The organism is Pseudomaricurvus alcaniphilus (assembly GCF_011440395.1).
GTDB lineage: Bacteria > Pseudomonadota > Gammaproteobacteria > Pseudomonadales > Cellvibrionaceae > Pseudomaricurvus > Pseudomaricurvus alcaniphilus.
In genome coordinates this window covers 1037074-1094744 of sequence record NZ_JAAOIX010000001.1, presented here as the reverse complement: position 1 = coordinate 1094744, position 57671 = coordinate 1037074, and the positions used below count along the sequence as shown (strand labels likewise).

Here is a 57671-nt window from a genome sequence, read left to right as displayed (position 1 = left end):
CCGCGCCCTGGCGCTTGTTGGACGATAATCTCAGTGCCGCCGAGATTCACGCGGCCCTGGGTGAGCGGGCGCTGCTGAAGCGCCGCACCGGCGGCTACGATGGTCGCGGCCAGTTGTGGCTGAAGCAGGCCGAGTCGACCGCCATCCCCGACGATTGGCGCAACCTGGCAATCGTCGAGCAGGGCATCAATTTTGATGAAGAGATGGCCATCGTCGGCGTTCGCGACCGCAGCGGCAACAAGTATTTTTACCCCCTGACCCTGACCTTGCAGCTCAACGGCGTGTTGACCGCGTCGGTGGCGCCGCTGCAGCGCCTGAAGAAGCTGCAGCGCAAGGCCGAGCTGATGCTGGGCACGCTGCTGGACGAGCTGGATTATGTGGGCGTGCTGGCGATGGAGTGTTTCCGGGTCGGCGACGAGTTGATCGTCAACGAGCTGGCGCCGCGAGTGCACAACACCGCCCACTGGACCCAGGCCGGTGCCAGCGTCAGCCAGTTTGAAAGCCATGTGCGGGCGGTGGCCGGCATTCCATTGGCCAAGCCGCAAGTGAAAGGCCTCAACGTCATGATCAACCTGCTGGGCACGCCTTACGACGAGCGCTGGTGGGCGATTTCCGGGGCCGAACCCTACTGGTACGGTAAAGAGGTGCGGCCCGGGCGCAAGGTCGGCCACATCACCTTTACCCACAGTGGCGACAAGCGCCTGATCCAGGGTTTGGATGAACTGAAAGAATTGCTGCCGCCGCGCTACGAAGAAGTGATCGACTGGGTCGAGGCGGCGGTCGAAGGCGACAGCGCCGAATAAGCCCGATTGCCGAATAAGCCCGATTGCCGAATAAGCCCGATTACCGAGTGAGCGCTGGCCTGATCGCACGTAGCCAGCGCCGGCCCACTTCTTTATAATCCCCTGCTCACAAATAATCACGTGGCCTTACGTAGGGGTCACCACTGACGCTTAGGATGTAACATGCCTGTAATTACCCTTCCTGACGGCTCCCGCCGCGAATTCGATCGCCCCGTTTCTGTGCTCGATGTGGCTGCTGATATCGGCCCCGGGCTGGCCAAGGCCACCATTGCCGGGCGCGTCAATGGCGAGCGGGTCGATGCCTGTGACCTGATCACCGAAGACGCGGAGCTGAGTATCCTCACTTCCCGCGACGAAGACGGGCTGGAAGTTATCCGCCACTCCTGTGCCCACTTGCTCGGCCACGCCATCAAGCAGCTGTGGCCCGGGGTCAAGATGGCCATCGGCCCCACCATCGAGCACGGCTTTTACTACGACGTGGACCTGGAGCACAAGCTCACCGAAGAGGATGTGGCAGCGCTGGAAAAGCGCATGCTGGAACTGGCCAAGAGCAACTACCCGGTGGTGAAAAAGAAAGTCAGCTGGGGCGAGGCCTACCAGACCTTTGCCGAGCGGGAGGAATCCTACAAGCTGGAGATTCTCGATCGCGATATCCCCAAGGATGCGCAGCCGGGTCTCTACCACCACGAAGAATACGTGGATATGTGCCGCGGCCCGCACGTGCCCAATATGAGCTTCTGTCATCACTTCAAGCTGATGACCGTCAACGGCGCCTACTGGCGCGGTGACTCCGACAACAAGATGCTGCAGCGCATCTACGGCGTGGCCTTTGCCGACAAGAAGCAGCTCAAGGCGCACCTGAAGTTTCTCGAGGAGGCGGTCAAGCGCGACCACCGCAAGCTGGGCAAGAAATACAACTTCTTCCATCTGCAGGAAGAGGCGCCGGGCATGGTGTTCTGGCACCCGCGGGGCTGGGCCATTTACACCGCCATCGAAGAGTATATGCGCCAGGTGCAGCGCGACAACGGCTACCAGGAGATCAAGACCCCGCAAGTGGTGGACCGGTCCCTGTGGGAGCGCTCCGGTCACTGGGACAAGTTCCGGGAAAACATGTTCACCGTGCACTCCGAGCACCGCGACTACGCGGTCAAGCCCATGAACTGCCCCTGTCATATCCAGGTGTTCAACCAGGGCCTGAAGAGCCACCGCGACCTGCCTCTGCGGCTGGCGGAGTTCGGCAGTTGCCACCGCAATGAGGCCTCCGGCACCCTGCAGGGGTTGATGCGGGTGCGGGGCTTCGTCCAGGATGACGCCCATATCTTCTGCGCCGAGGATGCCATTCAGAGCGAGGTATCGATCTTTACCGATTTGCTCTACCAGGTGTACGCCGATTTCGGCTTCGACGAGGTCATTATTCGGCTCTCCACGCGCCCGGAGCAGCGGGTGGGCAGTGACGAGGTGTGGGACAAGGCGGAAAAAGCCCTGGCCGACGCCTTGACCGCCAAACAGCTGGACTTTGAATACCTGCCCGGAGAGGGCGCCTTCTACGGCCCCAAGATCGAGTTTTCCCTCAAGGATTGCCTCGGCCGGGTCTGGCAGTGCGGCACCATCCAGGTGGATTTCTCCATGCCCGGTCGGCTCGACGCCCAGTACGTGGCCGAGGACGGTTCACGGCAGACGCCGGTGATGTTGCACCGCGCCATCCTGGGTTCGTTCGAGCGCTTTATCGGCATTCTGATCGAAAACTGCGAGGGCGCATTTCCGGCCTGGCTGGCGCCGGAACAGGCGGTGGTGGTCAATATCACCGACAAACAGGCGGAATACGCGAAAAAAGTAGAAGAAACATTGCGTTACAAGGGTTTTCGGGCCATTTCTGACTTGAGAAATGAGAAGATCGGCTTTAAAATCCGCGAGCACACAATTCAGAAGATCCCTTACCTGCTCACCGTGGGCGATAGGGAAGTAGAAACAGGGTCAGTCAGTGTGCGTACACGCACTGGTGAAGACCTGGGTTCGATGAGTCTAGAAGCGTTCGCAGAACACTTGGCCGCAGACGTCGCACGTCGCGGCCGCTCGTCGTTGTAGGCTACGCTTTTATGCGAGTCAAATTATAGGAGAAGATTATTATCAACCAAGATAATTCCAGAGGACGTTCCAAGAAGCCGCCCATCAATGACCAGATAGAAGCTAAAGAGGTCCGATTGATAGGCGCGGACGGCAGCCAGGTTGGCATAGTATCCTTGGAAGTAGCGCTAGAGCAGGCGCAGAGTGCCAATTTGGATCTGGTGCAAATGGCCGGCGATACCGAGCCCGTCGTTTGCAAGGTCATGGATTACGGCAAACACTTGTTTGATATCAAAAAGACCAAAGCCGCTGCCAAGAAAAAGCAGAAGCAGCAGCAGGTCAAAGAAATGAAATTTCGCCCAGGGACGGACATTGGAGACTATAAGATTAAGTTACGTAATCTTACACGTTTCCTGGAAGACGGGGACAAGGTCAAAATCTCACTGAGATTTCGAGGCCGCGAAATGGCTCACCAGGAGCTCGGCATGGAGATGATGAAACGCATCGAAACCGACCTTGAAGAGCTGGGCACCGTTGAGCAGTATCCGAAGATGGAAGGTCGTCAGCTGCTGATGGTTATTGCCCCCAAAAAGAGAAAGTGATCGGGCTTTTAGCTGCCTAGGTTACTTTGGATGGCACTTAAATAGAAAAGCCTGCTGTATTGAGCCCGGTCTTAAGGCCGGGAATCGAGCACAGCCGGGCGGCTTCTCATAGGTGTATTTATTAACTGAACACCCAGTGTTCAATTGAAAGAGAGTTACTCATGCCAAAAGCTAAAGTACACAGTGGCGCTGCCAAGCGCTTCAAGAAAACCGGCGCTGGTTATAAGCACAAGCACGCTTTCAAGAGCCATATCCTCACCAAGATGTCGACCAAACGCAAGCGTCAATTGCGCGGTACCAGCACGCTGAATGCAGCGGACGTACCAGCAGTAGATCGCATGCTGCGCGCCAAGTAATTGGCCTGTTAACGACATTCATTTTTAGAGGAATTAAACCATGGCTCGTGTAAAACGTGGTGTAGAGGCGCGTCGTCGTCACAAGAAAATCTTAAAGCAGGCCAAAGGCTACTACGGTGCACGCTCGCGCGTCTTCCGGGTTGCCAAGCAGGCAGTCATCAAAGCTGGACAATACGCCTATCGCGACCGTCGCGTTAAAAAGCGTAACTTCCGCGCTTTGTGGATTACCCGTATCAACGCTCAATCTCGTGTCGAAGGCATGAGCTACAGTCGTTTGATCGCTGGTCTGAAAAAAGCAAATATCGAACTCGACCGTCGCGTTCTGGCCGATCTGGCCGTGCACGACAAGGTAGCGTTTGCGGCTGTAGTTGCTCAGGCAAAAGCAGCCTTGGCCTGATTTATCAGGTCTGTCTGACACAGACAAGGGGAGGGGCTGGTAGCAGTTCCTCCTTTTTTTTTGGGGAGTGAGGCAGAGCCGCAGCCCCCGTGCGCCCTGGGCGCCGACACAGAATTTTGATTAGGTGGAGTCCTGAATGGAAAATCTCGCAGCGCTGACCGAAGCAGCGCTCAAGCTGGTAGCCGATGCCGATGACCTGGCGGAACTGGATCGGGTGCGAGTCGAGTACCTCGGTAAAAAGGGGCAACTAACCGCGTTGCTGAAAGGGCTGGGCAAGCTCTCGGCCGAGGAGCGCCCGGCTGCCGGGGCCAAAATCAACGAAGCCAAGCAAGCGGTGCAAGAACAGATATCGGCGCGCAAGCAGGCCATGGAGCAGGCGGCTATCGACGCCCGGCTGGCCTCGGAGGCGGTGGATGTCACCCTGCCCGGGCGCGGCCAAAGCACCGGCGGCCTGCACCCGGTAACCCGCACCCTGCAGCGCATGGAGGCCATTTTTGCCGCCGTGGGCTACGAGGTGGAAGAGGGCCCCGAGATCGAGGACGACTACCACAACTTCGAAGCCCTGAATATCCCGGCCCACCACCCGGCCCGGGCCATGCACGACACCTTTTATATTGATGCCAGCCACGTGCTGCGCACCCACACCTCGCCGGTGCAAGTGCGCACCATGGAGAACAAGCAGCCGCCCATTCGCATTATCTGCCCGGGGCGGGTCTATCGCTGCGACTCGGACCTGACCCACACGCCCATGTTCCACCAGGTGGAAGGCCTGGTGGTGGACAAGAACGTCAGCTTTGCCGACCTCAAGGGCACCGTTGACCAGTTCCTCAAGGCCTTCTTCGAGGCTGATGTGCCGGTGCGTTTCCGGCCCTCCTATTTCCCCTTTACCGAGCCCTCCGCCGAGGTGGATATCCAGTGCACCAACTGCGCTGGCAAGGGCTGCCGGGTGTGCAGTCACACCGGTTGGCTGGAGGTGATGGGGTGCGGCATGGTGCACCCGGACGTGTTCAAGGCCAGCGGCGTGGATACCGACGTCTACACCGGTTTTGCCTTTGGCATGGGGGTCGAGCGGCTGGCCATGTTGCGCTACGGGGTCAATGACCTGCGCCTGTTCTTTGAGAACGACCTGAAGTTCCTCAAGCAGTTCTAGGTCCGGCGCCAGCCAGAGTTATCGTTATTGCCGCCGCGGCGGCAATCCAGACAGACGGAAAGAGTTAGAAGAGTCTATGAAGTTAAGTGAACAGTGGTTGCGCGAATGGGTAAACCCCGACCTCAGCACCGCCGAGTTGTGCGAGCAAATTACCATGGCCGGCCTGGAAGTGGACGCGGTAGAGCCGGTGGCCGGGGAATTCAGCGGCGTGGTTGTGGGTGAGATCCTGGAGGCCGAGCAGCACCCGGACGCCGACAAGCTGCGGGTCTGCAAGGTGGCCGGTAACGGCAGTGAAGTTATGCAGGTGGTGTGCGGCGCCCCCAACGCCCGCCCGGGGATCAAGATTCCCTTTGCCACCGTCGGCGCCAGTTTGCCGCCGGGGGACGACGGTAAGCCGTTCAAGATCAAGAAAGCCAAGCTGCGCGGAGTGGAATCCTTCGGCATGTTGTGCGCCCAGACCGAACTGCAAATGGGCGAGGACGACAGCGGCCTGTGGGAGCTGGCCGCGGATGCCCCGGTGGGCGCCGACCTGAGAACCTACCTGGGCCTGAACGACCAGTGCATCGAAGTGGACCTGACCCCCAACCGCAGCGACTGCCTGTCGGTCAAGGGCATCGCCCGGGACGTGGGTGTACTCAATCGCCTGCCGGTGGTAGCGCCGGAAATCGCCCCGGTGGCCGCCGTTATCGACGACATTTTTGCTGTTAACTTGCGGGCCGGTGAGGCCTGTTCGCGCTACGCCGGCCGGGTCATCCGCGGCGTCGATGTCAGCGCTCCCAGCCCCCTGTGGCTGCAGGAAAAGCTGCGCCGTGCCGGTTTGCGCTCCATCGACGCCGTAGTCGATGTCACCAACTATGTGCTGTTGGAGCTGGGCCAGCCCATGCACGCCTTTGACCTGGCCAAACTGAGCGGTGAAATTACCGTGCGCATGGCGACGCCAGGGGAAAAGCTGGCCCTGCTCAACGACCAGGAAGTGGAGTTGACCGACACCACCATGGTCATTGCCGACAGCGACAAGGCGCTGGCCATGGCCGGCATTATGGGTGGTGCCGAGTCTGCGGTGAGTGAAGCGACCACCGACATCTTCCTGGAGAGTGCGTTCTTTCACCCCATCTCCCTGGCCGGCAAGGCCCGCAGCTACGGTTTGCACACCGACTCCTCCCACCGCTTTGAGCGCGGGGTGGATTTCCAGTTGCAGGAGCAGGCGGTGGAGCGCGCTACCCGCTTGCTGCTGGACATCGTCGGCGGCCAGCCCGGCCCGCTGCTGCTGGTGGAAAACGAGCACGTGCCGGCCATAGGTACAGTCAAACTGCGTCGGGCGCGGATCGAATCCGGGCTCGGCTTCCAGATGGACGACGCCGAGGTGGTGGATATTCTCACTCGCCTGGGGCTGGAGCTGGCGGACACCAGCGCCGATGGCTGGAGTTTCCGTGTGCCCAGCTACCGCTTCGACATCGCCATTGAAGAGGACCTGCTGGAAGAGTTGGCGCGCATCTACGGCTACAACCGCCTGCCCACCACCAGCCTGCAGGGCGACCTGACCATCCCCATGCGGGAAGAAGCCCAGGTCGGCCTGGGTGCCGTGCGCAGCCAGCTGGTGGCGCGCGGCTACCGCGAGGCCATCACCTACAGTTTTGTGGAGCCCGGGCTGTCGGCAATGTTTGACCCGGACAATGCACCGGTGGCGCTGCAAAACCCCATCAGTGCCGACCTCGCGGTGATGCGCACCAGCCTCTGGCCGGGGCTGGTCACTGCTCTGCAGCACAACCTGCACCGCCAGCAGCAGCGGGTGCGTCTGTTCGAGTCCGGCCTGCGCTTTGTCGGTGGCAGCGAAGACCTGGGCAAGTTGCGCCAGGAGCCAATGCTGGCCGGTTTGATCTACGGTGCCCGCATGGAGGAGTCCTGGTCGAGCGCGACTGAGAAGGTGGATTTCTTTGATATCAAGGGTGACGTGGAATCGGTACTGGCCCTGTTGGCTGACCCCGCCAGCTTCAGCTTTACCCCCGCCAAACACCCGGCCCTGCACCCCGGCCAAACCGCAGCGATCAGCCGCAACGGCGAGGTGGTGGGCTACGTGGGCGCCCTGCATCCGCAGCTGCAGAGCAAGCTGGACCTGCCCCAGCCACCGCTGTTGTTCGAGATTACCCGCGCCGCTATCGCCAGTGCGCGCCTGCCGAAGTTCGAGCCGCTGTCCAAATTCCCGGAAGTGCGCCGCGACATCGCCGTCATCGTCGACCGCCAGCTGGCCGTGGCGGAACTGGCCAAAGCCATCGAAGACGCCGCCGGGACCTGTCTCACAAACTTAAAGGTATTTGACGTTTATGTTGGCAAAGGCATTGATCCACATAGAAAAAGTGTGGCTCTGGGCTTGACGTATCAGCATCCATCGCGCACTCTTAATGAGGACGAAATCAACGCCTCAGTCAGTGATGTAGTCGCCGCACTGGGGGAAAAGTTTAACGCTAGCCTGAGATAGTGCAACAAACCGGGCAGACAGGGGGCGTTCTTCATGACCGCGCTGACCAAGGCCGATTTGGCGGAAATGCTGTACGAAGAGCTGGGCTTTAACAAGCGTGAAGCCAAGGAGCTGGTGGAGTTGTTTTTCGAGGAGATTCGCACCTCGCTGGAAAACAACGAGCACGTCAAACTCTCCGGTTTCGGTAATTTCGACCTGCGCGACAAGACCCAGCGCCCCGGTCGCAACCCGAAAACCGGCGAGGAAATCCCCATTTCCGCCCGCCGCGTGGTGACCTTTCGGCCCGGCCAAAAACTAAAAGCAAAAGTAGAAACCTATGCTGGAACCAAGCAATAACGACGAGCTCCCGGTCATCCCGGGCAAGCGTTATTTCACCATCGGCGAAGTCAGTGAGTTGTGTGCAGTCAAACCGCACGTACTGCGTTACTGGGAGCAGGAATTCCCCCAGTTGGCGCCAGTCAAGCGCCGCGGCAACCGCCGCTACTACCAGCGCCAGGATGTCATCACCATCCGCCAGATTCGTGCACTGTTATACGATCAGGGTTTTACTATTGGTGGTGCTCGCCAGCAGATGAGTGGAGAGGGCGCCCAGCAGGACGCCGGCCAGTTTGCACAACTGGTCACCCAGATGATCAAAGAACTAGAAGACGTGCTGCGGGTGCTGAACCAGCCCTGAGTCGTCAACCCTGCGGCGCCACCCGGCGCCGCGATTGCACTTTAAGCGTCATCCCCACGCCGCCACTACGCTTTTTAACGTCATCCCCACGCCGCCAATGCACTTTTTAACATTATCCCCGTGCCGCGCCATTGCACTTTTTAACGTTATCCCCGTGCCGCGCTATTGCACTTTTTAACGTTATTCCCGCGCCGCCATTGCACTTTTTAATGTCATCCCCGCGCAGGCGGGGATCCAGTAAGTGCTCCAAATCTATATATTCTGGAACGCCAGACCACACCTACGAGAGAATGATATAAGCCGGCTTTAATAGATAAAAACAGCTACTGTTACCAGTATTACTTAACCGTCACCGTAATTTTCTCAGACAACACCGGCTTGTGGTGGGGGATGTGTAAATGGTTACCCAGTAACAGTTGCAGGGTGTGAGTGCCCGGCGCCAGTTCCACCACGGTCTCGGTCTGGCCGCCGCCAAAGTGGCGCACCTGCTCACTGGCGGGCAGAGGCTGCTTCAGGTCGGGCAGGGTGGTCACATCGATCAGCAAGTGGTGGTGCCCGGTGTTGTCGCGCTCCACCCCGGCCGGCGCCACGCCCATGCCTTTCAGGCCAAACTTGACGGTGAATTTGGACGGCACAGTGTCTCCGTCCTGGGGGCTGATAAAATAGACCTGCGCGCCCTCCGGCGCCTTGGATACCGCCATGCCAGCAAGGGCGTGGGGCACGAACAACGAGGCCAGCATGGCCAGTAAAATAGATGCGGAAAGACGAAACTTCATATCCAACTCCTTGGGGTGTAGCCCGCGCGAAGGCCAACCCTTCACGCTTACAGCGGCAGGGTTAATATCAATGAAAAGACCTTGCATTTCAACCCTGATCCGGTATTATTCCCGTCCTCGCTTTTGAGGCCGATTTACCGCTAAATCAATAGCTTAGATCCGGTTTCAGCAAGATTCGGAGTGTAGCGCAGCCTGGTAGCGCACCACACTGGGGGTGTGGTGGTCGTCGGTTCAAATCCGGCCACTCCGACCATTTAAATCAATGACTTACGTCGTTTTAACTCTCCCCGAAATTCAGTGGCTCTCGATTTTCCTGCATATTTCCTGCAATTGTTCGAGCACTCCTTCACCCGGAGCTTTGCACTCCTCGTGAAGCCGACGTTCAAGTATTTCTAAGTCACCGTCTTGGAATAAGTTACGACGGGTAGCCAGGGATAGGTCAATCATGCAAAATTGGGGTTTGTCGCAAAAATCCATTTCATGATTACCGATAACACACTCGAAAAATTCGGTTTCAAATTCGGCCAAAGTGGCGCCCACTCCGCACGCACCATAATGCTGGCGGAATTGCAGACCCTGTTTGCAACCACTGAGCCAGATGCCGAGCAGGCCCAGTACCAGGCGGATGTGTGTGACTACAATGTCCTCGACAGAGCCACCACCAAATCCCGCAGTCTCACCTATCGACACTTGGTCGACCTCTACGGCCTTGACCCAGCGCTACCCCTGTTCCGGGTCTTCCGGCGATTATGGCCAGTTGACCCGTCGGCGCAGCCTCTCTTGGCCTTGCAGCTAGCACTGCCCCGGGACCGGTTGTTGCGCGGGTCTTTAGAGCTAGTAATGGCCACTGAAATCGGTTCTCTCGTGACTCGCCAGCAGGTCGAAGAGCTATTAAAGACCCCGGACCCCGCGCGCTTTAGTCCCGCCTCGCTGAAATCCATTGCCCAGAATATCAATGGCAGCTGGACGCAAGCCGGTTTTCTGCAGGGGAAAGTTAAGAAAATCCGTGCCCAGCCAAAAGTTACCCCTGTTAATGTGTCCTTTGCCCTGTTTCTGGCCTATCTTGAAGGGGCGACTGGGGAGCGGCTGCTGCACAGCCACTGGTGCCGCCTATTGGGTCTTGGCAGTCACCAGTTGACCGAGCTGGCGATTGCGGCGAGTCACCGCGGTTTGATTGATTTCAAGCAGTCGGGCGGCGTGACGGAAGTGCGTTTCCCAGCCTATCTGACCATGGAAGAGGAGCAATGGCGCCATGAGTAGTCGAATTGCGCGCCTGGTACAGGCATACCAGCGGTTTATTGAATTACCCTGGGAAAGCGGCCTGGCGGGCGCCCAGAAGGTGATTTTTGCTGTCTACGACAAGCATGATGAGCTGAAAATACGCGCCAACGTGGAGGAATTTGAGTTGGCAACCCGCAGCGCCAATCACGGTTGGCGGCTGCTTGATATTACTGACGCCTTTCCGCAATGGATGGCAGCGCAGGAGTATCGTGAGGGTTACTTCCAGTCTCCCGCTGACCTGCAAGATATCCTCAAGGATTTTACCGAAACGGTAGCCGCCCACATTCTCGAAGAATTGGAGCAAGCGGACGCTGACACCGTTGTGGCTCTCCAGGGTGTCGCGGGTGTATTCGGTTTTGGCCACTGTTCCGAGATTATTGCCAAAGTGGCTGGCAGTGTTCAGGGCCGCCTGCTGGTGTTATTCCCCGGCGAATACGAAAACAACAATTATCGCTTATTGGATGCGCGCCCGGGCTGGAACTACCTGGCCGTGCCCATCACTGCGAGAAACAGCTTATAGCGAACACCACAAGGAGTTATTCGGTGCTAAACCAGGAAATATACGCCAAGGACCCACTGGTCAATCAACTGGCCAACAACGGGGTTGCAGAAGTCAAGGACGATACCTCAACGCAGGCGCTTAACACCCTGCGCTACGAACTGGAAACCTTCGTTTGCGACGGCGAATACGAGAAGGGCCTGGACAAGATCCTCTCCACCTTTTTAATCAACGTCGATAAAGGCAGCGAACAGCCCGGCGTCTGGATCAGTGGTTTTTATGGCTCGGGTAAATCCCATTTAGCCAAGATGCTGCGCGCCCTGTGGACAGACTACGATTTCAACAACGGCACCAGCGCCCGTGGTATTGCCAAGTTGCCGACGGAAATCAATGATCACCTCAAGGAGCTGACCACCCAGGGGCGGCGCTACGGCGGCCTGCATGCCGCCTCCGGAACCCTGGGTCAGGGCGGCAGTGACTGGGTGCGCATGGCCCTGCTCAGTATTGTGTTTAAATCCGCCGGTTTGCCTGAGTTGTATCATTTGGCTCGCTTCGTGATTTGGCTGCGCCAGCAGGGCATTGAACAGCAAGTCCGCGAACAGGTGGAGGTTGCAGGCAAGCCCTGGCTGAAAGAGCTCAACCATTTGTTTATGTCACCGGTGATAGCCAAAGCCCTGATATCGGCGAAACCCGATTTGGCCCGCGACGAAAGCGAGCTGCGGCTGATGCTGCGCGAGGAGTACAAGCGCGTCGATGATGTCTCCAACGACCAGATGGTCGAGGCCATCACCGATGCACTTTCCGTCGACGGTAAATTTCCTCTGACGCTGATTGTGCTGGACGAAGTGCAGCAGTACATTGGCGATAACGCCGACCGCGCCTACCAGGTGCAGGAGGCGGTGGAAACCTGCTGCAAGCATTTTAAAGGCCAGTTGCTGTTTGTAGGTACCGGCCAAAATGCCCTCTCCGGCATGCCCAACCTGATGCGCCTGATGGGGCGCTTTCAGGTGCCAGTGCAATTGTCCGATACCGACGTAGAGTCTGTGATTCGCAAGATTATCCTGCAGAAGAAATCCTCCACCGTCGGCCAGGTAGAAAGGGTGTTGCAGGACAACTTGGGCGAGATCTCCCGCCATCTACGCGGCACCAAGGTGGAATACACCCAGGCGGACGAATCTGTCATGGTGGCGGACTACCCGGTACTGCCGGTGCGCCGGCGCTTTTGGGAAAAGGTGCTGCGTATTGTCGACACCACCGGTACCGTCTCCCAGTTGCGCAACCAGCTCAAGGTCATACACGAGGCGGCGAAGGTTACCGCCACCAAAGAATTGGGCAACGTCGTCAGCGGTGACTTTATCTACGGTCAGATCGCGCCGAATCTTTTGCAAACAGCGATGATTTCCAAGGATGTGTATGACACCATCGCCAGGTTACGCGCTGGTGGCCCCGAGGAGCAATTGCAGTCGCAGTTATTAGCCCTGATATTTCTGATTGGTAAATTACCCACTGAGGCTTTTGAAAACATAGGCGTTAAGGCTACCTCCGACGTACTGGCAGACCTGTTGGTCGACAATCTCAGTGAGGGCTCGACGTTATTGCGCAAACGCGTACCGGAGCAACTGGCCGCTCTGCAAAAAGTGGGTTTGGTGATGGCCATGGCCACCGGTGGTGAGACCGAGTATCGCCTGCAAACCCAGGAGAGCAGCCAGTGGCACGATACCTACCGCCAGCAGGAAGCCGAAATTGCAGGCAATCCCCAGCGTATCGAAACCGAGCGTGACGACCTGTTGAGTGATTACACCCGCAAAGCCAGCGCTGAAGTGCGGCTGGCCCAGGGTGACAGCAAAGAGCCACGCAAACTGACGCTGTGTTTCGATCCCGAGCTGCCGCGTGAGGCGAGTAAACAGTTATACGCCTGGGTTCAGCATGGCTGGCAGGCGGACGAAAAGTCGGTCATCGCTGACGCCCGTGCCGACAGTCCGGCCAATGGCACGCTATACGTATTTATCCCGGCGCGTAACCGCAGCGACGTCAATCACGCAATTACCACCCAGAAGGCCGCCGCGGCCACCCTCGATATCCGCGGATTACCGAGTTCGCCTGAAGGCAAGGACGCACGCAAGGCGATGGAAACCCGCCTCAGTGAGGCCGAGAAATCACGAGACCGATTACTGGCCGAAATCTTTAACGGTGTGCGCGTATTTATTTCCGGCGGCACCGAGATTGAAGGCAATAAATTAAAGGATAAACTGGAAAACGGTGCCAGGGTGGCCCTCGAGCGGCTCTACAAGCAATTCGATGTGGCCGACGATGCCAACTGGGGCAAAGTGGTTGAGAAGGCCCGTAAAGACGGCGGCGAGGGTGCCTTGGCAGCATTGCACTTTCAGGACGAGCCCGCGAAACATCCCGTCTGCTCCCAGGTATTGCGCTATATCGGCTCCGGTAAAAAAGGCAGTGAGGTACGTGAAAACTTTCAGGCCACGCCCTATGGTTGGCCCCAGGATGCCATCGATGGCGCGCTCTACGCGCTGCTGGCCAGTGGCGCGCTGAAAGCTAAATCGATCGCCAGCCAGCCCGTCGATGCCAAGGGGTTGGAGCGCAAACAATTAACGCAAACCTGGTTCGAGGTGGAGAACGTTACCATCAGCACTGCGCAAAAGCTGGCAGTGCGTAAACTGCTGGTCGATACCGTGGGTTGCAATCCGGGGGACGAGGAGCGCAAAGCGGCGGAATTTCTGCAGTACGCCCGCGATCTGGCCAAGAGCGCCGGTGGTGCAGCGCCGCGACCGCACCTGCCGGACACCTCGCTAATTGATGAAATTGCCGGCGAGGCGGGCAATAGCCGCCTGGTGAAGCTCTACGACCACAAGGATGTATTAGCCCAAGCTGTCGCCGACTGGCAGACCCAGGCCCAATTGATAGCCAAACGCCTGCCCGCCTGGGAGCAACTGAAAACCTTGCTGTCGCTCAGCCGGGGCTTGAGTTTTCAGGCCGAATTACAGCGTGAAATCGATGCCATAGAGCACGGCCGCCGCTTGCTCGATAGCCCTGACCCAGTGGAGCAGTTGGTCAACGACACTACCGACAATCTGCGCGCCTCGATCCAGTACCAGTTTGAGCAGTACAAGGCCGCCTATGATCAGGCGCTTATACAGATAGAGACCGATGCCAACTGGTGCAAGCTTGACGCGGCCCAGCAGCAGGAATTACTCGGTCGCCGCAGCATCAAACTGCCGCAGCAACCTGGCCTCAGTAAAGCCGACGATGTCATCGACGCGCTGGAGGAGTGCGCCATCGAGCAGTGGAATGATCGTACGGTAGCGCTGGTGAGCAAGTTTGACAGTGCCCGCGAAGAGGCTGCCCAGTTGTTGATGCCCAAAGCGGTGCGCGCCAGCCTGCCGCGACGTACTTTGCAGAGTGAGGCGGATATTCAGCAGTGGCTCAAGGACGCAGAGCAGGAGCTGAAAGCTAAACTGGCCCAGGGCCCGGTGATTGTATAATTTGGGATTTCATGACGAAAAGGAAAAATACTGATGCAACGATTCGAATTGAAAGCCGCTGAATGGAAAGCCTTCACGCGAGCGTTTGACCAAGCAAAGCAGTGGTGTTCAGAAAATCAGTTGGCTGTTGGTTTGGGTGAAATGGCCGTGGGCGCGGGTCTCGTTGCTTGGGGGGTACAAAACGGTGCAATCAAAATGGGAGAAGAGTTGGTCGCAACCGAACTCGATGGATCAAACGCGGAATCAATTGTCGGTGCAGCAGGAGGATCGGGAATTGGGGCGATAGCAGGCTCGATTGTTGGATCGATCGGTGTGGCCGGTATGGGGGGCGCGATAGGCATTCCCGCGGCTCTTGTAATTGGCGGCAGTGCCGCCGTGCTGGGCATGGCAGGTTACACAATAGGGGATGTTATCCACAATTCAATTTCAAGTTCGGTAGAAATAGAGTCTCTTTTTGAAAATGGGTCGGTATTGCTAGTTGGGTTGGCGTTAATTATTGATGGCGCACGCAGGTGTATTAGTGATCCCAAGGTTTTGACTATCTTGTCTAAGTTTAAAGATAGAGCAGTTATTCTCAACAACCTCTGCGCAAAAGTCATTGCCAGGTCCATTGAGGAGCTTCGAGGCTATATTGAAGAGCTGAAAAAGCTACCCGAAGACAAAGTACAGGCGACTTTTGGCATTAGCAGTGCTGCGCTGGGAGCGACAGTGGGGGCTTCTGCAGGTGGAGCGGTTGCGGCCGGCTCAGTAGCCGTGCTTGGCTCCAGCACCCTGGGCGGCGTAGCTATTTCAATGGGGCTTATAGCAGCGCCGATTTGGCCAGTAATCGCAGGAGTTGCTGGTGGAGCTGGGATAGGCTTCGCGGCGTATAAAGCTGTAAAGTATTGGCGAGCTAAGCCTGAATCAGATACCAGCGAAACATAACATGTACCCTCGTACATCGAGCGGTTCCTCTCGACTACTGCTCTGTGTTCGATGGCAATAATGTGTAGTGAAATCTGCTGCCGTTATTTGAAGCACACTGAAAATTTCTAGGATTGATCCATGCGTTTCCCATTGCCGAAAGTTCTACGTAGACAGCTTGAAAACACCGTTAAAGATGCGCGCGATATCGCCGAGCAAGCCGCACGCGAAGCATTGGAACGGCTGAGTGTGGGGGAAAAAGCCGCCGCCGATTATCTGGATGCCGAACAGCGGCAATTGCGCAACCGCCTGCGCGCCCACGGCCGTCAATTGGGCGATCTGCGCAAACCAGACGGCAGCAAGGATGCCGGCGCGCAGGGTATCGAGCGTCTAGTGACCGAGGTTGCCTATGAACACTGGCACCGCATGTTGTTTGCCCGCTTTCTGGCGGAAAACCATTTGTTGATGTACGAGGATGGCGTAACCCCGCTGGCGATTGAGGATTGTTTCGATCTGGCCGAAGAAGAAACCGGTGATAGGGGCAGGGGCTGGCAGTACGCCGCCAAGTTTGCTGCCTTAATGTTGCCGCAGATTTTCCGCACGGACTCGCCAGTGTTTGCAGTTGACCTGGCGCCCAATCACCAAAAGCAGTTAGAGCAATTGTTGGCCAATCTTGCGCCGGATACCTTTCAGGCGACCGATAGCCTGGGTTGGGTCTATCAGTTCTGGCAGGCCAAACATAAAGACGTCATCAATAAGTCGGGAGTTAAGATTGGCGCCGATGAACTGCCGGCGGTGACCCAGCTGTTCACCGAGCCCTATATGGTGAGCTTTCTGTTGCACAACAGTCTGGGGGCCTGGTGGCAGGCGCATCACTCGCACACACCCAGCCCGGTGACGTTAACTTATTTGCGCACGACCAAGGAGGGTAAGCCTGCGGCTGGCAGCTTTGATGCTTGGCCCAAGCAGCTGGGAGAGTTAAAAGTGCTGGACCCTTGCTGTGGTTCGGGTCACTTTTTAGTGGCAGCGTTCTTAATGCTGGTGCCCATGCGAATGGTGGCGGAAGGCTTAAATGCAGCCGCCGCCGTGGATGCAGTCCTGCGGGACAATATTCACGGCCTGGAGCTGGATCAGCGCTGCGTCGAGCTGGCAGTATTTGCCCTGGCTCTGGAAGCCTGGCGTTACCCCGATGCCGGTGGCTATCGGCCCCTGCCGGAGTTTCAGCTGGCCTGCTCTGGCTTGTCGGTGGGCGCTGCCAAAGACGAATGGAGAGCCTTGGCGAAAGCCAAAGGGGTGGATAAGCCAGATAAAAAGAACCTGGGTATTGCCCTGGAGTGGATGCACTCAGCCTTTCAGGATGCGCCTATACTGGGCAGCCTGCTGAACCCGGCCAAATCCGACGCCGCCAAAATCGTGCAATGGCAGGAGCTGTCGGCAACCCTGGCAGAAGCCCTCCAGCAGGAGCAGAGCGACGACCAGCGCGAGACGGCAGTGGCTGCCCAGGGGTTGGCTAAAGCGGCGACCCTGTTGGCGGGGCAATACCATTGGGTGATCACCAATGTGCCCTATCTGGCGAGGGGTAAGCAGGAAGAGAAATTGGCCGCCTATTGCGAGAAGCACTACCCGGCGGCAAAAAATGATTTGGCCACCGTGTTTCTGGATCGCTGCCTGGATTACTGTGTCGAGGGTGGTACCACCAGCGTGGTATTGCCGCAAAACTGGTTGTTTTTATCCAGCTATAAAAAGTTTCGCGAGAAGTTGTTGAAGAATGACACCTGGCATTTGATCGCCCGCCTGGGAGCGCAGGCTTTTCAAACGCCGATGTGGGATTTTAATGTTCAGTTGATCACACTTTCCCGGGGTAATGAAGCAGGTGACAGCGAAGGGCTGTTTGCTGAAGCGGGCACGGCTCATTGTATTGCCGGGTTGGATGTGTCCGAGCCACGTACTGCAGCGGAAAAGGCGGAGCAGTTGATCACCGCAGAGTTAAAGGTGGTTGAGCAGGCGAAGCAGTTGGAGAATCCGGATTCGAGGGTGGTAATCGATGCGGAAGAAAATTCAGAATTACTTTCAGTTATAGCTCATGGTGTTCATGGTTTTGGAAGCAAAGACTCACCACGCTTTTTTCGCCAATTCTGGGAGATGGTTGAGCCCAATAGTGATTGGCAAGTAATGTCAACGACAGTTGGCTCTCTTGTTCATTTTGGAGGAAAACAACAAATTGTTTACTGGCAAAATGGCAATGGTTTACTTGCAGAGTTAGGTAAGAAAGGATTAGCAATCCCCGCAGGAGAAATTGCATGGCGTAAGAAAGGCGTCGCCGTAAGCCAAATGAGCTCGCTTCCTGCAACTATACATACGGGTGAAATTTTTGATAAAAATGTTGCGGTCGTATTGCCCCATCATCCGTCTCATATCCCATCTATCTGGTGCTTCTGCTCCTCCCCTGAATACAACGAAGCTGTTCGTCGCATAGACCAAAAGCTAAATGTTACTAATGCAACCTTGGTGAAGGTCCCTTTTGATCTAGATCGTTGGCAGAAAGTCGCGGAACAAAAATACCCGAATGGCTTACCGGAACCATACACTGACGACCCCACCCAATGGATTTTCCATGGTCATCCCTGCGGCTCAGTGATCTGGGATGAAACCTTAAAGTGGACAGCCAAGGCGCTGCTGCGTACCGACGATACCGTACTGCAAGTCGCCGTTGCCCGCCTGCTAGGTTATCGCTGGCCTGCTGAACTGGATGCTAGCATGGAGTTAGCAGGTGAGCAGCGTTTTTGGGTCGCGCAGTGCAAAGCTCTGGCCGAGTATGTGGATGACGACGGCATCGTTTGCCTATCCGCGGTGCGCGGCGAGAAATCGGCCGCAGAACGCCTGGAATCATTACTGCAAGCCGCCTACGGCGACGAGTGGTCAACCAGCATTCGCAACAAACTACTCGAAGCAGTTAGCTGCAAAAACAAATCGCTGGATTTCTGGCTACGGGAGAAGTTCTTTGAGCAGCACTGCAAGCTATTCCAAAACCGGCCGTTTATCTGGCATATCTGGGACGGACTTAAAGACGGCTTTAGCGCCCTGGTCAACTACCATCAGCTTAATAAGAAAAATCTCGAGCGCCTGATTTACACCTATCTGGACGACTGGATTCGCAATCAGCGCCATCAGTTGGCGGACGAGCTCGACGGTGCCCAGGAACGCTTGAACGCGGCAGAAAACCTGAAGCGGCGCCTGGAGCAGATTCTGCAGGGCGAGGCCCCCTACGACATTTTTATCCGCTGGAAGCCCCTCGACCAGCAGCCCATTGGCTGGGAACCGGACCTCAACGATGGTGTGCGTATGAATATTCGCCCATTCCTCAGCGTGGAGGATGTGAATAAAAAAGGCGCCGGCGTGCTGCGCACCAAGCCCAACATCAAATGGAACAAAGACCGCGGCAAGGATGTCGAGTCTGCCCCTTGGTACAGCCTTGGCCTGCAATACGGTGAAGGCGAGGGTGCGCGCATTAACGATCATCACCTGAGCCTGGCAGAAAAACAGGCAGCCAGGAAATGAGTTGTTAACATTGATTTTGCACGATAACATTTGCAGTGTTATCGTGCAGTTTAAATGTTATTTTAGTAGGCCAGTTGGAGGCTTGTTGGATGGGGGCTTGATTGGTGAAGGCTCAAGAGGCGACTAAAGAGGCGACTAAGGTGGAGGCTTGGAAAGAGGCATTGCTGCGCAAGGCAGCGCTTTACTTGCGCGAGGTGCTGGGGGACAGCGCATTATCCGCTGTGGATAACGCCCGGGCCAGCGACTGGGCTACCACCTGGGAAAACGCTCGCCAGTTGCCTTTTTACCTGCAGGACGCCTACCACTTTTACCGGGCGGAACTGCTGGGACAGCCCTGCCTGCTGATGCTGGCCGCTTCCCGAGAGGAAGCGACTCCGGCGGTGGTGCAAAAGCACTGGCAACTGGTGGTAAAACAATTCGATGGGCCGGTCATCTACGTGGTTGAGACCGTCGCATCTTATAACCGCAAGCGCCTAATCGAGCACAAGGTCGCCTTCCTGGTACCCGGCAACCAGCTCTATCTTCCCATGCTCGGTATGGACCTGCGCGAGCATTTCAAGCCTGACAAAAAGCCGCCACCGTCAGCAGCCGCGCTTAGCTCGGTAGCCCAGTTATTGGTGTTGCGTTCGCTACTGGGGCTCGACAGCGACGGCCTCGCCGGTAAGAAGCTGGCCAAACTGCTAGGCTACAGCGCCATGACCCTGACCCGGGCACTAAAAGAACTGGCCGACAGGGATTTGGCTGAGATCCAGATATGCGGCCGCGAAAAACACCTGCAGTTCAATTTACAGCAGCGAGAGTTGTGGCAGGCGGCTAAACCCCACCTGCAAAACCCGGTTAAAAAGCGCATTTGGGTCCGCTTTGGTGCTGGCCAATCCTTGGTGTTGGCGGAAACTGCAGTTGGCAAAATTTCGGGTGAGGGCGCGCTGGCGCAGCTTACTATGATTGCCGAACCGGCCTATCCCATCTGGGCTCTGAACGCTGCCGATTGGGCGGGCGTGAAAACTCTGTTGGATCTTGACGAACTCGACCGGCAGCAGGAGCGGAGTGCCCAGGTACAACTGTGGCGTTACAACCCGGGCCTGTTATCGGCATCCAATTGCGTCGACCCCCTATCGCTATGGCTGAGCCTGCAGGACAGCACCGACGAACGTATTGAATTGGCTCGGGATGAGCTGCTGCAAAAAGTATTTGAACAAGGGAGAGAACAGACGTGGTAAAGGGACTGGCACTTTTTCGTGAGTATTTTCAGGGCTACGAACACAGCTATGTGCTGATTGGGGGTGTCGCCTGTGATCTGGCTATGGGTGAGGCAGGGTTGGAGTTTCGCGCCACCAAAGACCTGGATATCGTACTCTGTGCGGAGGTGATCGACGCCGGTTTTGTGTCGCGGTTTTGGCAATTTGTGCAGGACGGCGGCTATGAGCAGCGGGAAAAGAGCAGTGGTGAGCGCCAGTACTACCGCTTCACCAAGCCCGGCAACCCCGCCTTTCCGGTGATACTGGAGTTGTTTTCTCGTCAACCGGACGGATTAACCCTGACTGGTGGCGGCAACCTGACCCCCATACCGGTGGATGACGACGTCTCAAGTTTGTCCGCCATTTTACTGGATGCTGATTACTACCCGTGTATCGAACTGGGCAAACTGATAGTTGACGGCCTGTCCATTTTAGGGCCCGAGTATATTGTGGTATTCAAGGCGCGCGCCTGGCTCGATTTGTCGGCACGCAAAGCCGCGGGTGAGGTGGTGGATTCAAGGAACATCAAAAAACATCGCAACGATGTCTTCCGCATCTTCCAGCTGCTCTCCCCGCAGCAGCGCGTCGACATCAGTCCGCCCATTCGTGAGGATATGCAGGCGTTTGTCTCCGCCATGCGCAGGGAGACCGGCCTGGAATTAAAAAACCTTGGCTTCCGACAGGCGAAACTGGAGCAGATTCTTTCTAGCCTAGTCGACATCTATCAGCTGGAGCTTAAGGAATGAGCACCGTACTGGATTCATTGGTGGGAATGCTGCGCGCCAGCGCAGCTTACAACCCGAACGTACAGCAGGTGCCGGTGGCAATTTTATGGACCGACAAAGAAAAGCAGTGGTTACCAGTCTTGCCGCTGTTGCGGGAGGCATTGCCGGAAATGTTTACGCTGGGTGACTACCAGCCCGAGGCGAGAATGGGGCCGCCGATCTGGCTGAAATGTGTTATAGCCAATCGCATTGAACAATACCCCATCGACGATAGCCTGCTGCCTATTCTTTATCTGCCTGGGGTTTCGCGGCAGGACTTTCGCGCGATTGAACAATGCCCGGAGCAATTAAAGCCCCTGGCCGAGTTGCAGTATCGCGGTGTACTCTGGAGCCAGCTCAATGGTAAAGACTGGACAGTTAATGCCTATCTGACCTCCGGTGCTGGTGGCCTGGGGTTGGATGTGGCCCAGGATAAGGCGACCCAAAATGCGCTGTTGCTGGCTCTGGAAGCGGTGCTGGCGGCTTCGATGCAACAGGTTGATGGCAAGCGGCTTGAGGCCAGTGATTTTCATCAGCTTGTTTCCGGTGATCCCGTTCGCGATCTGCTTGCCTGGATGAATTCGCCGGCGCAAGTTAAACAGCAGTGGCCAGCCAACCGCTGGCAGGCGCTTTGCAATTTGGCGCAAGCCGAGTTCGGGCTCAATATCGAGTCTGATGGTGAATATGCGGCGGCGGAAAAACTGTGTCAATGCCGCGGCGCCTGGGAACAGGTATGGCAGCGTTACTGCGACAGCCCCGCATTGTTCCCCGGTATTCCAGCTTTGCTGGAGCGGGTGCCGCCAGCGGATATGCTGGCAGACCCCGCGACCTATCCCCAGGCCAATACAAATGAAGAGCAGCAGTTACTTACTGCTCTTACTGAAATTAAAACAAAGACCCCTGCTGCCGCCCGCAAGCAGTTGCTGGTTTTGGAAAGGCAGCATCACAAGCGTCGCGCGAGCATATGGGCCCAATTGGGCAAAGCCCCCTGGGCACTGCTACTGGCACCCCTGGCCGAAATCGCCGGCTTAAGCCAGCAGGGGTTAAACGGCCTGTCGGCGCAGGAGTTGGGGCAGCGTTACGCGGAGCAGGGCTGGAAGATAGACGCACTCGCAATTGATGCCTTGGGGCAGTGCGATTCGAAGCAACAGCGCTCGGTGGTCGAAACGGTGCTAGCCGTTATTTATACACCGTGGTTGACGGACGTCACGGAGCGTTTTCAGCAGCAGGTCAAAGAGAAGGGCTACCCGGGGGATGGTGCGGTAGCGGAAGCGGTGGTGAATTACCAAATAGGCGGGGAGGTGGTGTTCTTTGTCGATGGTTTGCGCCTGGATGTGGCTCACAAGCTGCAGGCGCTGTTATTGGAAAAGGGCATTGAGCCCACGCTGGCGACCCAGTGGTCGGCTTTGCCCTCGGTGACCGCCACGGCGAAAGCGGCAGTCAGCCCGATCCACCCGTATCTGCAAGGTGTGGGCAGCGATAAAGATTTCGAGCCCAGTGTCAAAGGCGAGGGCACGCTCTCCCATGATCGCTTTAAAAAGCTGCTGGCTAAACACGGTTGGCAACATTTAGCCGATGATGACACCGGCGACCCGACGGGCAATGCCTGGGTCGCCTGTGGCGATATTGATAAGGAAGGCCATCGCAGTGAGCTGAAGCTGGCCGCGCGCCTGGGGCCGATTTTGCATGGTATTGTCGAGCGAGTTGTGGAGCTGCAACAGGCGGGTTGGCGCAAAATTCGCTTGGTCACCGATCACGGCTGGCTGCTGGTGCCAGGCAATATGCCGAAAGCCGACTTGCCCGTACAGGCTGCAGATAGCCGCTGGGGCCGTTGCGCGCAGCTAAAGCAAAATGTATCAGTAGAAGGGTTGACGCTGGGTTGGCACTGGAATCGTAACATTCCTATCCATTTCCCCCAGGGTATCCATTCCTTTATCGCGGGCAGGGCCTACGGTCATGGCGGTATCAGTTTGCAAGAGTGTCTGGTACCTGTGTTGACCATTGCCGGGGAGGTGAAGTCTCGGGCGCAGGCAGCCATCACGTCGGTACGCTGGCTGGGTATGACTTGCAAGGTCGAAGTCGACGGGGAAGGCGAGGACTTTACCGTGGATCTGCGCACCAAGTTGGCCGACAGCGCCACCTCGCTGGTGAACCCGAAAGCACTTGCCAGTGGTAAAGCGAATTTGAAAGTGTTGGACGATGACAATGAAGGAGTGCAGGCGATGGTGGTAGTGCTGGATAGCAATGGCGAGGTGCTCGCCAAGCAGGCCACGACGGTTGGGGGTGAGGATTAATGGAGCTTGATCAGTTAGACCGCAAGTCCGCCGCTGCCTTTGAAGGTTTTGTGGTGCGCAAGGATTTGGTGAGGACGTTTAGCCGTCAATTTCCGGTGCCCACTTACGTGGTTGAGTTTTTGCTGGGCCGCTATTGCGCCACCACAGATGAGCATGAAATTGAAGAGGGGCTGGAGATCGTCCAGCGTCAGCTGTCGTCCCGGACGGTAAAAGCGGGTGAGGAAGAGTTGTTCAAGGCGCGGGCATTTAAAGATGGCAACGTAAAGCTGATCGATATGGTCAGTGTGCGTTTTAGCTCCAAAGACAACGGCTATCTGGCAACGCTGCCGAGCTTGAGGTTACCCAATGTCCGAATACCCGAAAAAATTGTCGATGAAAATGAGCGCCTGTTAACCGGCGGTTTCTACGCCGAGGTGACCCTGGAGTACGACTCCATTATTGCCGAAGAAAAGGGTGGCAATCCGTTTGGAGTATTTGCGCTTAAACCAATTCAATTATCCAAGCGCAATGTGCTGGAGATTTTGACCACGGCGCGGGAGCAGTTCACCACCGAGGAATGGAAAGATATTCTGCTGCGTTCCATCGGACTAGAGCCGGCACAGCTAAATGATAACGCTAAAAATGCCATGTTGCTACGCATGGTGCCGTTCGTGGAGCGCAACTACAACATGGTGGAACTGGGCCCCAGGGGTACCGGTAAAAGCCACCTGTTCCAGCAGGTGTCGCCATACGCCCACTTGATTTCGGGGGGCAAGGCCACGGTCGCCAAGATGTTTGTCAATAACTCTAACGGCCAGCGCGGCCTGGTTTGCCAGTACGACGTTATCTGCTTTGACGAGGTGAGTGGAATTTCTTTCGATTCGAAAGATGGCGTCAATATCATGAAAGGCTACATGGAGTCCGGCGAATTTAGCCGTGGCAAGGAGAGTATCCGCGGCGACGGCTCGCTGGTATTTGTCGGCAACTTCGATGTGGACGTAGAGCACCAGCAGCGCGTGGGACACCTGTTTGGACCGCTGCCCGATCAAATGCGCGACGACACCGCTTGGATGGACCGTATCCACTGCTACTTGCCCGGCTGGAACGTGCCCAAAATGCACAAGGACCTGTTGACCGACCATTTTGGACTGGTCAGCGACTTCCTATCCGAATGCCTGAGTCACCTGCGCAACCAAAGCCGGGTCAGCGCATTGCAGGGCCGGGTGCATTTTGGTGGCGCTCTTAGCGGTCGCGATACCAATGGCGTCAATAAGACGGTGTCCGGCCTGCTGAAGTTGCTCTATCCCTCGCCCGACTTGCCGGTACCGGATGAGGATCTGGAGTGGGCAGTACGCCAGGCGCTGGAAGTTCGGCGCCGGGTGAAAGAACAGCAAAAACGTATTGGCTCCGCCGAGTTTAGAAATACCCACTTCAGTTACATCATGGGCAATGACGGTATCGAGAAATTTGTCTCCACTCCGGAATTGCGCGCCGACAACTCCATCGGCACCGATCCACTGGAGCCGGGCCAAATCTGGGCGATTAGTGAAGGGGGGAACGACGCCGACGACAACGCCGGCCTCTACCGAATTGAAGTCAACGAAGGCCCCGGCAGCGGCGTCAGGATCCTCAACAACCCGGTACCGCCGGCATTTCGCGAATCGGTCCGCTACGCAGAGCAAAATCTGTACGCCAGAACCGCACAGCTGGTCGGCGACAGGGACCCGAGGGCGCACGAATTTACCCTGCAGCTCAGAGCCTTCGACGCGTCAAAGAAAGGCGCTAAGCTGGGAGTCCCCTCCCTGGTAGCCATGTGCAGCGGTATGCTGAAAAAACCCGTGCGCGGCGGCTTGATACTGGTCGGCGAGATAAACCTGGGTGGCTCTATTGAACCCGTGTTGAATGCGGTTAATGTAGTAGAGCTAGCGGTTGAAAAGGGAGCGCAGGCGGTACTGCTGCCGGTCAGCTGCCGGCGCCAGTTGTTCGACCTGTCCGATGACATGGCCACCAAGGTCGACATGCAATTTTATGCGGACGCCAAGGATGCTATGTTGAAGGCGTTGGTGGAGTAGGTTAGTTTGTTCTGTGGGTGACATCAGGTGGAGGAAGGTTTTGATGCCCTTAAACAAGGAAGAAGTAGAACTTGTACGGTGCCCGCTCTGCAAGGGCCCGGTAAGCCTGAAAAACCTGCGTAAACATTTGCGCAAGGTCCACGATAAGGCCGATCTACTTATTGAATCCCTGGATGGGGTGAAAAGTACTCCCACCGTCGCCTCAAAAGTGCCCGGAAAGATTAGGCGCACGCTGTACAAGTGTCACCAGTGTCGGGCCAAATTACCGAAAGCAAATTTGTTGAAGCACCTCAACAAAATCCACGACTTTCATCCGACACAGACTGACCGATTACACGAATTCTACTTCGATGCAGTAATAGTGGAATCCCAACCTAAGCCAGTTAGCAAGGCCGAGAAGTTACGAAAGCTTGCGCTCAAGCGTTACAAATACGCCTTTCCCGGGATGCTGATAGAGTGCACTTTTTGCCTCAAGCGCCTATCGAGAGAGACGTATCTGGTACACCTGAGCGACAAGCATCTACAGGTCGTCTCGACAGTGAGCAACGCCCAGTATAAGGGTATCGAGCAGCTATATCAGGATATTGTGACAGAGAAGTACCTGACCATGACCGCATGTCGCTGCTGTGATAAGCGCTTTGTGCCGGGAAAGTACCTACAGCATTTGGAAAAAGCCCACGGCGTGACACCCAGCCAATATATTCGTAGCCCCTTCAATCACAATAACCGGGCCTTAAAGTCAAATGTGGAAAATCAATTTCCCAAGTTTGAATGTACCGGTCCAGCCGACGACATCTATGATCGGAAGAAAGTTCTGCAGGGCGGAGCATATGGTCTTGGCAAAAATCGGCGCCATTGATTTTTCTGGCTCTTTCATCGGGGCTCTAGGTTTGCTACTTGTGCTTGAGATGGTTGAATTCGTGTATAGCTAAGCTACTCTGGCGTGAGAGCCCTTTCGGAGCCAGTATTGGTCAGATAGCAAGGAGCTTGTCGGAATACACATAATAACTGCGTTGGTTGTATTTTCATTAACACGGGAAATTTCTTTATTTATCAGTAGGATACAAAATATTCCTGCTGGATCTTTCGGTCAAGATCAGTACTTTCCTGCATATTTCCTGCACAAAGGTGATTTGGAGTGAATTTTTACCGGCCAGGTCCTACGGCCCCCAAAAATTGGTTTCGCTCAATCCGCAATCTTGCTGCAGCCAGTTGGCCACTGATTCCGCAGAAAGGGCATAGCCGTCATGGTCGTCCTTGCCGATAACCATGCCATACCAGCCGAGGGCACCGTTGTCCTTGGCGACCACCCAGGCACCGGAGTCACCGCTGCGAACCGGCGTGCCTTGCAGAGCATTTAGCGCTGGATTACGCCGTGAGAGCTGGATCGCATCCTGGTAGAGCAGCTGTTCGTGCTGGCCATAGCTTAATCTCAGGGCACGGACGAAGTGGCCAAGGTAGAGTTTTTTGACCGCCGATTCCTTGCCGGCATACTGCAACTGGTGACCTCTCGCGAGGTGCTGTTCCTGGATGACATGATCGATGGGTCCAATGCCCAATACTTCCGATACCCTGGCTTGTCGACTCGGGTCTAGGCGGATGAGCGCGGCATCCATTGTGGTAGTTGGGCCACAGTGTTGTATAAGGCCGAAGGGTAAAATAGATGATACTTGCTCCACAGTGCCCACGGCGGCAGCTGAAGTGCTATCTGTAGGGGCTGGCTGCTCCAGGTTGTCGCCTGCTTCGTAGCCGTGGGCAGTAGTTACCGCGTAGTAGGTGGCGGCGTTTTGTTGATCTTCCAGCAAGCCACCGAGGGTTGAAGAGAGTGCATGCACGTCGCCTTGTGCATCGGTTATGCGGTAACCCATGCTTAGGCCGCCCACCAGTGGATTGTGGTGATGCTTCGGTGAGCAGACCCGCAGGCCGGGGCGCATTTCATATATTATGTCGAAATCTTGCATATCGGCATTAATGGACTGGCGAAAGCGGTCCCAGGTTTTCTGCCATAGTGCGTCCAGGCTCTCACCTTGAGAATTCTCGTCCAGGCTCCAGTGAGGCTGCATGAGGTCGATATAAATGATGACCTTGAAGGGCTGTCGACCGGTGGGTGGGTAGCCGAACTGCCGGCAGTAAAGTTGCCAGTTTCGTGCGAGCTCTGCATCGAGGGGCTGAGCGCTGCCGTTCCCAAGCTCGGGCATGGGATCGAGATGACGCTCGATCAGGTGTTGTAACTCATTGCGTCTATTGACGAAGCCGCTCCGGCAATAATCGGCGTAGATGGAGACGAACTGATCGATATCGGAAGGGGCTGTGGATTTTGCGGCTATAAGGTAGCGAGCCAATAGCCAAAAACGGTGGTAATCGACCGCGACGCCTTTGACGAAGGGCTGTTCCATGGCGTAAGCGACGATATTGGTAACTGCGGAGCTACGGGCGAAGGGAATCAATAAGTGCATGATGGGGCCCTCTATTATTGCTTGCCGGGGGCGGTGAAAGCGGTAATAAAGGTGAACCCGCCTATGAAGATGGCGGCATAATCCGGGTCGTGCCAGTCCTTCAGGAAAGTAATCTGCCAAAGGCTGGCTTCAATGGCGTAGGTCCAGATTACGAAGGCAGCCATGGACACTAGAGCGTTGCGCCCCCAAGCCTCTCCCTGGCGCGCTACCTGACGGAAGTATAGGGGGATCGCCAGAAACAGACAAAGCAGCCACCAGCCAATGAATTTTACTGCCGCGGCATCGATCTCGGTCTGGGTATCCTTGCTGATGGCGGCGCTGACGGTCACGTAGGTGGCCAGCACCTCTACCGGCACATATTGTGCCACCCGCTCTAGCGCTTCGCGGCCTTTGCCCTGCTCGCCAGGCACGTCGGCGGTGGCTTTTGCGCCTGAGCCGTGCCCACTGAACGGGTTCCATTCGAGGGGCCAAACTAGGGCGAAGGGGTACTTCCCAGGTACCGATTTAACAATTCTGCTCATGGTGGCCAGCTCCGTCTGGTTATCGTCGAATTTTCTTTTCTAAAATACACCCCTTAAGCTGGATCGACAATCGGAAAGCGAGTGGCGGGAGTTGGGCTAGCAATAGCGCAAACTATATAGATGAAATAAGAATTATTGATTTATATAGCCTCTTTAATATTGCTATTGTCTCTAGCGAGAAGGCGATCATGCTATAGCCTGACTATTCCAGAGGTTCCTTAGTAGAAAATAATAACGGCTAAAAATATGAATGGGAAATACTAGATGAGTGTACCAATTTCAATGCAGGACTACGCCTGGTTAATGATGGAGACTCCTGAGACGCCCATGCATTTTGGTGCTGTGATTCTGCTGACTAAACCACAAATAGGCACAGATGAATTCGCCGATAAATTGTTTTCTAAACTGCGTGATGTTAACGCTATTGGCGAGCCATGGACTTGGAAAATAAACCCGGATAAAAAAGGCCTATTAAGCAAGCATGAATGGATTGTGGACAATAACTTTGATGTGAATTATCACATTAAACGTATGCTTGTCCCCGGCGAAGGCCATATGGAAGATGTGTTGGAGCTTGTTACTTATATTAACGAAAAGCCTCTAGAGCGCGCGCGCCCACTGTGGGAATTGATAATGTTTGATGGGCTCCGCGATAACAAAATGGCGATTTTAATAAAAGTGCACCATGCCTTTGCCGATGGCACAAGATTTATGGAATATTGTAGTAATTGGTTTTATGATTCCGCCAGCGTTTCAGTAGACGATATTGAAGGCTTTTGTCAAAAAAACTCTTTAAAACGTAGTCAGCCAAAGAAAAAGCTCACGCAAGCATCGAAATTTCCTAATCCGGCTAAGGTGGCAAATTTATTTTCAGGCACCATAAAAAGTGCAAAGGATATTTCATATGTTCTGGGTCGAGAGGCGCTACGAGGTTTTGGGGTAGTAAAAAGCCGTACTCCCGCATTTTATACGGGCCCTAAAACGATTGTAAACGAGCACGTGGAAAGCACCCGCGTTTATGCATTCGTTGATGCGCCATTCGATCGAGTTCGAGCCATAGGTAAAGCGGTCGGTGGAACTGTGAATGATGCAGTGTTGGCTATTACCGCAGGCGCTATTCGACGATTATTGCTACAGAATGGCTCCTTGCCTGATGAGCCTATGCAATTAATGATGCCAGTTTCCTTGCATGGCCGAACTGATGAAAAAAATAGCGAGTCAAGTGAGGGGGGGAATCAGGTAAGTATCATTAATGTCGATATTGCGACGGAACTCAGTGACAGTGTACAACGCTTAAAACGAATTGTTGCGTCTACCAAGCAAGGTAAAAGCGATATGGAGGATTTAAGCTTATTTGCAGCGACATTTTATACCACCTTCTTTCAGGGGATTAGCGTGGGTCTTCGCGCTGCGGGTTTGGATCGAATAATGCGACCACTGAGCAATATTTCATTGTCAAATGTTCCTGGCGAGCAAAAAATAAAATATATCGGTGGGGCACGATCCGATGGTTTATTGCCATTGTCATTCTTAATGCACAATAACGGTCTGTTTGTTATTTGTAATAGTACTGTCAACGGACTAAGTTTTGGTTTTGCGTCAAGCCGGTCTGCGTTGCCTGATTTATCTGATATTAAACAGTTTGTTACTGATGAATTGGAGCTGCTGGAGCAAGATCTTGGCCTGGCAGTGGGTGCAGCGCCAATAAAAAAGGTCAGGACGAAAGATACTACAAAAAGTTAATCGGTAAAGCCTCTCCATGTAAATGCAGACAACCTAAAAAAGTGAGTAAAACATCCTCAGCTAAAACCATAGCAGCTAATCAGGAGATTAGAGCCTGATCTGACCAGAATGCTATCGGTATAATTAGAAAGAGATAAGATAAATGCAGCTAACCCAACCAATTCACCGAAATGCACAAGTTCAGGCAGATTCTGTGGCAACCTATAATGGAGCCCGTAGTCAAACGTGGGCGGAGTTAAAGCTTCGAATTTCAAAAATGGCCTCTTTTCTTAATGGCTTAGGTGTCAGTGAAGGGGATCGAGTTAGTATTTTGGCATTAAACTCAGACCGTTATTACGAATGCTTTTTTGCTATACCCTGGGCTGGTGCAGTAGTTGTCCCATTAAACACCCGCTGGTCAGTACAGGAAAATATATACTCTAATAATGACGCTCAAGTATCAGTATTGATAGCGGATGATAACTTTATTGATTCTGCATTGAGTATTGCCAAGCAAGTCAAAACGATTATGAAAGTCGTATACATTGGCGAAAACTCAGCGCCGGAAGGCATGATTGATGCAGAATTAATTTTGGCCGATGCACAACCGATGGATGATGTGTGTCGTCGCGGGGAAGATTTAGCAGGGATTTTTTACACCGGGGGAACAACTGGTTTTCCCAAAGGGGTGATGTTGTCACATAAAAATCTCGTTTCTAATGCCTTGAGCAATTTGTCTTCCCTTGATTTGAATGAGGCGAACATACGGTATTTACATGCAGCTCCTATGTTTCATATGGCGGATGTCTGCACTTCATTAACCGCCACCTTATCTGGCAGTGCGCATATTTTTATTCCAGCATTTTCTGCCAAGAGTGTTATTGCAGCAATAGACAGTTTCAAGATAACGCATGTGCTATTGGTGCCAACAATGATATCCATGTTGTTACAGGAACCCCAATTACAACAAACTCAATTATCTAGCTTAAAAGCAATCGTCTATGGGGCATCACCCATGACCGAAGGCATATTAAAGGCCGTGCTAGAGCAGTTGCCAAATGTCGCATTTTATCAAGCTTATGGGCAAACTGAATTATCTCCGGTTGTTACCGTGTTGAGGCCGGAATATCACTGTTTCGATGGTGAATTTTCCGGTAAAACCAGTTCTGCAGGACAGTGTAATATTGGCTGTCAAATTAAGGTGGTTGACGAACAGGGTGAGCAGCTGGCAACAGGCGAGGTCGGGGAAGTCGCCGCGACTGGTCCTAATGTTATGCAGGGATATTGGAATAATCCGGAGCAGACAGAAAAGGCGATGCTTGATGGCTGGGTGCTAACCGGCGATGCCGGTTATCTTGATGAAGATGGTTTCCTGTTTTTGGTGGACCGCAAGAAAGACATGATTATTTCTGGTGGCGAGAATGTTTTCTCGGCAGAAGTGGAAAATGTAGTCTCCTTGCACGCTGCCGTTCAAGAGGTCGTGGTTGTTGGTATACCGAGCAAGCAGTGGGGTGAAGAGGTGCATGCCATTGTGCGGCTAAAACCAGGTACAAATGCGACCGCAGATGAAATTATTGCGTTTGCCAAGCAGCGTATTGCTGGCTATAAATGCCCTCGTTCTGTTGAATTCCAAACACAAGCTTTTCCGATTACAGGTGCGGGTAAAATCCGCAAAAATGAAATCAGAGCGGCGTTTTGGAAAGGCAGCAATCGGCAAGTTAATTAAGCTATCCAATTTTACTGAAAAGACATTAATAAAGTGGCTTGCGACTTGGCTTGTCTGTCTTTTTGCAATGAAGGAGTTACAGCATGATCGAGACTGACCTTTTGGTATTAGGTTCGGGTGCGGGCGGGCTAAGTGCTGCCATTACGGCAGCCTGCCTTGGTTGTAAGGTGACGGTGGTAGAAAAGACCGAGTATTTTGGCGGCACTACCGCGCTTTCCGGTGGTGCCTTTTGGATTCCAAACAACCCGTATATGACACGCGAAGATAGCACCGAAAATGCCCGCAAATATTTACAGGCAGTTATTGGTGATAATTTTGATGACAATATGGTGTCTGCATTTCTTGCAAACGCGCCTGAGATGATTGACTTTTTAGAGAAAAATACCGAAGCAATGCGATTCTGGTCGGCGGAGTTTATGCCAGACTATGAGCCGCAAGTAGAGTGTTCAAGTTTTGGCCGATCCATGTCAGTTCCCCATTTTGATGCGTCAGAACTTGGTGTTAATTTTGATAAATTGCGCCCGGCATTAAAACAATTAACCGTGTTTAATGGCATGCAGGTGGATGCGGTAGATTTGGGTTTTCTGATGAATTACAACAAGTCATTTTCGGCATTTCTATACACCACAAAGCTTGTTTTAAGGTATGCGTTTGACTGGTTGAGGTCGCGTCGTGGCCGAGTATTAAAGGGTGGTAATGCCGTGGCGGCAAGGCTGCTTAAAGCCTCTATGGATGCCGGCGTTACACTAATAGATAAAGCCCCCGCGCGTAAACTAATAGAAGAAAATGGTCGTGTTGTTGGAGCCATTGTTCAAATTGACAACAAAGAAGTTGAAATTCGTGCATCGAAAGGCGTTGTTATCGCCACGGGTGGATTCGCTCAGAACGAAAAAATGGTTGCCGAATATATCCCCTTTCCCGAACACCATAAATCGATGTTGCCTGAGGGTAATGTCGGTGAAGGTTTGGAATTAGGTATGAGCGTTGGAGGTGAATTGGGTTCAGGCTTAAGTAATAACGGTTGCTGGACGCCTGTTTCTGTTCGCAAGCATGCCGATGGTAGCGAAACGCGATACCCCCATATCTTTTTGGATCGTTCACGCCCAGGTTCCATTTTGGTGAATCAGTCTGGTCGGAGATTTGCCAATGAGGCAACGCATTACCAGGCATTGGTTGCCGCAATTCAGCGTACTGGCTCTGTTCCTTGTTGGTTGATAGGCAGCCGCTCGTTTATTTCAAAGTATGGTTTAGGCCTGGCATTACCTTATATGCCTGTTTCATCTTATGTGCGAGACGGTTACCTTATAGAGGGGCAAAGTGTTTCTGAATTGGCGGCCAAATTGGGTATTGACGGCCAGGCATTGGAGGAAACATTTGCTCAGGTAAATAGCGATGCGGCCTTGGGTAAGGATTCTCTATTTGCTCGTGGTGACAGTGTTTATGATCAAGTCTATGGCGATCCAGGGCACAAGCCAAACCCAAATTTTGGCGCGATGGGTGAAGGCCCTTATTATGCAGTGAAAATTGTACCTGGGGACCTCGGTACATTTGTCGGTTTAAAGACCGATAATCATGCACAAGTGTTGCGCGACGGTATGCCAATTCCCGGGCTATATGCCGCGGGTTTAGATGCAAACACCGTAATGGGTGGCGAATACCCAGGTGCGGGTTGCTCAATTGGGCCAGCCTTAACATTTGGTTATATGGCAGCTAAACACGCTTGCAATGCATAAAGCGCTGATTGGCTATTTACGAACGGACCTTTAAACACTAAATGGTCTTTGACTTGCTTAGACGTCGCAGACCATGGCAGTGACCTTTATACCGAGCTCCAGAGTGGAGAGGGGTTTAACTGTCGTATGTGGCCGTGAGCACCCATCGAAGGTGTATTGATGTCAGTGTTTACTAAGCTGTATTTTGTTGTCGCTTTAGTCTCCTTCTTACTGGTGGTTTTCACACTCCGTAAAGCTAAGCCACTGCATACCTTTACCGCGATGTTTTTTGTGCTGCACACTCTGGTGGCTGAACATCCCATTATTCATATGATTTGGCAACTGGGATTGACCCTGTTGGCACTATCATTAGGCACACTGGATACGTCGTTAGGGCAGTACGGTTTAGCGCTATTTATGTTGAGCTGGTTAGGGAAATTATTTTTGCTAACACAGAGCGCGGCGGCAGGTAGCGTGTTGCATCAAGCGTTGTTAAAGGGGTTGGGTAGTGACTATCGCCAGCGTATCCCCGCAGATAGGTTAGCGGTATTAAATCAGGCAGTAACAGCTGATCATTTGTTAAAGCCGTTTTCGTTTAAACGCGATAACGTCACCGTGCAAAAGGACATTTGTTACGGCGATGAAAAGTACGGAAATCGAAACTTACTCGATATTTATTCAACAACACAAACAACCAATACTCCACGACCTGTTTTATTGTCGGTTCACGGTGGAGGGTGGATCATGGGCACCAAAGGCCATGATGCGCAACCATTGTTACACCATATGGCTAGCCTGGGATGGGTATGCGTCGCTATTAATTACCGTTTGAGCCCCAAGGCGACTTTTCCTGAGCATATTATCGATGTGAAGCGTGCCATTATGTGGGTGAAGCAAAACATCCATGAGTACGGCGGAGATCCTGAGTTCGTGGCGATTGTGGGTGGTTCGGCTGGTGGCCACTTGAGTTCACTGGCGGTTGTTAGCGCTAATAAAAAGGAATGGCAGCCGGGCTTTGAATCGGTCGATACCAGCCTACAGGCGGGAGTCCATAATTATGGGGTGTATAGTTTTGTTTCGGAGGGAGCCGAAAGCTTTGTTAAGCAATCAGAAAAATTATTTACCAGGCATATATTTAAGCAAAGCCGACAAGATAACCCATTACTTTGGGAGCAGGCTTCACCAGACAGCTACATAAACGCGGCACTTGGTAAGACCTTACCGCCGATGTTTTTTATTCACGGCAGTCACGATACAACGGTACCCCCTGACTTTTCGCGGCAATTTTTTGAACGTTTAAAGGATGCTAAGCACCGCGCACTGGTTTATGCCGAGCTGCCCTATGCAAAGCATGGTTATGACGTCACTCAATCACTAAGAGGAGGTCAGGCACTGGATGCAGTCGCTGAGTTTCTTGAGTGGAGTTATGCGCGGTACAAAAATCAGGTGGTAGCGGATAGCAGCATAGAATCTATCCCTTCAAATAATTCTTGATAGAGAAGAGCCATATGAAATTTCGAATGATTTTACATTGGGTTTACCCATCGGTGTTCATGATCTCGGGCCTGTATCTGTTAGTAGGGGGCTATCAGCTTATCACTTTAGGTGGTAGTTGGTGGTATGGCATTAGTGGCATTTTATTAATAGTGTCTGGAGGTTTGCTCGCTGCGGGCCATCGTTTCGGCTCTTGGTTGTATGGTCTGTTTTTAGCGTACACCATCATTTGGGCACTGAGTGAAGTTAGCCTGAATTTATGGGCCCTAATGCCGCGCTTAACCCTGTGGCTGGTATTGGGCCTGTGGTTGCTGACACCGTGGCTACAACAGACAATAACTAAGGGGCCGCAGAGTTTATTTAGTCAGGCTATTGCTTGGCGACTATTGTCAGCAACAGTGCTTGCGGTAGTCGTGCTGTTAGTGACTGTGATTGTGCGTGATTTACCCGTCGAACCTGTGTCTATAGCATCTATTGCAACTGAACATACGCCTAATGATAGTGAGTGGCGCAATTACGGCAATGATGCCGGTGGTAGTCGTTATGCAGCCCTTGCGCAGATTACTCCAGCCAATGTTAAGCAATTGGAGCTGGCATGGAGCTATCAAACCGGTGATGTTGCCGACGGCAAGGGCTATGCCTATGAGGCAACACCCTTAAAAATTGACAACAGCCTCTATTTTTGTACGCCGGGAGGCCGCGCTGTAGCCATTGATGCGAACACCGGTGAGGAGCTCTGGCAGTTTGATCCACAAGTTAAAGACATAGGTAAGTGGGGTTTACTGGCATGCCGTGGGGTCTCTTATGCAAAAGTGGCCGATGAAGGTGTGTGTTCTGAACGTATTATCTGGGGCGCCCCCGATTCGATGATTCATGCGGTCGATGCTCATACCGGCTTGCATTGTTCCGACTTCGCCGACCATGGCGCCTTGTCTATGCTAGAAGATTTAGGCGATATGCCTGCCAATACCGTGTATGTCACTTCACCGCCGGTCATTATTAATGGCTTGATCGTGTCCGGTATGGCGATAAACGACAATGTGTCTATTGATATGCCCTCGGGTGTGATTCGCGCCTTTGATGCGGCCACGGGTGACTTGCGTTGGGCGTGGGATATGGGGGCACCGGAGCGCATTGGCGCACCGGACGAAGGTGAAACCTATACCCGTAGTACCCCTAATGCATGGGCGCCACTGTCTGCGGATGTTGAATTAGGGCTGATTTATGTACCTATGGGTAATCCGGCGCCCGATCACTGGGGTGACAAGCGCCGTCCATTTGATGAAAAGTACGGTAGCGCCATTGTTGCATTGGATGCAGTAACAGGGCGCGAGCGTTGGTCCTTCCAAACCGTGCATCACGATGTATGGGATTTTGATATTCCGTCGCAGCCTGTACTTACCGATATTCCAACAGCGAGTGGTGTCAAGCAAGCGCTGATCCAGGCCACTAAGCAAGGTGATATTTTTGTGCTTGACCGGCGCACCGGCGAAGCCATTATTCCAGTAACGGAAGTGCCTTTTCCGCAGCACCCGACAATTAACCGCCATTTAGCGGCTACACAGCCGCAATCGGCCATCAGTGTTACGCCAGGACCATTAACAGAAGCAAGCATGTGGGGGGCAACACCGTTTGACCAGCTCTCCTGTCGTATAAGTTTTCGTTCTTCTCGCTATGAAGGCAAATACAGTTTACCTGACCTTAGCCAGTCCTTGCACAATCCGGGGCTTGCTGGGGTGACTAATTGGGGCGGTGTTTCGGTGGATAAGCAACGCAATATATTGATTGCTAATAGTAATAACATTCCCTATCTGCTAACCATGTTTGCACGTGAGGACGATGAAGATCCTACTCAAGAGTCCAGTCATCTGGATGGCATGAAAACCATGGATGGCACCCCGTACAAGGTTGAATTCAAACCCTTTTTAAGCCCATTGTTTGTACCCTGTGTGCAACCACCCTGGGGCAAGCTGCATGCCATCGATTTGGTAACGGGCGAGCCTTTATGGGAAAGAAGTGTTGGCACGGCGCGTAATACCGGCCCTCTTGGACTAGGGCAACCCTTGCCTTTACCTGTTGGTACGCCACAGTTTGGCGGCGCACTGGTTACCCAAAGTGGTTTGGTGTTTTCTGCGGGCACTGCGGATAGCTATTTTCGTGCTTACGACGTAATCACGGGCGATGAACTTTGGCGCGTAGAATTGCCCGCAGGTGGCCAGGCCACACCAATGACCTATACCGCTAACGGTCGCCAGTATGTGGTCATCGTTGCCGGCGGCAGTGTGATGATGGGGACCAAGGCGGGTGATTATGTTAGAGCCTATGCCTTGCCAGAGGAAAATTAACGGGCATGCACCATAACTTTCGTGTAAAGGTAACCCGGCATAATTCGCAGTGACTATAGCAAAGCAGAAAAACAGCAAAGCAAAAAAACAGCAAAGCCAAAAAAAATGGTCTGAATTGTCAGGGCTTTCTTTTATGCAGAGGAAGCGCCGTTTTATAGCGAACCTGCTTTAATGCGAAGCTGGAACGAATTTTTTCAACCTCAGGCATGGGAGACAAGTGATCAACAATAAAACGCTCTACTGCGGCTATGTCGGGCATTGCGATTCGAATTAAATAGTCCGCGTTGCCCGTCATAAGATAGCACTCCATGACAGCATCGTGAGAGCAAACGCGTTCTTCAAAGTCTTGCAGTAGTTTCCGGCTTTGTGCTTTTAAGCTGATAGAGATAAAAACATTGATGTCGAGCCCGAGGTGGCTTGGTTCCAGCAGGGCTACATAGCCGCGGATCAGGCCACTGGATTCCAGTCGCTTGACTCTAGCAAGACAGGGAGAGGGGGAGAGGTTTACTCGTTTGGCCAGTTCTGCATTGGAGATTTTACTGTCTCTCTGCAGTTCTTGGAGGATTTTTTGATCTGTAGTATCAATATTCATGTGTCTGCCAAAAGGGGTATTTGAAGCATATTATGCCTGAATAAGCCTGATAGGCAACGTAAATAAGCACAATAGGCTGTGGTGATTGGTTTACAATAAGCGCAAAGAGGACACAATTATGGCACCGTTAAATCCCATTATTTTACCAACAGATAACGACTCACATGAACTTGCAGAGTGGTGTGAATCGCTGCAAGCACTAGTAGCTAATGCAGGACCAGAACAAGCGCGTCACATCCTGGATGCACTGGCAACGATCGCACGCGACCCCGCTATCGGTTGGCAGCCTGCTTATGGTTCGCCGTATATTAACACCATCCCATTAGAGCGGCAGCCGAGCTTTCCCGGTGATTTGCCCGTGGAGGAACGGCTGGCATCCATTATGCGGTGGAATGCTCTGGCTATGGTGGTAAGAGCCAATCAAGCCTATGGTGAACTGGGGGGGCACATCGCCAGCTATGCAAGTGCTGCCGATCTTTTTGAGGTTGGCTTCAACCACTTCTTCCGTGCTAAGGACGCGACCTTTGGTGGTGATCTGGTATTTTACCAGCCCCATTCAGCACCAGGCGTCTATGCGAGAGCTTTTCTGGAAGGTCGACTCTCCCAGACTGATTTGCAGCACTACCGCCAGGAAGTTACAGCCCAACGAGTAGGCGCTCAAGGGCTGTCAAGTTACCCACATCCGTGGTTAATGCCGGATTTCTGGCAGTTCCCCACAGGCTCCATGGGTATCGGGCCTATGAACTCGATCTATCATGCTCGGTTTATGCGCTACCTTGAGCATCGTGGTTTACAGGACAACGGCGATAGGAAAGTCTGGGGTGTATTTGGTGACGGTGAAATGGACGAGCCCGAAAGTATGTCCGCACTTAGTCTTGCCGCCCGTGAAGGCCTGGATAATCTGGTTTGGGTCGTTAACTGTAACTTACAGCGTTTGGATGGGCCGGTTCGAGGCAATGGTCGGGTTGTTGATGAATTGGAAACGCAGTTCAACGGTGCCGGCTGGAACGTTATCAAGTTGTTGTGGGGTTCCGATTGGGATGGTCTGTTTGCGATGGATAGGGAAGGTGCGTTGGTTCGTACTTTTGCCGATACGGTCGACGGCCAGTTCCAGACGTTCGCTGCAAAAGATGGCCGCTATAACCGCGAGCACTTCTTTGGTCAAAACGAAGCTTTGTCTAAATTGGTATCGGGGTTAACCGACGAACAGATTGACCGTCTCAAGCGTGGCGGTCACGACTTAACCAAAATTTATGCGGCATATCATGCAGCTGTAGGTCACAAGGGACGTCCTACTGTGATCCTGGCGCAGACAAAAAAAGGCTATGGAATGGGGGAGGCTGGTCAAGGCAAAATGACCACCCATCAGCAAAAGAAACTCGATAAGGAAGCATTGCTGAGCTTCCGTGATCATTTTAAGTTGCCTTTGTCCGATGAAGATACCGCAGCGCTGAATTTTTATAAGCCTGCAGACGATAGTCCGGAAATGCGTTATCTACACGAGCGACGCAAATCCCTGGGTGGTTACATGCCGACACGACTGTCGCACGCGGACACTGTCACTGTGCCACCGCTGTCGAAGTATGGCAAGTTTGCACTGCAGGCAGATGGTAAGGAAATGTCTACTACCATGGCGTTCGTGCGCATGATGAGCACTTTGTTAAAAGATAAGGCACTGGGGCCACGTGTTGTGCCCATCGTTGCCGATGAGGCGCGTACCTTTGGTATGGCGAATTTGTTTAAACAAATTGGTATTTATTCGAATGTTGGACAGCGTTATGAGCCGGAAGATATTGGCTCTATCCTAAGCTACCGAGAGGCTAAAGACGGCCAAATTCTTGAAGAGGGAATAACGGAAGCGGGTGCTATCAGCTCATGGATTGCCGCGGCAACCAGCTACTCAGTACACGGCATTCGTATGCTGCCACTGTATATTTATTATTCAATGTTTGGCTTTCAGCGCATTGGAGACTTCATCTGGGCAGCTGGTGATCAGCGTGCTCGGGGCTTTTTGATGGGGGCCACTGCAGGTCGTACAACCTTGGGTGGTGAAGGTCTTCAGCATCAGGATGGTCAAAGCCATTTGATAGCTTCTACTGTACCTAACTGTCGCGCTTATGACCCGGCTTTTGCTGGCGAGCTAGCGGTGATTATGGATCACGGTATGCGTCAAATGTTAGAGCAAGATGAAGATGTATTTTATTACGTTACGGTGATGAATGAAAACTATGCTCAGCCTTCGCTAGCCGATAATGTCAGTACTGATATTATCAAAGGAATGTATTGCCATAGCAGTAAACATCTCGACCAGGCTAAGGCTAAAGTTCGCTTACTTGGCTCCGGTACGATTATGCTTGAAGTGTTGGCCGCTGCAGAAATGCTGGCTACAGATTGGCATATTGAATCCGATGTTTGGAGCGTCACCAGTTACACCGAGTTGGCGCGTGATGCACAAGTGGTTGAGCGCTGGAATCGCTTACACCCTACTGAGGAGCAGCGTTGCAGTTTTGCAGCAAGCTGCCTTGAAGGCGATGATCCGGTGATTGCAGCATCAGACTATGTTCGAGCGTTGCCTCAGCTGATCTCTTCTTATATAGAGCCACGCTTAACCGTTCTTGGTACTGACGGGTATGGTCGCAGTGATACGCGGCCGGCATTGCGCGACTTCTTCGAAGTGGACCGCAATCATATAACCATTGCCGCACTTTCCAGCTTGGCACAGCAAGGCAGAATTAAACCTGAACTGTGCGCGCAAGCAATTGATAAATACGGTGTTGGTACTGACAATCCTGCCTCCTGGGAGTGCTAATTATGGCAACTATAATCGAAATACGGATGCCTGACATTGGTGGTGCAGCCAATGTTGAAGTGATTGAGGTGTTTAGGGCTATCGGAGATAAACTTGAGATTGATGATGAGTTGATTTCTGTGGAAACCGATAAGGCTACCATGGAGATTCCGGCGCCTTCAGCGGGAATATTGAAGGAGCTTAAAGTTGGCGAAGGTAGTAAAGTCAGTGAAGGAGATCTGATAGCGCTGTTGGAAATTGTTACGGCTGCAGGTGATGTGACAGCGGCCGCAATCGATGTGCCAGGGCCAACTGAGCGGGTTTCAGAGGTGCGAGCCAGTGCGCCGCAATCGACAGCACGTCAAACTGAAGTTGCGAAACCTGCCCCGCTGACGTCACCGGCGATAACAGCTAATGCCGCCACTTCTGAGGGCGCCGCGCTGCCTTACGCTTCGCCTTCTATTCGAAAACTGGCCCGGGAGTTACTTGTACCTATAGGGTCGATTTCCGGTACCGGTGCCAAGGGACGGATTTCTCGGCAGGATGTTTATTCCTATGTGAAAAATATTATGAGCGGTCAGTCTTCAATGGCGGATGCTGCTGCACCAGCAAGCGGTGGCGGGTTTGCTGATCTTCTACCCTGGCCAAAAGTAGATTTTGCAAAGTTCGGTCCCGTGCAGCGGCGGCAACTGTCCCGTATTCAAAAAATCAGCGGTGCCAATTTACACCGCAACTGGGTAACTATCCCTCATGTGACTAACCATGAAGATGCGGATATAACTGATTTGGAGGCCTTCCGCCAACAACTTAATGAAGAAAACAAAAAAGCGGGAATCAAAGTCACCTTACTTGCTTTTTTGGTTAAGGCCAGCGTGGCTGCACTTAAGAAGTTCCCTGAATTTAACGCCAGCCTTGATGGTCAGGAAATTATTCTTAAGGGTTACTACAATATTGGTTTTGCCGCTGATACCCCCAACGGCTTGGTAGTTCCGGTAATTCGCGATGTGGATAAAAAAGGTGTACTGGACATCGTTGTAGAGATGAGTGCGCTAGCTGAGAAAGCGCGAGAGGGTAAGCTGAGTGCTGCCGATATGAGTGGTGGTTGCTTCTCAATATCTTCTTTGGGGGGCATTGGTGGCACTTATTTTACACCGATAATTAATGCGCCAGAGGTGGCAATTATGGGCGTTGGAAAGTCGCGAACCCAGATGATATGGAATGGTGAAAAGGCTGAACCCAGGCTTATTTTACCACTGAGCCTGAGTTGGGATCATCGCGTGGTCGACGGGGCCGTGGCAGGTCGCTTCAATGCGTATCTGGCATCGCTGTTGACCGATTTTCGGCGGATCATTTTATAGGTGTATCTTTTAGGAGAATATCGTGGCGACAGTTAATATTACCGTGCCAGATTTGGGCGGTGCTGAAAATCTCGAAATTATTGAAATTTCAGTAGCGGTAGGTGATGAGGTAGAGGCACAAGCCAGTTTACTTTGTTTAGAGAGTGACAAATCCACCATGGATATCCCTGCACCTGAGGCAGGAACTATTGTTGAACTTAAGGTTCAGCTCGGCGATAAAGTGAGTGAAGGCACTTTAATTGCCGTGTTAGAGCAAGCCGATATTGTTAAACCGGAAGCACTCGCTACACAGCCCGTCGTTAAGGCCGCAGTTACATCTGAAGTTGCTACGCCCGCTTCATCGGTAACCGGTGCAGCTATTGAATGTGATTTGGTAGTTGTTGGTGCCGGCCCTGGTGGTTATTCTGCCGCGTTTCGCGCGGCTGATCTTGGCTTAAAGGTGGTGTTGGTAGAGCGTTACGGCACCCTCGGTGGTGTTTGTTTGAATGTCGGTTGCATTCCCTCAAAGGCATTGCTGCATGTAGCGGCAGTGATGAGGGAGGCTCAGCATATCAGCAGTTCGGGTGTGGAGTTCGGAGCGCCCAAGGTAGATGCTGATCGCTTGCGAGGGCATAAAGATTCGGTTGTTGCCAATCTTACCGGCGGTCTTGCGGCTATGGCGAAAATGCGAAAGGTTCAACGGCTGCAAGGTATTGCACAGTTTCACGGTGCCAACCATGTGCGGGTAGAGGGTAACGGTGAAGCTCGGTTAGTAAGCTTTAAGCGCGCTATTATTGCCACTGGCTCTCGTCCTGTAAAATTGCCGTTTCTACCCGAGGATGACCGGATTGTTGATTCCACCGGCGCACTAGGGTTGAAATCTATTCCCGAGCGTATGCTGATTATTGGTGGCGGTATTATCGGCCTGGAAATGGGCACTGTCTATTCAGCCTTGGGCACTGAGGTTGATGTGGTGGAAATGCTGGACGAAATGATGCCTGGCGCTGACACAGATTTGGTTAAAGTTTGGAGGAAATCAAATAAAGATCGATTCAGTCGCTTAATGACCAAAACCAGCGTGACCAAGGCAGAAGTAGTTGATGAGGGTATTCGAGTCACATTTGAAGGCGATAATGCACCCTCTGACACTTGTATCTATGATCTGGTGCTCGAATCTGCGGGCAGACGACCCAATAGTGATTTGCTAGCGCTGGAAGCAGCAGGTATTGCGATTGACGAGCGCGGCTTTATTGCCGTAGATGACCAAATGCGTACCAATATAGCTACCATTTTTGCCGTTGGCGATATTGTCGGCCAGCCGATGTTGGCTCATAAGGCTGTTCACGAGGCGCATATAGCCGCAGAGGTGGTGGCTGGAGAGCTACTGGGCGATGATAGCCTCAGTCGGCAAGCTTATGATGCAACCGTGATTCCTGCCGTAGCTTATACAGACCCGGAAGTTGCCTGGGCGGGGCTAAACGAAAGCCAGGCCAAAGAGTCAGGGCGCGATGTAGAAATTGGTGTATTTCCATGGAGTGCCAGCGGTAGGGCATTGGCCAACGGCCAAAGTCAGGGCTTCACCAAATTACTGTTTGATGTCGACACTAAGCGTATTATCGGGGGCGGTATCGTTGGTGCTCATGCAGGTGATCTGATCGGTGAAGTGGCACTGGCTATCGAAATGGGTGCAGATGCGGTGGATCTAGGTAAAACAATACACCCTCACCCCACCTTGATTGAAACACTGAGTTTTGCGGCTGAGGTAGCTGAGGGAGTGTGCACTGATCTGCCACCATCAACACGACATTAGCTTAGGTGCAAGAGTCTAAGTTTTCAATGGTAAACGCTTAGCTGGATGTAGCCTGTTTTAACGGGGCATCGACCGAGTAAAAGGTAGTATTTCCCCTCACCAATCTATCACTTACCTGGAATAGGATAATCGCCGCTTTTATTCTTTCTCAAGCGCTTCGCAGTTGCATCTCCGCCGGTTTCATGCTGGCGTTTCAAAGGCATAGGTAATAATTAAAGTAATAACAAGATTGCAGTGCCGGCGCCGGGTTATAGGACCTGTGTAGCATCAATCCTTCAGGACCAATCTTTTGAAGATAGCCACCAGGCTTATCTATTAGCAAACCAATTTGAAAGTAGGTTGCGAATGGATAAGGCGTGGAGCTACCTACAAAAAGGTAGCAGCTTTCAATAACGCGAAGCCTTTATTGTTAGAACCTATCGGCAGCATTGATATGTTCTATAAGAGATATTAAGTAGCAATCAAGTAAGGTTTGGCTCAATAATCGTGCAATCTTTGGGCGGCCATTCCATCAAAAGCAACGAGGTGGACTTTACGTTACACATACCAAATGTTGAACCAGGAATTGGCTAATAATTTTAGTCAGTCACTATCTTGGGTCAATAGCGTGTAATTGAGTAACGACGTTGGTGTCGCCATGACGACTTTAAGGCGGCGTTAAATCGTGGCAGATAATAATTGCGACGAATTACGAGTCTTGTAATGCTAATCGATGATTGTGTTAGTTGGTGGTCAGGAATGCTGCCTCTGTGATATTCCATCACTAGAATAATAACCGTCGGCCGGCAGCCTGATTCTTGATGAAAATAATTTATATTGGAGATAGGTAATGAATGTTATTGAATTAGGTGCCGGTGGAGGTTTGGATAAGCTGGCCTTGGTACAGCGTGAAATACGTAAGCCTGGCCTTGGCGAAGTGTTGATCCGCAATTATGCCAGTTCATTGAATTTTCACGATTACGCTGTGGTGACTGGTCATTTACCCACGGCGGCTGGAATTGTTCCAATGTCTGATGGCGCCGGTGAGGTAATCGAGATAGGTGAAGGAGTTACCGACCTGGACTCCGATTGTGCGTTTTCTATTGGTAATAAAGTTATAAGTTTGTTTTGTTCCACCTGGGATGATGGTGGACCGACTGCATCACGCTTAGAGGCTGTCCCGGGTGATAGTATGGACGGCTTTGCTGCGGAGTATGTAACCGTACCTGCCACAGCGTTAACCCGTGCCCCAATAGGTTACAGCCATCAGGAAGCGGCAACATTACCCTGTGCGGCCTTAACTGCATGGAGAGCATTGATGGTAAATGGCTCGTTGAAAATGGGTGATACTGTATTGGTGCAGGGCTCGGGTGGTGTTTCTATCTTTGCCTTACAATTTGCCAAGGCCGCAGGTGCTACGGTCATCGCTACATCTTCATCCGATGAGAAGCTTGAAACGCTAAAGGCGCTTGGTGCAGATCATTTGATAAATTATCGAACCCGGCCTGAATGGTCTAGTGTCGTTCTGGAAATCACTGCAGGCGTAGGTGTGGATCACGTTATCGAAGTAGGCGGCCCCACCACGCTACCCCAATCTCTCATGGCCTGCCGTATTGGTGGGCATATTGCCATGATTGGCGTTTTGACGGGGCGCGAAGGTGTCGTACCAACGGGTTTACTTTTAAGAAAGAATATTCGCTTGCAAGGGTTGACGGTTGGTAATCGCCGTCAACAATTGGATATGGTGCGAGCGTTGGAATCATCAGGTATTCGCCCGGTAATAGATTCAACCTTTGCTTTGGCCAATATTGCTGATGCTTTCCGCTATCAGGAATCCGGTAAGCACTTTGGAAAAATCACGCTTGATTTGAGTTAGTTTTGTGCGCTGTTGTGCCAATTGAAAGAGCTCGCTGAATATCGGGCGGCGATAATCAACAAAAGTGAATGCTGATGAGCTGGTGTGGTCCTGACATTATTCTATCCAAAATCAATACATCAAAATCAAGATTCAAACAAAAGTCGGTGGCTCTGTGCCGCCGATTATTATCAGGATGATAATTCTGTGGTAATGGTAGATCGAATAAAAGTGTTGAAAGCGTATATTAATGCAAAATAATAGGCCGAGAAAACCACATATGTCGGCAGTAATAGCATTGCTTTGGTGCTATTGAAACAGAGGCATAGTATATGAAGTTTCCCGGCTATATGACCTTAACAGGCAGTGTTCTGTTTGCTATTTCCGGCATTTATTTACTGGTTGGTGGTAGTCAATTATTGATTCTGAATGGTACTGCCTATTATCTTGTGGCAGGGCTATTTTTCACCATTGTTGGCGTACTACTCTATTTTCATAGTCGCTATACCGTAGCTGTATATAGTGCCTATTTTTGTGGCACCGTTATTTGGGCTTTATTAGAAGTGGGTTTGCAATTTTGGCCTTTGCTGCCAAGGTTGACCTTGCCAGCCGTTTTAATGCTGCTACTGTTGTTGCTGATGCCGAATATTCAGCCTGCATCCAGCCAGAGTTACTTGCGTCTTGCGCGAGTCGCTAGCGGTGGTTTGTTGCTGGCTTTAGTAGCGATGTTGGTTGTTATGTTTCAACCACAGGGGGTTATAAAGCCCCGCCTGAGTAACTCCGCAGAGGCGTTTGAAGCTAACCCCATGATTGCTAATGCAAAGAGTGATTGGCGCGCCTACGGTCATACTAATGCAGGCACCCGTTATGTACAGCTAGACCAAATTAACCGCAGCAATGTTCACGAATTGGAAGTCGCATGGACCTATCGAACAGGTGAAGTTACAGGACCACCAGGCGGTATCGAAAATCAAAACACGCCAATACAGGTAGGCGAGAGCTTATTTATATGCACGGGTGACAATGTTGTACACGCACTGCACGCCGAAACGGGACAGCCATTGTGGGTGTATGATTCGAAAATGGTTTCAGAGCTGCCATGGCAGCGATGCCGAGGAGTCTCTTATCATCAGTCGAACGATAATGCTTCACTATGTCCAGAGCGCATTATTATGGCTACGGGGGATGCAAAGCTCTGGGCGATAAACGCATTGACAGGCAAAGTTTGTACGGATTTTGGTGACCAGGGCGCAGTCAATCTGCGAGAAAATATTGGCCGTCAAATGGAAGATCTGTATACGCAGACGTCTGCACCATTGATTGCCAATAACATTATTGTGGTTGGCGGCATGATAGTGGATAACCAAAGCATCAATGAGCCTTCCGGCGTTATTCGTGGCTTTGACGTATTAACAGGTGAGTTGATATGGGCTTGGGATTTGGGCAATCCCTCAATTACCAAGCTGCCCCCCGAAGGTGAAACCTATACTGAGGGTACCCCCAACGCCTGGACAACCCTGAGCTTTGATGCAGAACTGGGTTTGGTTTATGTACCGCTCGGTAATGCGACACCCGATTATTGGGGCGGAGATCGTAGCCCGGAAATGGAAGCCTATACCGATGCGCTGGTTGCTCTGGATATTAGTACCGGGCGTGAGCGGTGGAAGTTTCAAACCGTACATCACGATTTATGGGATTTCGATTTAGCTTCGCAACCCGGTTTGTACGATATTCCCGATGGTAAGGGCGGAATTCTGCCTGCGGTTGTTCAGGCGACCAAAGTTGGCCAAATATTCGTGCTGGATCGCCGCACCGGAAAACCACTTACCAAAGTAGAAGAAAAGCCGGTGCCACAGGGCGTAGAAGTCGGAGAGTGGTTATCGCCCACGCAGCCCTTCTCGACTGGCATGCCTGCGTTGGGCAATGAAGTGCTCAGTGAAACGGATATGTGGGGGGCAACATTATTTGATCAGTTACTGTGCCGGATAGCGTTTAAAAAATTAAATTATGCAGGCATGTTTACGCCTATCACCACCGAGCCTGGTTTGGGTTATCCCAGTAATTATGGTGGCATGAACTGGGGTAGTGTTGCCATTAACGGCGGTAATGACTACCTAATTGTCAATGACATAAGAATGCCAATGACAAGAGAATTGCTAACGCAAAATGAAATAAGCCAACGTATGCCGGAAGAGTTTGGCGAAGGTGATGCTGTCTATCCTCAATCCGGCACACCTTACGGCTTACAGGCGAAACGTTTTTTTTCGCCCCTGGGAATTCCCTGTAAGGCACCGCCATACGGCGCCATTACTGCAATAGACCTAAAAACGCAAAAGATTGTCTGGCAGCATCCTTTAGGCAGTTTAAAAGATACTGCGTTGGCTGGTATTAAAATTCCATTTGAAATTCCAGTCGGCATGCCCAGTTTAAGTGGTCCTATGACAACGGCAGGCGACTTGGTGTTCTTTGCGGGCACGACGGATTACTTTTTACGAGCCATGGACCTTCGTACTGGTGAAACACTATGGAAGGGTCGCTTGCCGGTTGGTTCACAGGGCACCCCAATGACCTATACCAGCGGTCAAAATAATCGACAGTTTGTGGTGGTGTCGGCAGGTGGCGCGCGCGAGTCAAGTGATCGAGGTGATTACATTATCGCCTACGCCCTACCAGAATAACGAAGCTTGCTGTCCTGACGCAGACGAATGGTGGATGGAAACATTACTACAGGAGTTGCTAGACACGGCCGATTATTGAACCAGTGCACCACTGCTATTTTATGCAGGTTGGCATTTGTCGGTTAATTTAGAGATGAATTAAGCGTAGATTGTTGCCAGTGGCGCCGTGTCATCCTGCGCAATATTAGTGAAGATTGACTAGAAATAACATTAGTGGACTATTGCCAAAGAGGATTAAAAATAATGAGTAGAAGTAATAAAGTACTTTGGCTGCGCAGCAGCACCGACACGCATCCGGCATTCTCAGCATTGCCGATTCCGTTTGTGCATACGGCTGAATTTAATGAACCGCAAATGTTACGTGATTGGGCGGCGGGTAAAAACCGAGACCAGCGATTTCCCACTGAACCTGCCGAAGGCGTAAGAACGATTCGTTCCATTGGCGAACGGGTTGAACATGGGGTTCTCAGTACAGACCGGCACCTTAAAATTGTTATTTCTGGTTCCGTTGAAGTTACCGCCGTTGATGGCACCAGGGAAACACTACTACCCGGTGACATGGTGTTGTCAGATGATCAACAGGGCGATGGACATAGTCTGCGTTATCTTGGCGACTGCCGCGTGATTGAACTTTTGGTCGGTGATTGGGCACCGGCAGAAGTGATGCCCTACCCACCGATGACATGGCCAGCGCCTTCGGCTACACGTGAACCGTCGTTGCTGCGAATGTATAGCGGCGTTGACGGCCAGTCGTACTTTTCCACCTTTACTGAATTGTTTGATCATGGATCAGGCCAACCAACTCCGTGGATTCCCACCGAAGGGTTCTATTTTGTCAGCATGGGTGATCCGCTGTTCCTGGATTGGCACCCTGAAGATGATAATAACCTGGTGATTGTTCTCAGCGGCGAGTTGGAACTACACGCCGACAGTGATGGTGGCGTAAATCGTATTTTTGGTCCTGGCGATATTTGTCTTGCCGAGGACTTAACTGGCAAAGGGCATACTGATTATTTACGCGGTGGTACCAAAATGCTGATTGCCCGAATCCCCGCTGAGTATCTATGGCCATCGAACTACCAATCCGTAGGCTAGATAATCCTTCAAATCTATTGAACCACCATAGAAACTATAAATCGGAGAAGAAAAGCATGGCTGGTATTGATGGCGTAGTCCGTACTGAAGGATCTGTCCTCAAGGGCAATGCCCCCACTATGGAGACCAGATTAACCGGCTTCGATTATATTCTTGGTAACACCCCCGTAAGGCGCGTACTCTATTATGACAAGCCTTTGAATATTGAGCTGCTTAAAGCGGGGTTACGTGAAACTCTCGCATACTACCCCACCATGCAAGGGCGAATAAAAAGAATACCTGACGGACTGGCAGTGTTTGCTGACAATCAAGGTATTGTATTTATTGACGTGGAAAGCTCAGCCTGCATGCCGGAAATTGGCCTGCATGCCCCCGAACATGACACCAGTCTCTACGCTCCGGAATTTGATCTGCCTGCAATTTTAAAAGGTGAAGAGCCTATGTTTAAAATTCAGGTGACCAACTTCAGCAATGGCTGCATTCTGGGCTTGAGCACGACACATCTACTGGTAGATGGCGGCACCTTCTGGAATTTTGTGGAGGACTGGGCCAGGTTGATGAATGGTGAATCGGTGACAGAATTGCCGGCCATGAATCGTGATTTAATTTTTGAACAGGCCTCGGGAGATGGTAGTCAGCCATCTACCAGTATGAAGTTAAAGAAAATGAACCTGGCGGCAAAATTAAAACTGATCTGGCAACTAATCATTGGCCCGAAAAAGAATGCCGCGGCTATGTGGTATTTTGATGAAGAGTGCATTGCCGCATTAAAAACCTACTCCGAGGAGCAGCAGCTATCACGTTTCGACCTGATGGGAGCCATGTTGTTTAAGCTGTTAGCAAATGAGATCGATTCTGGCGATGACATTCAGGTTGGCAGCATTTATAACCTGAGGCTTTTATCGGCACTGCCCATTCCTACCACTTATATCGGCAATGCGCTCGCTACCATACCCAAATTGTTCAAAAAGCAGGATTTGCGTCAAGCTACTATCGGCAGTATTGCTCAGCAAATCAGGAGCTCTAAAAGCACTATTACTACAGAAGGTCTGCAACAGGATTTGGCGTACTACCAGCGTCAGGTCAGAGAAGGGAAGCTCAGTAAAGAGGGACGCATTACGGCAATTTCAGAAGTCATGTTTGCTACTATGGGCGGCAACGCCTACCCCTACAATATTTGGGCCTTTCCAATCTACAATTTTACGATTCAAGGCAATACAGCGGTTTGGTACGACTTTGTCGCTTCAAGTATTTTTAAAATTATGAATTTGATTATTGTTATGCCCGCGCCACAAGGAGGTTTGCTGGTCAAAGTATTGACCCGTAAAGACCGTATCAATGCGCTTGCCAGAGAGCTTGGAATAGTCAATAAACGACCTGACATTAATGTTCTTAGAAACCTAAACTAATCGCCAACATACAAAAGACTCAAACTGGTTTTCCTTAAAACATACTATAAGAGAGTAGCCCATGAACGGATTAAATCTTGGAGATTTGTTGGCTCGCCGAGCTAAAGTTTCAGCTGATCTGGAGGCATCGGTAGAGCCAGATCGAGATGTTCGTTTAACCTACAGGCAACTTAATGCCAAGGCCAATCAGTGTGCCAACATGTTCAGTGAACTTGGTTTTAAGGCTGGTGAAAGAGTAGCGTTCTTATTGCCAAACGGCCACGAATTTATCGCGTCGCTTTATGGGGCGGCGAAGTTGGGCATTGTGGTGGTGCCCTTAAACACTCGCCTGACGGGTACTGAACTGGCGTACATTGTAAACAACAGCGGTGCCAAGAGCATAATCTACGATGCTTCCTTTGCATCATTATTGAAAGCAATTCTAAACAACCCTGATCACGAGGTAAGTTTTACCCATCTTATCGAAGTCGGTGGTGCGACGTCAGTTGATGGCGCTGTTTCTTTTGAAACACTGATCGGTAGTGCCAGCGAGCAGAATGTTTTATCTGATTTCGGTGGCGATGACAACCTGTTTATCATGTATACCTCTGGTACCACCGGGGCCCCTAAAGGTGTGGTGCACACTCACAATAGTGCACTTTGGGCGTCGCTGACCTGGATCAGTGTGATGGATGTGCGCGAAGCCGATCGCGGCTGGGCGCCATTTCCTATGTTCCACGTCGCCTCCCTGACGCTGTTGATCATGGCGGTTCAGGTGCCCATGACGCTGGTGACTACCAGAGAGTTTAACCCGGTTTCCGCCTGGGATGTGCTGGAACTGGAGCGTGTGAATATAGGCGGCGGTGTACCAGCAATGCTCAATTTTATGCGCCAGGCGCCCGGGTTTACAACAGCCAAGATAGACGACCTTCGCTTTATGATTGGTGCCGCAGCGCCGATGCCGGTAGAACTTATTGAAACCTATTCTCGCAGGAATGTTGATGTAGTCCAGGCTTACGGATTGACGGAATCGGGCGGTGGTGGTTGTTCACTTGCCAGTGCCTACAGTATCAGCAAAGTCGGCTCCATCGGTAAGCCCATGCTTTACACTGAAGTCAAAATTGTCCATCCCGATGGTACTGTAATTGCTCCTGGTGAAAACGGCGAGATCCTGATCAGGGGTCCACACGTGATGAAGGAGTATTGGAACAATCCGGAAGCCACAGCATCTACTTTGGTAGATGGCTGGTTACATACGGGGGATGTGGGTACGATAGATGAAGATGGATTTATCTTTATCCGTGACCGCCTCAAAGACATGATTATTTCTGGCGGTGAAAACATTTATCCTGCCGAAGTAGAAAATATTCTGGCATCCCACCCCGGTGTACTTGAAGCCGCTGTTATTGGCCAGCCGAGCGAAAAATGGGGCGAATCTCCCTTGGCTGTCATTGTTCGTAAAGACGACAGCGCAACGGCACAATCCCTGCTGGACTATTGCCAGGCCAGATTGTCCCGTTACAAGCAACCCAAGCGCTTTGTCTTCATCGAATCGTTACCGCGTAATGCGTCAGGAAAAATCTTGAAAAAAGAACTTCGTAAACAATTCCCTGGGCCAGCAGATCAGTAACAAAAAACACGTAGGCTACAGGTTTGACCTGATGAACGGGAGAGCCCACTGTTAAATCAGGTCTTTAGAAAGTTTAACTAATATTATCTATCAAGGATTGCGTCATGGAAAAGTCCAATGTTATAGATTACCTGCTCTACAAAATGGAGCACCATAACATGCCTAGCGTGATTATGAGTGGAGCTATGATCCTCGAGTCACATGTTAATGGCGAACTTCTCAACGCCACCGAAATGGCTAACCATCTGGCAGCAAAATTGGAAAATGTCCCTCTATTGCGCTCCAAGTTTGTTGAAGCTCCTTTGGGTTTGGCTCATATGCGTCGAATTGAAGATTCAAAGTTCGATATATGGGATCATGTTTTAATTGATTCCCTGCCGGCACCGGGCGGTTACGATGAATTAACTGCTTACATTGAAACGCATTGCGAAGATCTCAAAGCTCCGCATCTGTGGCATATTATTATTTTGCAAGGGCTCAAGGATAATAGATTGGCCATTATTACCAGGTTTCATCACGCCCTTGCCGATGGCATGGGTGCAGGAAAAGCGATGGACCCTATTTACAGTTTGGAGCCCAAAGAATTACAGACGCCCACATACCCTGTGAAAAGTTTTCCCAAAGATCCAACCTTGTTGGATCTATACACTTTTAGTTTAAAAGATTCGGTCGAACGTTTGTGGGATTCATCCAGGTTTCTTGTCAATAATGCTACCGGCATTGGCCAATTTATAGGTGCCCAGGCCAAAGAGAAGCTGTTCAAAACGAAAAACAAGGTTGAGGAAAAGCCGCAGGTAATACGTACTTCTCTTAATATCTCCAAACACTCGATGACGCATACCTCCTCTTATAAAACATTGCCAATTGCGGATATTAAAACGCTGGCGAAATATTTTGATGGAACGATCAATGATATCTGCCTGTTTTTGTATACCTACGCACTGGAATCCTACTTTGAGAGCAATAGTGAAAGCATAGGCATCGATCTCATTTGTGGTGTCCCGGTGAGTGTCAGGGAAGCGGGAGATGTGGAAGGAGGTAACCAGCTCTCCGTAATGTACTGTAATCTTCACAACTCTATCAAGGATCCAGTCAAGCGGCTTCAATCTATCATTGCGGAAACCAAAAGCCAAAAACTTGCGCTAGAGGAAAAAACCTCCGTTGTCAGTCTTGATGATGTTGGCAGCTTGGTGCCTCCTGTTACGATAAGTGCACTGTTATACCTGGCTAGTAAATTTAATCTTGCCGAGCGTTTTCCAGACAAGATTCATATGATGAATGCATTGTTAACCAATGTGCCAGGTCCCAGATTTCCTGTGTATATCGGTAATGGTCTGATGGTAGAGAATATCGCGATGCCACCCATACTGGATGTTATGGCATTGACCACTGCGGTAACCTCAACCTACACGAATGTGACCTTTGGCTTTCATGGAGATGCCCGAGTGGTGAAAGATAAAAACTCATTTGTCCGTGGCATTGAAATTGGTATGGAAAAGCTTGGTAAACAGGCCGCGCTGGATAAAACTGCATCGATAAAATCGCCCGCTAAGGTAAAGGCATCTGTTTCCAGGAGTGAGACTGCGACAGATAAGGGGATTCAATAACAGTGAAATTCCAGCGTATAAAGGCAGTGGATCCAGCTTTGCTTGATGCTCACCGTATGGTTGACCTTCGCAAATGCAGAATAAGAAAAAATAGCTGGTCAAACAAACTCAGTTAGGAGATTAAATACAATGGCTTTCCGATTAGCTGCATACTTGATATTTTCCGTGATTATGCTAACTGCTTGCAACCAGCATAATACTGAAAATTCACATGCCGACAAAAGTGAGGATACTATCGTATCGTCTGAAAAAGTCGATCAGATTACCAGCAAAGCGCAAAATGGAGATTGGCCTTCCTATGGTTTGGACTACAGCGAGCAGCGCTTTAGCCCGTTAACAGAGATCAATGTAGATAATGTCAAACAGCTTGGTTTAGCGTGGTCATTGGATTTGGCGGGTGAACGTATTCTGGAGGCGACGCCACTGGCTATTGACGGCGTGCTTTATTTCACTGGGCACGATTCCTCGGTGTATGCCGTCGATGCAGTAAAGGGCGTGCTATTGTGGAAATATAACCCGGAGCACTGGAAACATAACCCAATACATATGCGTTACATTTTTCCGGTAAACCGAGGGGTTGCCTATTTAGACGGCAAAGTATTTGTTGGCACCCTGGATGGCCGTTTGGTTGCACTGGATGCCAAAACCGGTAGGGTACGCTGGGAAACCAAAACCGTTGCTAATGGATCAAAGCATACCATTACCGGCGCCCCTCGGGCTTATAAGGGTAAAGTGGTTATTGGTAATGGCGGTGGAGACATAGGCTTACGAGGCTATATGAGTGCTTACGACGCAGAAACGGGTAAGATGCTTTGGCGGTTTTACACCGTGCCTGGCAACCCTGCAGACGGATTTGAAAATGCGGCGATGGAAATGGCTGCTAAGACCTGGCATGGGGAGTACTGGAAAACAGGCACAGGGGGTACAGTATGGGATAGCATGACCTATGACCCGGAACTCAACCAACTATACATTGGTACCGGTAATTCCGGGCCCTATGACCCCGCATTGCGTACGCAGAGTAAAGGCGATAATTTGTTTCTAGCCTCTATCGTCGCGCTGAATGCCGATAGCGGCGAATATATTTGGCACTATCAGGTAAACCCGCAAGAAGCATGGGATTATAAAGCCACCGCCAATATGATTCTGGCAGATTTAACCATTGATGGCGCCCAGCGTAAGGTGGTAATGCAGAGCCCAACGAATGGGTTTTACTACGTTATAGATCGTATAACAGGTAAGCTTATTTCAGCTGAAAAAATTGGCAAGGTAACTTGGGCTGAACGCATTGATTTGGAAACCGGCAGGCCGGTAGAAGCGGAGAACATTCGCTACGAAAACGGCCCGGTCACTATTTGGCCAAGCGCCAAAGGCGCACATAATTGGGAATCAATGTCGTTTAACCCTACCGCAGGTCTAGCTTATATCCCGTACATGCAGCTTGGAATGACAGTGACTTTACTTGAAAATCCATTGGAGCATGAAGGCCCTGGGGCAACTTTGGCGGGTGCGGTTGCGGACGAAGATGACGGTACCGGCTCCCTATTGGCCTGGGACCCAATTGCACAGAAGGCGCAATGGAAAGTTAAATACCCCACTCTGGATAATGGCGGCACCATGACAACCGCTGGCAACCTCGTGTTTCAAGGGGAGGCAAACGGTTTGTTTCACGCTTATCGTGCCGATACAGGTGAGGCCCTGTGGCAGTTCGATGCCAAGCTGGGTATAGGCACTTCGGCTATCACGTACGAGGTTGATGGAACACAATATGTTTCACTTTTGGTCGGTGGGCCTCGTTCTATTTTTAACCACGGCTGGAAATTCAATTTACAACCGCGACGGTTATTAACATTTGCCATAGGCGGAACGGCAAGCCTTCCCGCAACTGCGCCAGCGGATACTTCCTTTGCGCTTTTAGATGACCCGACTCTGGTAATTGATTCGGCCGCAGCTGAACGCGGCGCGCAACTCTTCGAAGATAAATTTTGTTATTACTGCCACGGCGGGGGCGCGATTTCCCCCGGTGGTCCCGCACCGGATTTAAGGGAATCGGCTATTGCCCTGAACTACGAAGTCTTTCGGCATATTACGACCAGTGGTGCGTTAATGTCTAGAAGCATGCCGAAATATGATGATTTGTCGGAGACGGATACAAAAGATATTTTTATGTTTATACGCGCTCAGGCACGAAACGCACTAAATGCATCAGTAGGCGCAGATACTGCTATCGGGGCACACTAAGAACGTTGGTTTGCGTTTGCGGGGGTCTGAACCAATCTATTATTAACAACGATAGTCTGGCTGTTAGAATTCATACATCTTTTATCTGAAGGCTATTCATAATGACGAAAAGTATCGAAGAGGCTTTGGCCTTTGTACCGCCATCCCAGGAAGAGTTTTCAAAAAAGTTTAGGTTACTTAATGCTTACTTTGCGCCAGAATTTATTGGTTTTGACGAGATAGATACAGAGCAGCCCACCTTATTTGCCGCAAATCATGGCCGATTTGGTGTCCCGGACACACTCTTACTGGTACAGGGAATTTATTGTAATACGGGTATTTTTGCTCATGGTTTAGCTGACTTCATTCATTACGAGGCACCGTGGAAAGATTTTCTTACTAGTATTGGTGGAGTAGTGGGCACTCGGGAAATGTGTCGAGCTATTATGAAAGAGGGTAAAAGTTTATTGGTCTACCCGGGTGGTGGGCGTGAAGTGTTAAAAAGTAAAGGTAATTGTTATCAGTTGCTCTGGGAGCGGCGTCTTGGATTTGTGCGCATGGCTATCGAATCGGGTCATAGAATAACACCTGTAGCCTGTCTCGGGAATGATGAATTATTTGACATAGTTACCAGTGTTGATGCACTGCTAAGCAATCCGTTGGGCACTAGAATCAAAGAAAAGTATGTTGGCGACATGATGAAGCAGTATAACTCTGACATGCCTATACCCAGAGGAATTGGTTTCACTCCCATACCAAAGCCCGTTAAGCTGTATTTTAAATTTGGAACTTCCATTGATACAAAAAAATATGCGGGGCAATCTGACAATGCAGATGTTTTACAAAGGCTGCAAGACGATGTTGCGGAATCGCTGAACCACGCCTTAAAGGATTTGATGCTTATTCGCGCACAAAATAAAAGCGAGGAACCCAGGTGGCGTCGATTGCTGAACAGCTTATAGTGGTCGTAGGCGTTAACTTAAATACCCTAAAGATAAACAGGAGATCATGATGGATACTGCGTTACAAATTGCAGAAAAATTGTCAGCAGAGATTCAAACTTTGGATGTTGCTGGCTTCAACGATCTTTACGCTGAGGACGTTATAGTTTGGCATAGCTATGATGGTGTTGAAGAAACCAAATCCGATAATCTTGCGTCATTGGCACAGCTGTTTTCGCTGGTGACAAAGGTTTACTACGACGATATACGTTTCACTGAAACTGAAAACGGCTTCGTTCAGCAGCATAATTTATGTGGCCAACTGAAAAACGGCGCGGTGATGCCGTCCATACCGGTATGCATGGTCGCGCGAGTGTCAGATGGCAA

General features: G+C 51.9%; 41 protein-coding genes and 1 tRNA gene (2 of these 42 only partly in view). 37 read left to right on the top strand and 5 right to left on the bottom strand.

What is annotated here, in order from left to right; genetic code table 11:
• The 9 genes from purK to G8764_RS04600 all read left to right on the top strand — a co-directional run.
• A protein-coding gene (gene purK / locus G8764_RS04640) for a 5-(carboxyamino)imidazole ribonucleotide synthase (protein WP_166162300.1) crosses the window boundary here: on the top strand, positions 1–803 show its 3' portion. Its footprint begins 280 nt before the window's first position; the window shows 803 of its 1083 coding nt (coding positions 281–1083); its start codon lies off the left edge, out of view; the stop codon is at positions 801–803.
• Between the two features lie 162 nt (positions 804–965).
• A complete protein-coding gene (gene thrS, locus G8764_RS04635) occupies positions 966–2888 on the top strand; it encodes a threonine--tRNA ligase (RefSeq protein ID WP_166162298.1) in 1923 nt (640 codons plus the stop codon).
• A gap of 35 nt (positions 2889–2923) precedes the next feature.
• Positions 2924–3469: a translation initiation factor IF-3 gene (gene infC / locus G8764_RS04630; protein ID WP_481859742.1), complete on the top strand. Its 546-nt coding sequence runs from the start codon at positions 2924–2926 to the stop codon at positions 3467–3469.
• 161 nt (positions 3470–3630) lie between these two features.
• A complete protein-coding gene (gene rpmI / locus G8764_RS04625) occupies positions 3631–3825 on the top strand; it encodes a 50S ribosomal protein L35 (RefSeq protein ID WP_166162296.1) in 195 nt (64 codons plus the stop codon).
• A gap of 40 nt (positions 3826–3865) precedes the next feature.
• Positions 3866–4222 (top strand): 50S ribosomal protein L20, encoded by a 357-nt coding sequence (rplT, locus tag G8764_RS04620; RefSeq protein ID WP_166162294.1) that lies wholly within the window; start codon positions 3866–3868, stop codon positions 4220–4222.
• A 136-nt stretch (positions 4223–4358) separates the two neighbouring features.
• Positions 4359–5372, top strand: coding sequence for a phenylalanine--tRNA ligase subunit alpha (gene pheS / locus G8764_RS04615; RefSeq protein WP_166162292.1), 1014 nt, complete (start codon positions 4359–4361; stop codon positions 5370–5372).
• Positions 5373–5448: 76 nt separating this feature from the next.
• The gene (gene pheT / locus G8764_RS04610) at positions 5449–7848 is read left to right on the top strand and encodes a phenylalanine--tRNA ligase subunit beta (RefSeq protein WP_166162290.1); all 2400 of its coding nucleotides are present in this window, start codon (positions 5449–5451) and stop codon (positions 7846–7848) included.
• Between the two features lie 33 nt (positions 7849–7881).
• Positions 7882–8184: an integration host factor subunit alpha gene (ihfA, locus tag G8764_RS04605; protein WP_166162288.1), complete on the top strand. Its 303-nt coding sequence runs from the start codon at positions 7882–7884 to the stop codon at positions 8182–8184.
• The gene (locus G8764_RS04600; RefSeq protein ID WP_166162286.1) at positions 8165–8524 is read left to right on the top strand and encodes a MerR family transcriptional regulator; all 360 of its coding nucleotides are present in this window, start codon (positions 8165–8167) and stop codon (positions 8522–8524) included. The genes ihfA and G8764_RS04600 overlap by 20 nt, the downstream gene beginning before the upstream one ends.
• A gap of 338 nt (positions 8525–8862) precedes the next feature.
• Here G8764_RS04600 and G8764_RS04595 read toward each other — a convergent pair whose 3' ends face one another.
• Positions 8863–9300, bottom strand: coding sequence for a DUF4399 domain-containing protein (locus G8764_RS04595; RefSeq protein ID WP_166162284.1), 438 nt, complete (start codon positions 9298–9300; stop codon positions 8863–8865).
• A 176-nt stretch (positions 9301–9476) separates the two neighbouring features.
• Between G8764_RS04595 and G8764_RS04590 the strand changes: the two genes are divergently transcribed.
• Positions 9477–9553 (top strand) — tRNA-Pro (locus tag G8764_RS04590).
• A gap of 41 nt (positions 9554–9594) precedes the next feature.
• Here G8764_RS04590 and G8764_RS22310 read toward each other — a convergent pair.
• Positions 9595–9990 (bottom strand): hypothetical protein, encoded by a 396-nt coding sequence (locus G8764_RS22310; RefSeq protein ID WP_207951662.1) that lies wholly within the window; start codon positions 9988–9990, stop codon positions 9595–9597.
• A 150-nt stretch (positions 9991–10140) separates the two neighbouring features.
• On the opposite strand from G8764_RS22310, the gene G8764_RS22305 reads away from it, so the two are divergent.
• The 10 genes from G8764_RS22305 to G8764_RS04540 all read left to right on the top strand — a co-directional run bounded on the left by G8764_RS22305 (position 10141) and on the right by G8764_RS04540 (position 26247).
• A complete protein-coding gene (locus G8764_RS22305) occupies positions 10141–10560 on the top strand; it encodes a hypothetical protein (protein WP_207951661.1) in 420 nt (139 codons plus the stop codon).
• The gene (locus tag G8764_RS04580; protein ID WP_166162280.1) at positions 10553–11101 is read left to right on the top strand and encodes a BREX protein BrxB domain-containing protein; all 549 of its coding nucleotides are present in this window, start codon (positions 10553–10555) and stop codon (positions 11099–11101) included. Before G8764_RS22305 ends, G8764_RS04580 begins: the two co-directional genes overlap by 8 nt.
• Positions 11102–11124: 23 nt before the next feature.
• Entirely contained in the window at positions 11125–14580 is a 3456-nt protein-coding gene (brxC, locus tag G8764_RS04575; RefSeq protein ID WP_166162278.1) for a BREX system P-loop protein BrxC, read from the top strand.
• 33 nt (positions 14581–14613) lie between these two features.
• Entirely contained in the window at positions 14614–15504 is an 891-nt protein-coding gene (locus tag G8764_RS04570; protein ID WP_166162276.1) for a hypothetical protein, read from the top strand.
• A gap of 120 nt (positions 15505–15624) precedes the next feature.
• Entirely contained in the window at positions 15625–19041 is a 3417-nt protein-coding gene (locus G8764_RS04565) for an Eco57I restriction-modification methylase domain-containing protein (RefSeq protein ID WP_166162274.1), read from the top strand.
• Between the two features lie 140 nt (positions 19042–19181).
• The gene (locus G8764_RS04560; RefSeq protein WP_166162272.1) at positions 19182–20261 is read left to right on the top strand and encodes a hypothetical protein; all 1080 of its coding nucleotides are present in this window, start codon (positions 19182–19184) and stop codon (positions 20259–20261) included.
• Positions 20255–21025 (top strand): hypothetical protein, encoded by a 771-nt coding sequence (locus G8764_RS04555; RefSeq protein ID WP_166162270.1) that lies wholly within the window; start codon positions 20255–20257, stop codon positions 21023–21025. Before G8764_RS04560 ends, G8764_RS04555 begins: the two co-directional genes overlap by 7 nt.
• Positions 21022–23337, top strand: coding sequence for a BREX-1 system phosphatase PglZ type B (gene pglZ, locus G8764_RS04550; RefSeq protein WP_166162268.1), 2316 nt, complete (start codon positions 21022–21024; stop codon positions 23335–23337). The genes G8764_RS04555 and pglZ overlap by 4 nt, the downstream gene beginning before the upstream one ends.
• On the top strand, positions 23337–25388 hold the full coding sequence (gene brxL / locus G8764_RS04545) for a protease Lon-related BREX system protein BrxL (RefSeq protein ID WP_166162266.1): 2052 nt from the start codon (positions 23337–23339) through the stop codon (positions 25386–25388). The genes pglZ and brxL overlap by 1 nt, the downstream gene beginning before the upstream one ends.
• Before the next feature lie 43 nt (positions 25389–25431).
• Complete coding sequence (locus G8764_RS04540) at positions 25432–26247, top strand: hypothetical protein (RefSeq protein ID WP_166162264.1); 816 nt, start codon at positions 25432–25434, stop codon at positions 26245–26247.
• Positions 26248–26548: 301 nt separating this feature from the next.
• On the opposite strand, the gene G8764_RS04535 is transcribed toward G8764_RS04540, so the two are convergent.
• Both G8764_RS04535 and G8764_RS04530 read right to left on the bottom strand, forming a co-directional pair.
• A complete protein-coding gene (locus tag G8764_RS04535; protein ID WP_166162262.1) occupies positions 26549–27844 on the bottom strand; it encodes a hypothetical protein in 1296 nt (431 codons plus the stop codon).
• 14 nt (positions 27845–27858) lie between these two features.
• Positions 27859–28365 (bottom strand): hypothetical protein, encoded by a 507-nt coding sequence (locus G8764_RS04530; protein ID WP_166162260.1) that lies wholly within the window; start codon positions 28363–28365, stop codon positions 27859–27861.
• Between the two features lie 264 nt (positions 28366–28629).
• On the opposite strand from G8764_RS04530, the gene G8764_RS04525 reads away from it, so the two are divergent.
• From G8764_RS04525 to G8764_RS04505, 5 genes are all read left to right on the top strand, one after another.
• The gene (locus G8764_RS04525) at positions 28630–30108 is read left to right on the top strand and encodes a wax ester/triacylglycerol synthase domain-containing protein (protein WP_166162258.1); all 1479 of its coding nucleotides are present in this window, start codon (positions 28630–28632) and stop codon (positions 30106–30108) included.
• Between the two features lie 142 nt (positions 30109–30250).
• A complete protein-coding gene (locus tag G8764_RS04520) occupies positions 30251–31813 on the top strand; it encodes a long-chain-fatty-acid--CoA ligase (RefSeq protein ID WP_166162256.1) in 1563 nt (520 codons plus the stop codon).
• A gap of 83 nt (positions 31814–31896) precedes the next feature.
• The gene (locus G8764_RS04515; RefSeq protein WP_166162254.1) at positions 31897–33546 is read left to right on the top strand and encodes an FAD-dependent oxidoreductase; all 1650 of its coding nucleotides are present in this window, start codon (positions 31897–31899) and stop codon (positions 33544–33546) included.
• A gap of 159 nt (positions 33547–33705) precedes the next feature.
• Positions 33706–35019: an alpha/beta hydrolase gene (locus G8764_RS04510; protein WP_166162252.1), complete on the top strand. Its 1314-nt coding sequence runs from the start codon at positions 33706–33708 to the stop codon at positions 35017–35019.
• Positions 35020–35033: 14 nt separating this feature from the next.
• Positions 35034–37364, top strand: a complete 2331-nt coding sequence (locus tag G8764_RS04505; protein WP_166162250.1) for a membrane-bound PQQ-dependent dehydrogenase, glucose/quinate/shikimate family — start codon at positions 35034–35036, stop codon at positions 37362–37364.
• Positions 37365–37482: 118 nt separating this feature from the next.
• Here G8764_RS04505 and G8764_RS04500 read toward each other — a convergent pair whose 3' ends face one another.
• Positions 37483–37956: an Lrp/AsnC family transcriptional regulator gene (locus G8764_RS04500; RefSeq protein WP_166162248.1), complete on the bottom strand. Its 474-nt coding sequence runs from the start codon at positions 37954–37956 to the stop codon at positions 37483–37485.
• 118 nt (positions 37957–38074) lie between these two features.
• On the opposite strand from G8764_RS04500, the gene mdeB reads away from it, so the two are divergent.
• From mdeB to G8764_RS04440, 12 genes are all read left to right on the top strand, one after another.
• Positions 38075–40765, top strand: a complete 2691-nt coding sequence (gene mdeB / locus G8764_RS04495; protein ID WP_166163063.1) for an alpha-ketoglutarate dehydrogenase — start codon at positions 38075–38077, stop codon at positions 40763–40765.
• Between the two features lie 2 nt (positions 40766–40767).
• Complete coding sequence (gene aceF, locus G8764_RS04490) at positions 40768–42102, top strand: dihydrolipoyllysine-residue acetyltransferase (RefSeq protein WP_166162246.1); 1335 nt, start codon at positions 40768–40770, stop codon at positions 42100–42102.
• Positions 42103–42124: 22 nt separating this feature from the next.
• Positions 42125–43891, top strand: a complete 1767-nt coding sequence (lpdA, locus tag G8764_RS04485; protein WP_166162244.1) for a dihydrolipoyl dehydrogenase — start codon at positions 42125–42127, stop codon at positions 43889–43891.
• Positions 43892–44720: 829 nt separating this feature from the next.
• Positions 44721–45746, top strand: coding sequence for a zinc-dependent alcohol dehydrogenase family protein (locus G8764_RS04480; protein ID WP_166162242.1), 1026 nt, complete (start codon positions 44721–44723; stop codon positions 45744–45746).
• 311 nt (positions 45747–46057) lie between these two features.
• Positions 46058–48403 carry a membrane-bound PQQ-dependent dehydrogenase, glucose/quinate/shikimate family gene (locus G8764_RS04475; RefSeq protein WP_207951660.1) on the top strand — a complete coding sequence of 782 codons (2346 nt, stop codon included), beginning with the start codon at positions 46058–46060 and terminating at the stop codon, positions 48401–48403.
• A gap of 243 nt (positions 48404–48646) precedes the next feature.
• Positions 48647–49498 carry a cupin domain-containing protein gene (locus G8764_RS04470; RefSeq protein ID WP_166162240.1) on the top strand — a complete coding sequence of 284 codons (852 nt, stop codon included), beginning with the start codon at positions 48647–48649 and terminating at the stop codon, positions 49496–49498.
• A 56-nt stretch (positions 49499–49554) separates the two neighbouring features.
• Entirely contained in the window at positions 49555–50907 is a 1353-nt protein-coding gene (locus G8764_RS04465) for an acyltransferase (RefSeq protein ID WP_166162238.1), read from the top strand.
• A gap of 61 nt (positions 50908–50968) precedes the next feature.
• On the top strand, positions 50969–52516 hold the full coding sequence (locus G8764_RS04460) for a class I adenylate-forming enzyme family protein (protein ID WP_166162236.1): 1548 nt from the start codon (positions 50969–50971) through the stop codon (positions 52514–52516).
• Between the two features lie 104 nt (positions 52517–52620).
• Positions 52621–54123, top strand: a complete 1503-nt coding sequence (locus G8764_RS04455) for a wax ester/triacylglycerol synthase domain-containing protein (RefSeq protein WP_166162234.1) — start codon at positions 52621–52623, stop codon at positions 54121–54123.
• A 129-nt stretch (positions 54124–54252) separates the two neighbouring features.
• Positions 54253–56364 carry a PQQ-dependent dehydrogenase, methanol/ethanol family gene (locus tag G8764_RS04450; RefSeq protein WP_166162232.1) on the top strand — a complete coding sequence of 704 codons (2112 nt, stop codon included), beginning with the start codon at positions 54253–54255 and terminating at the stop codon, positions 56362–56364.
• A gap of 101 nt (positions 56365–56465) precedes the next feature.
• Positions 56466–57305, top strand: coding sequence for a lysophospholipid acyltransferase family protein (locus G8764_RS04445; protein ID WP_166162230.1), 840 nt, complete (start codon positions 56466–56468; stop codon positions 57303–57305).
• A gap of 46 nt (positions 57306–57351) precedes the next feature.
• Positions 57352–57671: the 5' portion of a nuclear transport factor 2 family protein gene (locus G8764_RS04440; RefSeq protein ID WP_207951659.1), read on the top strand. It continues 58 nt past the right edge of the window; the window shows 320 of its 378 coding nt (coding positions 1–320); it begins with the start codon at positions 57352–57354; its stop codon lies off the right edge, out of view.

What these genes read in the sequence shown, in the direction of transcription:
- thrS (WP_166162298.1), top strand. Translation starts at nt 966, where the DNA reads ATGCCTGTAATTACCCTTCCTGACGGCTCCCGCCGCGAATTCGATCGC.
- rpmI (WP_166162296.1), top strand. Translation starts at nt 3,631, where the DNA reads ATGCCAAAAGCTAAAGTACACAGTGGCGCTGCCAAGCGCTTCAAGAAA.
- rplT (WP_166162294.1), top strand. Translation starts at nt 3,866, where the DNA reads ATGGCTCGTGTAAAACGTGGTGTAGAGGCGCGTCGTCGTCACAAGAAA.
- pheS (WP_166162292.1), top strand. Translation starts at nt 4,359, where the DNA reads ATGGAAAATCTCGCAGCGCTGACCGAAGCAGCGCTCAAGCTGGTAGCC.
- pheT (WP_166162290.1), top strand. Translation starts at nt 5,449, where the DNA reads ATGAAGTTAAGTGAACAGTGGTTGCGCGAATGGGTAAACCCCGACCTC.
- ihfA (WP_166162288.1), top strand. Translation starts at nt 7,882, where the DNA reads ATGACCGCGCTGACCAAGGCCGATTTGGCGGAAATGCTGTACGAAGAG.
- G8764_RS04600 (WP_166162286.1), top strand. Translation starts at nt 8,165, where the DNA reads ATGCTGGAACCAAGCAATAACGACGAGCTCCCGGTCATCCCGGGCAAG.
- G8764_RS04595 (WP_166162284.1), bottom strand. Translation starts at nt 9,300, where the DNA reads ATGAAGTTTCGTCTTTCCGCATCTATTTTACTGGCCATGCTGGCCTCG.
- G8764_RS22305 (WP_207951661.1), top strand. Translation starts at nt 10,141, where the DNA reads ATGGCCACTGAAATCGGTTCTCTCGTGACTCGCCAGCAGGTCGAAGAG.
- G8764_RS04580 (WP_166162280.1), top strand. Translation starts at nt 10,553, where the DNA reads ATGAGTAGTCGAATTGCGCGCCTGGTACAGGCATACCAGCGGTTTATT.
- G8764_RS04570 (WP_166162276.1), top strand. Translation starts at nt 14,614, where the DNA reads ATGCAACGATTCGAATTGAAAGCCGCTGAATGGAAAGCCTTCACGCGA.
- G8764_RS04565 (WP_166162274.1), top strand. Translation starts at nt 15,625, where the DNA reads ATGCGTTTCCCATTGCCGAAAGTTCTACGTAGACAGCTTGAAAACACC.
- pglZ (WP_166162268.1), top strand. Translation starts at nt 21,022, where the DNA reads ATGAGCACCGTACTGGATTCATTGGTGGGAATGCTGCGCGCCAGCGCA.
- brxL (WP_166162266.1), top strand. Translation starts at nt 23,337, where the DNA reads ATGGAGCTTGATCAGTTAGACCGCAAGTCCGCCGCTGCCTTTGAAGGT.
- G8764_RS04540 (WP_166162264.1), top strand. Translation starts at nt 25,432, where the DNA reads ATGCCCTTAAACAAGGAAGAAGTAGAACTTGTACGGTGCCCGCTCTGC.
- G8764_RS04535 (WP_166162262.1), bottom strand. Translation starts at nt 27,844, where the DNA reads ATGCACTTATTGATTCCCTTCGCCCGTAGCTCCGCAGTTACCAATATC.
- G8764_RS04530 (WP_166162260.1), bottom strand. Translation starts at nt 28,365, where the DNA reads ATGAGCAGAATTGTTAAATCGGTACCTGGGAAGTACCCCTTCGCCCTA.
- G8764_RS04525 (WP_166162258.1), top strand. Translation starts at nt 28,630, where the DNA reads ATGAGTGTACCAATTTCAATGCAGGACTACGCCTGGTTAATGATGGAG.
- G8764_RS04520 (WP_166162256.1), top strand. Translation starts at nt 30,251, where the DNA reads ATGCAGCTAACCCAACCAATTCACCGAAATGCACAAGTTCAGGCAGAT.
- G8764_RS04515 (WP_166162254.1), top strand. Translation starts at nt 31,897, where the DNA reads ATGATCGAGACTGACCTTTTGGTATTAGGTTCGGGTGCGGGCGGGCTA.
- G8764_RS04510 (WP_166162252.1), top strand. Translation starts at nt 33,706, where the DNA reads ATGTCAGTGTTTACTAAGCTGTATTTTGTTGTCGCTTTAGTCTCCTTC.
- G8764_RS04505 (WP_166162250.1), top strand. Translation starts at nt 35,034, where the DNA reads ATGAAATTTCGAATGATTTTACATTGGGTTTACCCATCGGTGTTCATG.
- G8764_RS04500 (WP_166162248.1), bottom strand. Translation starts at nt 37,956, where the DNA reads ATGAATATTGATACTACAGATCAAAAAATCCTCCAAGAACTGCAGAGA.
- mdeB (WP_166163063.1), top strand. Translation starts at nt 38,075, where the DNA reads ATGGCACCGTTAAATCCCATTATTTTACCAACAGATAACGACTCACAT.
- aceF (WP_166162246.1), top strand. Translation starts at nt 40,768, where the DNA reads ATGGCAACTATAATCGAAATACGGATGCCTGACATTGGTGGTGCAGCC.
- G8764_RS04480 (WP_166162242.1), top strand. Translation starts at nt 44,721, where the DNA reads ATGAATGTTATTGAATTAGGTGCCGGTGGAGGTTTGGATAAGCTGGCC.
- G8764_RS04475 (WP_207951660.1), top strand. Translation starts at nt 46,058, where the DNA reads ATGAAGTTTCCCGGCTATATGACCTTAACAGGCAGTGTTCTGTTTGCT.
- G8764_RS04470 (WP_166162240.1), top strand. Translation starts at nt 48,647, where the DNA reads ATGAGTAGAAGTAATAAAGTACTTTGGCTGCGCAGCAGCACCGACACG.
- G8764_RS04465 (WP_166162238.1), top strand. Translation starts at nt 49,555, where the DNA reads ATGGCTGGTATTGATGGCGTAGTCCGTACTGAAGGATCTGTCCTCAAG.
- G8764_RS04460 (WP_166162236.1), top strand. Translation starts at nt 50,969, where the DNA reads ATGAACGGATTAAATCTTGGAGATTTGTTGGCTCGCCGAGCTAAAGTT.
- G8764_RS04455 (WP_166162234.1), top strand. Translation starts at nt 52,621, where the DNA reads ATGGAAAAGTCCAATGTTATAGATTACCTGCTCTACAAAATGGAGCAC.
- G8764_RS04450 (WP_166162232.1), top strand. Translation starts at nt 54,253, where the DNA reads ATGGCTTTCCGATTAGCTGCATACTTGATATTTTCCGTGATTATGCTA.
- G8764_RS04445 (WP_166162230.1), top strand. Translation starts at nt 56,466, where the DNA reads ATGACGAAAAGTATCGAAGAGGCTTTGGCCTTTGTACCGCCATCCCAG.